General features: G+C 70.4%; 49 protein-coding genes and 4 pseudogenes (1 of these 53 only partly in view). 25 read left to right on the top strand and 28 right to left on the bottom strand.

Translation table 11 applies throughout. The annotated features are described in order from the left end of the window. Positions 1-148: 148 nt before the first annotated feature. Positions 149-475: pseudogene (locus OHS33_RS36080) on the top strand (inositol monophosphatase family protein); the annotation flags it as partial. A 214-nt stretch (positions 476-689) separates the two neighbouring features. Here the strand turns inward: OHS33_RS36080 and OHS33_RS36075 are convergent. Together OHS33_RS36075 and OHS33_RS36070 are read right to left on the bottom strand one after the other, a co-directional pair. Further along, positions 690-1,139, bottom strand: a complete 450-nt coding sequence (locus tag OHS33_RS36075; protein WP_330334650.1) for a TRADD-N-associated membrane domain-containing protein — start codon at positions 1,137-1,139, stop codon at positions 690-692. Between the two features lie 868 nt (positions 1,140-2,007). Beyond that, on the bottom strand, positions 2,008-2,619 hold the full coding sequence (locus OHS33_RS36070; protein WP_330334649.1) for a hypothetical protein: 612 nt from the start codon (positions 2,617-2,619) through the stop codon (positions 2,008-2,010). A 908-nt stretch (positions 2,620-3,527) separates the two neighbouring features. Between OHS33_RS36070 and OHS33_RS36065 the strand changes: the two genes are divergently transcribed. Next, on the top strand, positions 3,528-3,839 hold the full coding sequence (locus OHS33_RS36065; protein ID WP_330334648.1) for a hypothetical protein: 312 nt from the start codon (positions 3,528-3,530) through the stop codon (positions 3,837-3,839). Positions 3,840-4,256: 417 nt separating this feature from the next. Then, positions 4,257-4,508 (top strand): protein kinase domain-containing protein, encoded by a 252-nt coding sequence (locus OHS33_RS36060; protein WP_330334647.1) that lies wholly within the window; start codon positions 4,257-4,259, stop codon positions 4,506-4,508. A gap of 126 nt (positions 4,509-4,634) precedes the next feature. Here the strand turns inward: OHS33_RS36060 and OHS33_RS36055 are convergent, their stop codons facing one another. The 3 genes from OHS33_RS36055 to OHS33_RS36045 all read right to left on the bottom strand — a co-directional run bounded on the left by OHS33_RS36055 (position 4,635) and on the right by OHS33_RS36045 (position 7,816). Next, the gene (locus OHS33_RS36055; protein ID WP_272263804.1) at positions 4,635-4,949 is read right to left on the bottom strand and encodes a hypothetical protein; all 315 of its coding nucleotides are present in this window, start codon (positions 4,947-4,949) and stop codon (positions 4,635-4,637) included. A gap of 717 nt (positions 4,950-5,666) precedes the next feature. Then, positions 5,667-6,482 carry an IS21-like element helper ATPase IstB gene (istB, locus tag OHS33_RS36050; protein ID WP_240804075.1) on the bottom strand — a complete coding sequence of 272 codons (816 nt, stop codon included), beginning with the start codon at positions 6,480-6,482 and terminating at the stop codon, positions 5,667-5,669. Then, the gene (locus tag OHS33_RS36045) at positions 6,479-7,816 is read right to left on the bottom strand and encodes a Mu transposase domain-containing protein (protein ID WP_330334646.1); all 1,338 of its coding nucleotides are present in this window, start codon (positions 7,814-7,816) and stop codon (positions 6,479-6,481) included. Before OHS33_RS36045 ends, istB begins: the two co-directional genes overlap by 4 nt. On the opposite strand from OHS33_RS36045, the gene OHS33_RS36040 reads away from it, so the two are divergent. Next, positions 7,760-9,316 carry a serine/threonine-protein kinase gene (locus OHS33_RS36040; protein WP_330334645.1) on the top strand — a complete coding sequence of 519 codons (1,557 nt, stop codon included), beginning with the start codon at positions 7,760-7,762 and terminating at the stop codon, positions 9,314-9,316. The two genes, OHS33_RS36045 and OHS33_RS36040, sit on opposite strands and share 57 nt — an antisense overlap. A gap of 37 nt (positions 9,317-9,353) precedes the next feature. On the opposite strand, the gene OHS33_RS36035 is transcribed toward OHS33_RS36040, so the two are convergent. Further along, on the bottom strand, positions 9,354-9,776 hold the full coding sequence (locus OHS33_RS36035; RefSeq protein ID WP_330334644.1) for a hypothetical protein: 423 nt from the start codon (positions 9,774-9,776) through the stop codon (positions 9,354-9,356). Positions 9,777-9,822: 46 nt separating this feature from the next. Further along, a pseudogene (locus tag OHS33_RS36030) lies at positions 9,823-10,647 on the bottom strand (IS5 family transposase); the annotation flags it as partial. Between the two features lie 281 nt (positions 10,648-10,928). Here OHS33_RS36030 and OHS33_RS36025 point away from each other — a divergent pair. The 10 genes and pseudogenes from OHS33_RS36025 to OHS33_RS39890 form a co-directional block, all read left to right on the top strand. Next, positions 10,929-12,968, top strand: coding sequence for an ABC transporter ATP-binding protein (locus OHS33_RS36025; protein ID WP_330334643.1), 2,040 nt, complete (start codon positions 10,929-10,931; stop codon positions 12,966-12,968). After that, positions 12,965-14,506, top strand: coding sequence for an NUDIX hydrolase (locus OHS33_RS36020; protein ID WP_330334642.1), 1,542 nt, complete (start codon positions 12,965-12,967; stop codon positions 14,504-14,506). The genes OHS33_RS36025 and OHS33_RS36020 overlap by 4 nt, the downstream gene beginning before the upstream one ends. Before the next feature lie 138 nt (positions 14,507-14,644). Continuing rightward, a complete protein-coding gene (locus OHS33_RS36015; RefSeq protein ID WP_330334641.1) occupies positions 14,645-16,000 on the top strand; it encodes an MFS transporter in 1,356 nt (451 codons plus the stop codon). Between the two features lie 110 nt (positions 16,001-16,110). Then, positions 16,111-17,331: a protein-L-isoaspartate O-methyltransferase gene (locus OHS33_RS36010; RefSeq protein ID WP_330334640.1), complete on the top strand. Its 1,221-nt coding sequence runs from the start codon at positions 16,111-16,113 to the stop codon at positions 17,329-17,331. Then, positions 17,328-18,188 (top strand): methyltransferase, encoded by an 861-nt coding sequence (locus OHS33_RS36005; protein WP_330334639.1) that lies wholly within the window; start codon positions 17,328-17,330, stop codon positions 18,186-18,188. Before OHS33_RS36010 ends, OHS33_RS36005 begins: the two co-directional genes overlap by 4 nt. Further along, positions 18,185-19,630 carry a phosphotransferase gene (locus OHS33_RS36000; protein ID WP_330334638.1) on the top strand — a complete coding sequence of 482 codons (1,446 nt, stop codon included), beginning with the start codon at positions 18,185-18,187 and terminating at the stop codon, positions 19,628-19,630. Before OHS33_RS36005 ends, OHS33_RS36000 begins: the two co-directional genes overlap by 4 nt. Next, positions 19,627-20,672: pseudogene (locus OHS33_RS39895) on the top strand (inositol monophosphatase family protein). The gene OHS33_RS36000 and the pseudogene OHS33_RS39895 overlap by 4 nt, the downstream one beginning before the upstream one ends. Positions 20,673-20,946: 274 nt before the next feature. Further along, the gene (locus OHS33_RS35990; protein WP_330334637.1) at positions 20,947-21,081 is read left to right on the top strand and encodes a hypothetical protein; all 135 of its coding nucleotides are present in this window, start codon (positions 20,947-20,949) and stop codon (positions 21,079-21,081) included. Between the two features lie 46 nt (positions 21,082-21,127). Next, the gene (locus tag OHS33_RS35985) at positions 21,128-21,958 is read left to right on the top strand and encodes an aminoglycoside phosphotransferase (protein WP_330335328.1); all 831 of its coding nucleotides are present in this window, start codon (positions 21,128-21,130) and stop codon (positions 21,956-21,958) included. Positions 21,959-22,096: 138 nt separating this feature from the next. Further along, positions 22,097-22,330, top strand: a pseudogene (locus OHS33_RS39890) (transposase family protein); the annotation flags it as partial. A 252-nt stretch (positions 22,331-22,582) separates the two neighbouring features. Here the strand turns inward: OHS33_RS39890 and OHS33_RS35980 are convergent. Beyond that, a complete protein-coding gene (locus OHS33_RS35980) occupies positions 22,583-23,722 on the bottom strand; it encodes a PucR family transcriptional regulator (protein WP_330334636.1) in 1,140 nt (379 codons plus the stop codon). Positions 23,723-23,809: 87 nt separating this feature from the next. Here OHS33_RS35980 and OHS33_RS35975 point away from each other — a divergent pair, with 87 nt between their 5' ends. After that, positions 23,810-24,865: a ferredoxin reductase gene (locus OHS33_RS35975; protein ID WP_330334635.1), complete on the top strand. Its 1,056-nt coding sequence runs from the start codon at positions 23,810-23,812 to the stop codon at positions 24,863-24,865. Between the two features lie 7 nt (positions 24,866-24,872). Beyond that, entirely contained in the window at positions 24,873-25,991 is a 1,119-nt protein-coding gene (locus tag OHS33_RS35970; RefSeq protein WP_330334634.1) for a fatty acid desaturase family protein, read from the top strand. 962 nt (positions 25,992-26,953) lie between these two features. Here the strand turns inward: OHS33_RS35970 and OHS33_RS35965 are convergent. The 5 genes from OHS33_RS35965 to OHS33_RS35945 all read right to left on the bottom strand — a co-directional run bounded on the left by OHS33_RS35965 (position 26,954) and on the right by OHS33_RS35945 (position 34,554). After that, positions 26,954-29,650 (bottom strand): NB-ARC domain-containing protein, encoded by a 2,697-nt coding sequence (locus OHS33_RS35965; protein WP_330334633.1) that lies wholly within the window; start codon positions 29,648-29,650, stop codon positions 26,954-26,956. Between the two features lie 552 nt (positions 29,651-30,202). Further along, positions 30,203-31,714: a protein kinase domain-containing protein gene (locus tag OHS33_RS35960; RefSeq protein WP_330334632.1), complete on the bottom strand. Its 1,512-nt coding sequence runs from the start codon at positions 31,712-31,714 to the stop codon at positions 30,203-30,205. 715 nt (positions 31,715-32,429) lie between these two features. Then, positions 32,430-32,843: a hypothetical protein gene (locus OHS33_RS35955; protein WP_330334631.1), complete on the bottom strand. Its 414-nt coding sequence runs from the start codon at positions 32,841-32,843 to the stop codon at positions 32,430-32,432. A 269-nt stretch (positions 32,844-33,112) separates the two neighbouring features. Beyond that, the gene (locus tag OHS33_RS35950; RefSeq protein ID WP_330334630.1) at positions 33,113-33,637 is read right to left on the bottom strand and encodes a peptidylprolyl isomerase; all 525 of its coding nucleotides are present in this window, start codon (positions 33,635-33,637) and stop codon (positions 33,113-33,115) included. A 443-nt stretch (positions 33,638-34,080) separates the two neighbouring features. Next, positions 34,081-34,554 (bottom strand): hypothetical protein, encoded by a 474-nt coding sequence (locus tag OHS33_RS35945; protein WP_330334629.1) that lies wholly within the window; start codon positions 34,552-34,554, stop codon positions 34,081-34,083. 328 nt (positions 34,555-34,882) lie between these two features. On the opposite strand from OHS33_RS35945, the gene OHS33_RS35940 reads away from it, so the two are divergent. Then, on the top strand, positions 34,883-35,422 hold the full coding sequence (locus tag OHS33_RS35940; protein ID WP_330334628.1) for a hypothetical protein: 540 nt from the start codon (positions 34,883-34,885) through the stop codon (positions 35,420-35,422). An 88-nt stretch (positions 35,423-35,510) separates the two neighbouring features. On the opposite strand, the gene OHS33_RS35935 is transcribed toward OHS33_RS35940, so the two are convergent. Both OHS33_RS35935 and OHS33_RS35930 read right to left on the bottom strand, forming a co-directional pair. Beyond that, a complete protein-coding gene (locus OHS33_RS35935) occupies positions 35,511-35,921 on the bottom strand; it encodes a RidA family protein (protein ID WP_330334627.1) in 411 nt (136 codons plus the stop codon). Positions 35,922-36,016: 95 nt separating this feature from the next. After that, complete coding sequence (locus tag OHS33_RS35930; protein WP_330334626.1) at positions 36,017-36,865, bottom strand: LysR family transcriptional regulator; 849 nt, start codon at positions 36,863-36,865, stop codon at positions 36,017-36,019. 94 nt (positions 36,866-36,959) lie between these two features. Here OHS33_RS35930 and OHS33_RS35925 point away from each other — a divergent pair, with 94 nt between their 5' ends. Continuing rightward, entirely contained in the window at positions 36,960-37,691 is a 732-nt protein-coding gene (locus tag OHS33_RS35925) for an SDR family NAD(P)-dependent oxidoreductase (protein ID WP_330334625.1), read from the top strand. Between the two features lie 57 nt (positions 37,692-37,748). Further along, on the top strand, positions 37,749-38,444 hold the full coding sequence (locus tag OHS33_RS35920) for a hypothetical protein (RefSeq protein WP_330334624.1): 696 nt from the start codon (positions 37,749-37,751) through the stop codon (positions 38,442-38,444). A 57-nt stretch (positions 38,445-38,501) separates the two neighbouring features. Here the strand turns inward: OHS33_RS35920 and OHS33_RS35915 are convergent, their stop codons facing one another. From OHS33_RS35915 to OHS33_RS35855, 13 genes are all read right to left on the bottom strand, one after another. Then, positions 38,502-39,323: a 2-phosphosulfolactate phosphatase gene (locus tag OHS33_RS35915; RefSeq protein ID WP_330334623.1), complete on the bottom strand. Its 822-nt coding sequence runs from the start codon at positions 39,321-39,323 to the stop codon at positions 38,502-38,504. Then, positions 39,316-40,224: a putative PEP-binding protein gene (locus OHS33_RS35910; RefSeq protein ID WP_330334622.1), complete on the bottom strand. Its 909-nt coding sequence runs from the start codon at positions 40,222-40,224 to the stop codon at positions 39,316-39,318. Before OHS33_RS35910 ends, OHS33_RS35915 begins: the two co-directional genes overlap by 8 nt. A gap of 81 nt (positions 40,225-40,305) precedes the next feature. Continuing rightward, the gene (locus OHS33_RS35905) at positions 40,306-40,923 is read right to left on the bottom strand and encodes a GNAT family N-acetyltransferase (RefSeq protein ID WP_330334621.1); all 618 of its coding nucleotides are present in this window, start codon (positions 40,921-40,923) and stop codon (positions 40,306-40,308) included. A 76-nt stretch (positions 40,924-40,999) separates the two neighbouring features. Further along, entirely contained in the window at positions 41,000-42,103 is a 1,104-nt protein-coding gene (locus OHS33_RS35900; protein ID WP_330334620.1) for a hypothetical protein, read from the bottom strand. Positions 42,104-42,288: 185 nt separating this feature from the next. Then, entirely contained in the window at positions 42,289-43,662 is a 1,374-nt protein-coding gene (locus tag OHS33_RS35895; protein ID WP_330334619.1) for a PLP-dependent transferase, read from the bottom strand. Continuing rightward, positions 43,659-44,441, bottom strand: a complete 783-nt coding sequence (locus tag OHS33_RS35890) for a hypothetical protein (protein ID WP_330334618.1) — start codon at positions 44,439-44,441, stop codon at positions 43,659-43,661. The genes OHS33_RS35895 and OHS33_RS35890 overlap by 4 nt, the downstream gene beginning before the upstream one ends. Positions 44,442-44,451: 10 nt before the next feature. Further along, complete coding sequence (locus OHS33_RS35885; RefSeq protein ID WP_330334617.1) at positions 44,452-45,267, bottom strand: hypothetical protein; 816 nt, start codon at positions 45,265-45,267, stop codon at positions 44,452-44,454. A 49-nt stretch (positions 45,268-45,316) separates the two neighbouring features. Then, complete coding sequence (locus OHS33_RS35880) at positions 45,317-46,192, bottom strand: hypothetical protein (RefSeq protein WP_330334616.1); 876 nt, start codon at positions 46,190-46,192, stop codon at positions 45,317-45,319. Beyond that, positions 46,189-47,196 (bottom strand): PLP-dependent cysteine synthase family protein, encoded by a 1,008-nt coding sequence (locus tag OHS33_RS35875; protein ID WP_330334615.1) that lies wholly within the window; start codon positions 47,194-47,196, stop codon positions 46,189-46,191. Before OHS33_RS35875 ends, OHS33_RS35880 begins: the two co-directional genes overlap by 4 nt. Next, complete coding sequence (locus OHS33_RS35870; RefSeq protein ID WP_330334614.1) at positions 47,193-48,245, bottom strand: phytanoyl-CoA dioxygenase family protein; 1,053 nt, start codon at positions 48,243-48,245, stop codon at positions 47,193-47,195. The genes OHS33_RS35875 and OHS33_RS35870 overlap by 4 nt, the downstream gene beginning before the upstream one ends. After that, on the bottom strand, positions 48,238-49,104 hold the full coding sequence (locus OHS33_RS35865) for a hypothetical protein (RefSeq protein WP_330334613.1): 867 nt from the start codon (positions 49,102-49,104) through the stop codon (positions 48,238-48,240). Before OHS33_RS35865 ends, OHS33_RS35870 begins: the two co-directional genes overlap by 8 nt. A 1-nt stretch (position 49,105) precedes the next feature. Beyond that, positions 49,106-50,668: a hypothetical protein gene (locus OHS33_RS35860; protein WP_330334612.1), complete on the bottom strand. Its 1,563-nt coding sequence runs from the start codon at positions 50,666-50,668 to the stop codon at positions 49,106-49,108. Further along, positions 50,665-51,942, bottom strand: a complete 1,278-nt coding sequence (locus OHS33_RS35855) for an MFS transporter (RefSeq protein ID WP_330334611.1) — start codon at positions 51,940-51,942, stop codon at positions 50,665-50,667. The genes OHS33_RS35860 and OHS33_RS35855 overlap by 4 nt, the downstream gene beginning before the upstream one ends. Before the next feature lie 443 nt (positions 51,943-52,385). Between OHS33_RS35855 and OHS33_RS35850 the strand changes: the two genes are divergently transcribed. From OHS33_RS35850 to OHS33_RS35825, 6 genes are all read left to right on the top strand, one after another. Further along, the gene (locus tag OHS33_RS35850) at positions 52,386-53,345 is read left to right on the top strand and encodes a hypothetical protein (protein ID WP_330334610.1); all 960 of its coding nucleotides are present in this window, start codon (positions 52,386-52,388) and stop codon (positions 53,343-53,345) included. Beyond that, a complete protein-coding gene (locus OHS33_RS35845) occupies positions 53,342-54,346 on the top strand; it encodes an aminotransferase class I/II-fold pyridoxal phosphate-dependent enzyme (RefSeq protein ID WP_330334609.1) in 1,005 nt (334 codons plus the stop codon). The genes OHS33_RS35850 and OHS33_RS35845 overlap by 4 nt, the downstream gene beginning before the upstream one ends. Continuing rightward, positions 54,343-55,629, top strand: coding sequence for a nucleotidyltransferase family protein (locus OHS33_RS35840; protein WP_330334608.1), 1,287 nt, complete (start codon positions 54,343-54,345; stop codon positions 55,627-55,629). Before OHS33_RS35845 ends, OHS33_RS35840 begins: the two co-directional genes overlap by 4 nt. Beyond that, positions 55,626-56,237, top strand: coding sequence for a class I SAM-dependent methyltransferase (locus OHS33_RS35835; protein WP_330334607.1), 612 nt, complete (start codon positions 55,626-55,628; stop codon positions 56,235-56,237). Before OHS33_RS35840 ends, OHS33_RS35835 begins: the two co-directional genes overlap by 4 nt. 127 nt (positions 56,238-56,364) lie before the next feature. Then, positions 56,365-57,213 carry a nucleotidyltransferase domain-containing protein gene (locus OHS33_RS35830; RefSeq protein ID WP_330334606.1) on the top strand — a complete coding sequence of 283 codons (849 nt, stop codon included), beginning with the start codon at positions 56,365-56,367 and terminating at the stop codon, positions 57,211-57,213. 8 nt (positions 57,214-57,221) lie between these two features. Then, positions 57,222-57,671, top strand: the start of a protein-coding gene (locus OHS33_RS35825) for a condensation domain-containing protein (RefSeq protein WP_330334605.1). The gene runs 957 nt beyond the window's last position; only the first 450 of its 1,407 coding nucleotides appear in the window; it begins with the start codon at positions 57,222-57,224; the stop codon falls past the right edge of the window.

Raw genomic sequence — 57,671 nt, 5'->3', positions numbered from 1 at the left:
GCAGCTCCTCCTCACAAGGTGTCAGCCCTCGCCGACAGGACACCGACAGACCCGACAAACCGCCGACACCTCCCTCCTCGGTTGTCCTGGACCGGTCCCACCGGTGGCCGGGCCGTGGCGGGTGGCCCGTGTCGGTAGCCTGCACTGCCTGATCAACTCGTATGCGAGTCCGGACGACGTCACGGTCGCGATAGCGGGGGCGCGGACGTCGTCGGCAAGACGTACGGTCAGCGGCTCGGCCGCATCGGCGGGGGCGACGGGGACTTCGCCGCCGACGTGACGGCGGAGCGGGCGATCCTCGAGGTCATTCGCGCCCCACGCCCTGGTGATGCGGTGCTCGGCGAGGAAGGCGGGCAGCATGGCGCGCCCGGCGCCGCGCGGCAGTGGTGGGTGGATCCCCCTGTGCGGGACGCTCAACCACGCCGCGGGCACCATGGGGGTGGCCGTCAACGTGATCTTGTCTTCGGCGGCGGCGAGGCTGTGAACAGGCCTTCGACTTCGCCGAACCATCTCTCACGTTCGGCTTCGGCGATCCTCTTTGAGGTTGTCGCGGCTCTCTTCCAGGCGGGGCTGCTCGTCCCGGGCGACGATCAGGACCGGGCAGCGAACGCAGGCTTCACTGAACTACTGCGGCTGCCTGGAAGCCGTGGCCCACGTGCATCACGCTCGCTCCACGGCTCCCCGCTCGGCTACGGTCGAGGCGCTCCTGTTTGGGCTGGGTCAGCAGTCGCCGCCGCCCCTGGTTGCGCCTGGCCAGGAACAGCCACCATCGCCTGAAGCACCGTCATGAGCACTTCTGCGCGTTGGTCGCCGTTCAACTCAGAGTCCGCGATGAGGCGTTCTGCTGCGAGGTAGCGAGACAACTCCAGAGGTTGATCAAAATAGCGTTGCAGGTGGGCAGCTGCTGCCTCTTGGGAGCGGATAAAAGTCCGTCCCACAAAGCCAGCCAGGGCCGCTGATACAGTTCCGAGTGTCGCCGCTGCGACGCTCGCGGCAGTACTTTCTGCTCGAATTGCCATTACGGTGAAAGTGGCCAGCAGTCCAAACCCCAGAAGCATGGCAAATTGTGCGTTGCGGAAGGATTTTCTGGCCTGTTTCAAAGCGATTCCATGGTACTGACTCAAGCGCGCATGGGTCACCGACCACAGGTTAGCGAGTGCGAGTGCGGATCTGGCGTGCTCCCGCTCGGCGGTGTCCTCCGAACTGACTTCGGGTCTCGCCAGCGAAGCTTCTAATTGCTGCTCTGCCGCATGTACTCGTACTCGGTCAGACGAATCTGCTTTGACGCCTACCGTCCTGACCAGCCAGAAGGCGAAGCCGTGAAGGCAGATTCCAAACATGATCCAAAGCCCGCCCTGGACTTCTGACCAGGTTGGAGGGAAGCCGGGTCCTCCGCCCCCAATGTGGGGTCCGGCTTTACTGAAGGCTGCACTTCCAAGTAACCACAAAAAAACGATTGCCGTGATTTGGGTACCTGTGATTCCAGTGTCAGCGCTTTCGTCCTGCGTCGGAGGTTCGTTCGGCGGTGACTCAGTCACCCCGTCTACAGGTGCCGACTGTGACGGGACATCCGTTGACACGTTACGTCCTCCCTGCCTGCTGAGTGGCTGTGAGTCCGGGGAGAGTAGCGGATTTCGTGGCCCCAGGTGATCCCTTCGCCCCGAGTCAGCCAGATGAGAAGGGCGGGGGGGCCTTGCGGTTGCCAGGCGTCGTACTGGGGGTTTGGTGAGCCACTCGACGAGCGACAACCCGTGGGGCAGCAGGAGCTACCAGCGACCTCCGGGAATATCGGCATGGCGAGATTGACGGTGCCGTGGCCGGTGGAGCGGCCCATCAACCAGCACCCCGACCGGGCGTTCCGGGCCCGCGAACTACACGAACTCCTCGGCATGCCCACCGACGAGGCATCCGTCAACATCACCCGCAGCCGCCTCGGACGCCTCACCCGCCAAGGCTTCCTCACCCGACCCGGACGAGGCCTCTACCAGATGCGGACTCAACACCCGCTCAGAGATCGGGCAGCGGACAGCCCCGGCCACTGCCGATCAGCTTGTTGACGACGCCCAGCACGTCCTCGTGGCGGAACACCACGGCGTAGGGCAGCGCCGCCGCCGAGTTCCTTCGCACCAGCGCGGTCTGATCCTCGGGAAGTTCCGGATCCGCCACCAGTTCTGCCTGCGAGAGCAGTTCGGGCTGGTCGGTGCGGACCAGCTCTGCAGCGCAGTACCGTTCGAGCTGGTCCGGCCACGCCACGACGACGTTCGGGCGCGGACCGGGGGCAGCCGCCGGGGCGGCCAGCCAGGCCCGCACCGGGTCGTCGGCGGGGACGCGGCCGGGCTCGAAGAACGACCAGAACGTCCCCGGCCAGATGGCAGAGGCCCGGTGGGCGGTGATCGACACCCGGCTCCCCGTGGCCAGGTCGACCGCCAGGTGCACCGGCACGCCTTCCTCGTACCAGTACGCCCCGTACTCACAGACAGCGAAGCGACGTCCGTCGTGGTCGAGGAGCACGAACGAGGTGTTGCGGCGTCCATTGGTGGCCAGGTCGTGCCGTGCCACCAGGACGTCCAGCAACTCCTGGTGCCGCTCCGGCAGTTCCTCGCGGGAAAGGTCGGGCACAGGAGCCTCCAGGTCGACTGTTCGCCAGATCGCGTTCCCACTCTGCCCGTCGGAGAGCGATCAGGCGTGCGAATTCGATATCCCCAGACGTCAAAGGAAGATCCCACAGCCCGAGCGCGCGCGGGCGGTGTGCGAGGCGATGGACCTGGAGATCGCGCCCAGCAACGTCAACAACATCCGGTTGAAGCTCAAGCGGCTCGTTGAGCGCGGGATTCTGGTCGAGCCAGAGCAGGGTTGTTCACCCAGCCGCGGCCACAGCCGCACAGCGGGCCCACGACCAGCCTGTCCGTACCAACCGAAACAGTGAAACGGACACCAAGTCACTTACCGCCCTCTGACAGCTGTCCGGAATGCCGCTCGGGCACCGTCGCCTACGAACCCGCCCCGTAGCCGCGAGCCCCCGAGGCGGCCGCTCGGGTTCAGTGGCTCCTCTCGTGCCGGCCGGGGCGCACGTCCGCACCTCGTCGGCGGCGGCCGGCGTGAGTCGTGCTTCGACTGTGAGTGTGCGGTCTGTACGGTCAACGGCTCTGTCCCGTAATCGGTGGCTGAACTCCATGGTGATCACTGGAGGAGATGCGGTGGCGAAGGAGGGCGAACCCGGCCGACTGGTGCTGATGGACAGTGGCGTTCTGGACGCTCTGGTGCCGGCGGTGGATCCGGTAGATGACGCAGGATGCTGCAGGAGTTGGTGCGGCGGGAGATCGAGCGGATGCCGGCGGGGCAACGGCGGCAGGTGGTCGCTCTGCAGAGCAAGGGGTTGATTGATGTGGAGATCGCGGCGGCGCTCGGAATACCCGCGCGTCGTTTGCACAATCTGCGGAATAAAGCGGTCGCGTACCTGAGGCGCAAGCTCACTGGGCATATTCGGGACGGCATCGAAAGAAGAAGAGCCAGGGAAGGAAAGACAGGTGACGGATGTGAGCAGGTACGACGACCGCGGGAGCGGGGCGGGCCGTCCGGAGCCGGTGGTCCCGGCCGGGCTGGCTCAGCTGCTGGCCCAACTCGCCGGGCCGCATGATTCCTGGGACCGGCCCGGTGGGTATTTCGGCCCGCTGACGCGGGCGTACCCGCTGTCAGTGGAGGACCGGGCGCACGCCAACTCCCTGTACCGGCTGGGTTCGAAGGCACTCCTGCGGGGTGAACTGCTGGGGCCGCGACCTGGCTCGACGAAGCGGCCGAGGCAGGACATCCCGGTGCCCTGTTCCGGCTGGCGGTCCTGACCGGGCGTGCCCAAGGCAGAGCCCGGTCACCTTCCAGCAGGGCCTGGACATGATCCGCCACCACACACGCCGTCCCACTCCTGCCCCAGGTCTGCGGAAGGACCGCGCAAGCCCCTGATCGGGTGCCGCACATCGCCAACCACTCGAACGTGTGAGTTCAAAAGCGACCAGGCAGGCGGCTCCTGCCCCATACGCCGGTCTCGTACTCGCATTCGAGTCATCCATCCTTTCGGACCGTTACGGCTGCGGATTCGAGGCGTTCTTAGAGGGCGTTCTGTGGTGATTCGTTGGCCAAGCCCGGGCCGGTCCGCCGGCTCTGCGGCACCCGATCAAGGGGGGATCTCCTGGATCTCCTTGCGGCTGACTGCCGCGGCCATACGCTGACGGTTGGCATGATTTTGTCATCGGGGGTGGCGGGTGGAGCGCGGTGAGCTGATCGCGGGGCGGTACGAGCTGGAGAAGCGGCTCGGGCGGGGCGGCATGGGGGAGGTGTGGGCCGGGCGAGACCGGATGCTGCACCGGGATGTGGCGGTCAAGATGCTGGTGCTCGACGATGCGGTGCACGCGGATCTGCCGCGCCGGTTCGAGCGGGAGGCCGTGGCGGCTGCGCAGATCAGCCATCCGAACGTGGTCGCTCTGTACGACCGCGGGGTTGATGGGGATTCTTGAAAACGGCCGCTCTCGCTCTTCGCCTCACTTCGTTGCCACTTGAACGGTGTGGGGAAGGTGGGGAGCCCGGGAGCATGCGTGGGCCCCGCCGACCGTCAGGTCGGCGGGGCCCAGTGATCGTGAACCTCAGCTGTGGGTCAATTGATCAGCACGCACTTCGAACTCGACTTTCCCTTCGAGCGATTCGACTCCCCAAGGGGTGACGGAGATCTTGACCGTGTCCGTGGTGCCTGGGCTGCTGGCGCTGTCCAGGATGTCGCAGAGGATTCCCACCTCGACGGGATAGCTGGAGTTGGGGTGAAGGTCCTCACCGCCGAACCGGGGCCATTTCTCGATGAAGGTCCATTGCTGGTGGTGCGCGTCGGTGAAGCGGACCTCGACCAGGCCGGGCTGGGGTTCGTCATCGACCCATCGGACCGCTTCACAACGTAGGAAAATCATGGCCGCACTCTGCCATCAGGGCCTGCCTTCGGCAGCCGGATTTCCAGGCCGGCCAGCTGATGGTGCTGTTACGGAGCCCTGCGCAGTGGGACGACATCGGGAAGGCCGGTGGGCATCGAAGGCCGGGCAGCTTCTGGTGTCGCCAGGAGCGCGACGATCGTGACGGGCTGCTGGCAGTGTGGGCAGTTGCGGGTCGCGGCGGGTTCGAGCGGGTCTCGCTCCGGCGTGTGTCGCGTGGTGGTTCGGCCAGGTGGTTTGGGGACTGGCGGGAGATCGGCCAGGGGCGGGGTTGTGGCCGGAGTCGGCAGTGCTGTTCCTCCGAGCCGGCGAGCCCGGTCCTCGTCGCGGGCCTGGTCTCGTTTGCGTTCGGCGTCCTTGCGGCAGGTCGGGGAACAGTAGATCTGGCGGATGGTCTTGGCTGACTCGAAGGTGCCAGCGCAGACGGGGCAAGCACGCGTCTCACGGGCGTCCTCGCTCGTGCGGGAGGTGAGGCGGCACTCCTCCGAGCAGTAGATCCGGCGCAGGGCAGCCGTGGTGACGAACTCGGTCTGGCAGGCCGGACAGACCTGCTGAACGGGCCTGCGCTGCCGGTTGCTTTCCTTGCAGGTGGGTGAGCAAAAGACCTGGCGGCTGGTGTGGGTGGCGACGGTGAAGACGGTCTCACAGACCGGGCAGCGGCGAGCCATCTCGGATTCGACCTCGGTGACGGGAGCGTGGTCAGGAGACACGGGCGTTCACCCCGGCGCGGAGCGTTTCCGCTTGGGTTCGGTGACCGCGGAGCCGGTAGGAGGGGCCGTCGATGCCGGCGACCGCGGCCCGGTGCAGGAGGCGGTCGAGCATCGCGGCGGCGACGGTAGCGTCGCCGAAGGCTCCTGCCCAGTCAGCGATGCCGACGTTGGTAGTCAGGATCGTCGAGGACTTCAGATACCTCTGGTTGATCACCTGGAACAGGGCGGAAGCGCCGTCCTCGGGTAGTGGGAGGTAGCCCAGTTCGTCGATGACCAGCAGCTTCGGGCCGGCGAAGAAGTTCATGCAGGACTTCCACCGACCTTCGAGAGCGGCCTTGTGGCAGCGGGCCGAGAGCTCGGCGGCGGTGGTGAAGTAGACGCGGTGCCCCGCTTCGACCGCGGCCCGGCCGAGCGCGACGGACAACATGGTTTTGCCGACTCCGGGCGGCCCCACGAACAGGACGTTGGAGGCGTCGTCGAGGAAGCGGAGGGTGGCCAGGTCCCGGATGAGCTTCTCGTCGACGCCGGGCTGGGCGGCGAAGTCGAAGTCGTTGAGGGTCCAGGGTTCGGGCAGGCAGGCGAACCGGAGCCGGGCCGCCAGCCGGCGGGCCTCGGTGGCCTCGACCTCGATCTCCAGCAGCCGTTCCAGGGCCGCGGTCAGCGACATCCGTTCGCTCCGTGCCTGGTCCAGGACCCGGTTCAGGGCCTCGGCGGCATCGTTCAACTTGAGGTAGGACAGATGGCCTCGCAGCTGCTGGAAGCGGCGTGCTTCGCTCATCTGCATCGGCGACGATGGCGTACTCACTCCTCGTTCTCCTCCTTCGGTGAGGGAGCTGTCCGCAGCCGGTCGGCCACGGCGGCATAGTGGGACAGGTCGATCACGACCCGTTCGGCCGGATCCCCGGCCGCCGGAAGCCCGCGCAGACGCTCGGCCTCCGCGAGAGCGGCCGCCGATGGCGGCCTTCGGACCTTGGTCTTGCATGGAGCCCGGTCGGAAAACGACGCCAGCACGGCTCGCTCCAGCGCAATGACATGGCCGTTGTCCCGGACGGTCTGCCCGGATCCCCGAGGGGCCCGGCGGTGCTGGGCGATGACCGCCCGGCCCGCGGTGGCGATCCGCAGGAAGTCGTCTCCCAGGCGGATGAGGACCCTGACCTGGACTCCGGGCAGGCCGGGAGGGACGGAGTAGAAGTTCCCGTCGAACTGGACCAGGCTTTGCGGGCTGACCGTCCGCTCGACTTCCAGCTCGGCCGGGAACGGTCGCACTGGGATGTCGAGCATCGGCTCGGCCGCGGCGAGCTCACCGACCGTGGTGGCCACTCCGTCGATGCGGCGCCGCCGCTCGTCCATCCGGACGGCCAGCTTGTCGACGCCGGACTGGGCCTGGACGACGGTCAGCCCGTCCGGGACCGTCCGCCACCACCGTTGAGCGGCCGAGTGGTTGGCCTTCTCCACCACTCCCTTGCGGTTGCCGCGACGGGGCGGACAGATATCCACGCCGGCTCCGTAGTACTTGGCGACGGCGGCGAACGAGGAGGTCACCTGCCCGCTGGAGGGGTAACAGACCGTCGCCATCCGGTCGAAGCGCCACCGGCGGGCCGTTCCGCCGAGCTTGCGCATGACCTCGTCGAGGGCCTGGACCAGGTGAGGGAAATCTTCCGACTCCGAAAGAACCGCCCGCCACCGGCCCGAATGAGCGAGCGCCCCGACCAGCAGGTGGGCGTGCTCACCCACTCCCCACCCCTCTGGCGGGCTCGGCAGCTCCAGCCAGTCGAACTGGATCTCCTCGCCGGGCGGATGCGCGATCACCGCGACGTTCCTGCCGGTCGAGGCGTTGCAGGGTTCGCAATGCGGGCGAACTTGGTAGCGGCGCAGGGCCCGGGTGAAGGTCGAGTACGCGCCCTCATAGCCGAGTTCGGTCACCTCGTCGAACAGGGTCGAGGCCCACAAATGCGGATCGTCGGCGAGACGTTGGCGGCAGTAGGACAGGAACGGCACGAACGCATCCGGACCCTCGCGTCGCTCGCCAGGGGTTCGCTCGCCGTTCAGATAGGCACGGATCGTCTTGCGATCACGGCCCAGATGCCGTGCGATCGCCGAGATCGTCCATCCCTGACGACGCAGAGCATGAGCGTCCACGTCTTCCTCCCGAGTGAGCATTCAGGCCCCCGAACAGGCCGAACTCCTAGCTCACGCAGGCTCTCCACGACACGCCGACACCAGTTCGACACGCCGGGAGGATCACACAATCGATGGGGAGATCAAGAGAGCAGGTTTGCCCCACCCCAGAGCGACAAGTGGGGAAATCCAAATATCCCCATCAGGGTCCACGAGGATCTGTGGTTCTTGGTCATGGAGCGGGTCGAGGGCGCCAATCTCGCCGAGCACATCCGCCAGGAGAGTCCGATGGACGTGGGCCGTGCTCTGGAGATCGCGCAAGAGATTTGCGCGGCCCTGGTCGCCGCGCACCGGGCGCAGGTCATCCACTACGACATCAAGCCGCACAACGTGATGCTCGCCTCGGACGGCCGGGTCAAGGTGGTCGACTTCGGCATCGCCGGGTTCATCCAGACGGCCTTCACCCTGGCTCACTCCTCGCAGCTTTCCCCTGCCGGAACGCCGGAGTATGGGGCGCCGGAGCAGTTCCTCACCGAACGCGGCGACGCGCGCTCGGACCTCTATGCCCTGGGGAGCGTCCTCTTTGCACTGCTCACCGGGCGGCCACCGTTCACCGGGCAGACCGGGCTCGCGATCACGCACCGCAAGCTTGCTGAGGATGCCCCCTCTCTCGGCACGCTCCGGCCCGAGCTGCCGCCGGCAGTGATCCAGCTTGTCGCCGAGCTGCTGCAGCGCGACCCCGGCCAGCGTCCCCAGACAGCTGAGGCAGTTCATGGACGCCTTGACCAGCTCCGGACCGCCCTCGCCTTTTCCAACGCGCCCACAGTGGACCGTGTGCCGTCTTTCGACACCCCCCGCCGCCCAACCCAGCGGTTGCACGCGCACGACGGCCCGTTCGAGATTTCCTGGACAGCCCGGGACCGGATCACCGACGACGCTTCCCGTTCCTTTGTGCGCTCCTCCTATCTGTTGCGTGTCGTGGTGGTTCTCGCGGTGGTCACGGGAATCAGCTTCTACTTCCTGCTGGAGATGGGGAGCTTCCAGCGGGAGACGGGTGTCAAGCCCGGAGCGGGGGAGATGGTGGCCATGGTGCCGTTCATGATCGGCGCGCTGTGCACATTCGTGGCTCTGCCCTTTTTGGTGGCCAACGCAGTCCACTGGCGCCGTGAGCTGCGGCATTGGTACCCGTGGTCCCTCAGCATCGACCGGCACGGCATCGCCACAACTGATGCCTCCCGCCGCATGGTCGGTTGGGACAAGATCCAAATGGTCACCGTGGAAGCCATCCGGTCCAAGGCGCCATATCTCCCTACCGGGCTGCACATCCGCTTTGTACACGACGGCTACAGCTTCCTCGGACCCCCCGCGGGCTGGACCCACCCTCGCGGCATCCGCCGCCGCGCGGACCGCTGGATCCCGGTGTGCGTCTTCGGCCCGATGACTGCACAGCAGCAAGCAGACCTCGAGGGCGCCCTCACCCGCTACGCAGGCCCGCGCTGGCAACCGGAAGTCGACCACTGACGCACTCAGACGGCGTTCTATGGTGATTCGGCGGGCTTCAAGTTGGGGTGGGGTCCGGTGCGGGCGGCGTGGGCCGGGGCAGGATGAACATGCCGGGCTCGGGTTCGGCGAGGATGCCGCGGTTGACCAGACGTTTCAGCTTGGCGCGCGTGTTCTCGATGTGTCGCGGTTCTAGTCCGGTGCCCAGTGCCCGGCAGATGTCCTTGGCGCGGAGTCCTTCTCTGGCCTGTTCAAAGATGGTGAGGACTTCGCGGTATCCGGGTGGCAGCGGCTCGGGCGGCTCGGTGCCGTCCTCGGAGGCCAGCTCCAGTGCGGTCTCGTAAGTAGTCTTCAGACGGTCCAGGGTGCGCTCGGCTGCTGCGAGTTGCCCGGTGAGCAGGCTGATCTGCTCACGCAGCTGCTCGGCCGTCTCGCGTATGAGGCGCTGCCGGGTCTCGATCTTCTCCAGGAGTTCCCTCATCGATGCTCCCGCTCGTCAGGGATGCCGGGTGCCAGGCAGGCGGGTCGCGCCAGGTCGGGGTGGAGGTGCGGGTGAGGCGGCGGAGCATGAGAGCGGTCATGGACCAGTGGATCCACGTCGCCGAGGTGGCCAGCTTCGCCTCGAAGTCGCGCGTGAGGCGTCGGTGGAGCATGAGGGTGCCAAGGGTCTGCTCGACCACCCACCGCTTCGGTTCGGGCGTGAAACCCCTCTGCCCGGGCTCACGGTGAACGACTTCCACGTCGATGCCGAGCCGGATGCCGTGCTCGACGACGGCGTTCTTGAACCCGGCGTCTGTCCACACCTTGGTCACGGTGGGCGCGGCGACGGCAACCTTGTCCAGCAAGGCGATACCGATCGTGTTGTCGTGCACGCTCGCGGCGGCCACGACGACGGCGATGACCAGGCCGAGGACGTCGGTGGCGATTCCGCGCTTGCGGCCCGGGCTCTTCTTGCCCGGATCCAGCCCCGTCGTCTCCTTCGGGGCGTTCACTGAAGCCCGGACCGTCTGGGTGTCGAGTACGACGGCGGTGGGATCCTCGCTTCGCCTGCGGCCTTCGCGGACCTGCCAGCGCAGCAGGTCGTGGACGGTCTCGGCGGTGCCGTCGTCACGCCACTTGCCGAAGTAGTAGTACACCGCGCTTTTCGGCGGCAGGTCATGCGGCAGGTACCGCCACTGACAGCCGGTGCGGGCCTGGTAGAGGATCGCGTTCACGATCTCCCGCATGCCGTAGGCACCCTCGTGGCCACTGACCGAGGGATGCCGTCCTTTCCACGCGGTGGTGACCGGCCGGATCAGCTCCCAGGCTTCATCCGACAGGTCACTCGGGTACGGCGCACGTCCCACGCCCATCAGCACACCGCGTTCTCGGCTACCTCGTGAAGCCGAGAACCGGACAACCTGCCCTCAACCGCTACGAGAGCCACTGAACTCTCGCGGAACACCCTCTTAGAGCACCAGTACCATCCAGCCGCCCATATGGAGGACACAGTGAACGCCGAACCCGCACCCTCCCAAGACTCTCTCGAATTCGAACAGCGACGGCAGTCCTCGCTCGCTGACCAGTCCCGGGAACCTCAGCATTCCTCCCTCTACGCGCGCCGCTCGACACAAGCAGCCAGGAGGTGGACAGCATGAGCGAGACCGCTGAGACATCAACTCGCTCCGATGGGGCCTGGCCCGCGCAGACCAAGGCTGAGGACACCATCTCGGATGCGGAACGCGAGCTGTACGGGGGGCGGCTGCGGTACGACCAGTCCTTCGTCCGGCACGAAGGCCCCCTGACCCGGCTCGGGTTCGGGCACATGGCCGCCGCCATGCCCCGCATGGTGGTCATGGTCCTGCGCACCGGCTGGCAGACCGACCCTCGTGCCCTGGCCGGGGTCGTGGCGGCACAGCTCGGGCAGGGTGTGGCGGCCGGTTGGGGGCTGGTGGCCGTCAACAGTGTGCTCACCGAGTTGTTCGCGGCCGGGCCGACCGCCGGGAAGCTCCGTGAGGCGTTGCCGTCGCTGGTGGTGCTCGGGGTCACCGCGGTGGTGACGGCGGTGCTGGCCGCGTGGTCGACGGCCATGTCGGGCCGGCTGGAGCCTCAGGTGGAGCGGGCGGTGTCCGCCCGGTACTACGCGGCCGTCACCAATGTCGAGGTCGAGGCGACCGAGCGGCCGGAAGTGCAGCGGGTGCTGGAGGCGGGACGGTTCGGCACCGACTCCGCCCGCAACATGCTCCGGCTGTCGGTCGGCGTGGGCAACGTGGTCATCGGCATGGTGGCCGCCGCCGTGGTCTTGGTCTCACTGCACTGGACCTTGCTGCCCATGCTCCTGGTCATCGCGCTGCCCAAGGGCTGGGGGGCGGTGCGCTCCGCTCGCCGTGACTACCTCTCCCGCCTGCACTGGGTCGATCACCGCCGGGCGATCTCCTCGCTCCTGGCCTACCTGACCCGCCCCCACGCCGCTGCGGAGATCCGTGTCCACGCTGCTGGCACGAAGCTGCTGGCCAGCTACGAGGAGATGTCCCGGCAGACCGAGGCCGAGCAGCGGCGCCTGGCCCGGGCGCAGGCCGGCACGGACCTGGTCGCGGGCGGTTTCGCGGGTCTGGCGTCGCTGGGCTGTTACGGCATGCTGTGGTGGCTGCTGGCCGCCGGGGGTCTGCCGCTGGCGGTCGGGGGGACCGCGGTGGTCGCCATCCGGACCTCGACCGCGCGCCTGTCCTCCCTGGTGCAGCAGGTCAACCGGCTCTACGAGGAGCTGCTGTTCCTCACCGACACCGAGGACGCAATCGAGATCGCGGGCAAGCACGCGATCCCGCTGACCGGCGCCGCCCTCCCCTCCCCCGTCCAGTCGGTGCGCACGGAGGGCGTGACCTTCACCTACCCGGGAGCCGACGCACCCGCTCTGAAGGGCGTCAACGTGGAGATCCGGCGGGGCGCAGTGACCGCCCTGGTCGGAGCGAACGGATCCGGCAAGACCACCCTGACGAAGGTGATCGCGGGGCTCCTCCTCCCAAGCGAGGGATGTGTGTGGTGGGAGGGCGAGTCGGGCGAGCGGGTCGAGCTCCGCGAAGCGGACCGCTCCCAGATTTTCGCCTCGGTCGGGGTGCTGGCGCAGGACTTCCCGCACTGGGAGATGACTGCCGCCGCGAATGTGGCCATCGGCGCGGGCGACCGTCCCCGGGACATGGACGCCATCCGTGAGGCAGCCCGTGCCGCGGGGGTACTCGACCTGATCGAGAACCTGCCGCATGGCTGGGACTCGATCGTTCTCAAGGGCTACGAGCGTGGGGTCCAGCTGTCGGGTGGGCAATGGCAGAAATTGGTAACCGCTCGAACGTTGTATCGGGGGGCACCGTTCGTCCTGGTCGATGAGCCCACCTCCGCCCTCGACCCGCACGCTGAAATCGCCGCGTTCAGGGGCCTTTGGTCGTTGGCGGAGCAGGGGCACGCGGTCGTGCTCGTGACCCACCGTCTCGCCGCCACGATGAACGCCGACCACATCTACGTCCTCGCCGACGGGCAAGTCGTCGAGGAGGGCACCCACGCAGAGCTGATGACCCACGAAGGCCCCTACCAGGGAATGTTCACCGCTCAGGCCGCCCAGTACGGGATTGGGCCGTCCTCCGAGACTGTTCCCCGCCCGCGAAGCACGCAGCCGGCCGACCATGAGGAGGCCGCGCGGTGACCCGCAGTCGCATGACTCCGAACCCCGGATCCGGACACAGCAGCCCCACCGAAGGCGAGAAATCCTCCGTGCCGCCCAGCCATACCCACATTCGAAAGACCGCTGAGGCCTACCTCTCGCACCACCCGGCCGAGCGGGACGCCCTGGCTGGACTCCTGTCGGCTCTGGACCAGCCCGACGACGCGACCAGCCAGAGCACTCTGCCCGGCCACGTCACCTGCAGCGCCATCGTCCTGGACCGCAACTGCAGGGTTCTCCACATTTCTCACCGGTTGACTGGACTGCTTCTGGCCCCGGGCGGCCACGTCGAGTCCGGTGACCGTTCCCTGCTCGCCGCGGCGCTGCGCGAACTCGAGGAAGAGGCGGGGATCCCGGCCTGTGCCCTCACCCTGACTCCGCAGACCCTCGGTACGCCGATCGACATCGACGTCCACGCCATCGATGCCAACCCCGGCAAGGGCGAACCCCCTCACCAGCACTACGACTTCCGCTACGCCTTCTACCTCGCCGACGAGGACCGACCGGAGATCGTCCTGCAGGACCAGGAAGTCTCCGGCGCCCAATGGGTACCCATCACCGCCATCACCTCGCCGACACTGCGCGCCAAGCTCGTGGAAGCGGGGCTCGACGGCCGGCCGGAGCCGGTGAACGCCTCCGTGCTGGTCCACGATGGGGCCGGGTCCTACCTGCTGCATCTTCGCGACGACCGGGCCGGAATTTGGCATCCCTGGACGATGGCCCTGGTCGGGGGCGGGCGTAGGCGGGGCGACCAGAGCCTTGAGGACACCCTGCTGCGTGAGCTGTCCGAGGAGGTCCCCGGGCTGCGCCTGGAAGGCCTTGAGCCGTACGCCGTGGAGGAGGCCACCAGCGTCGACGGGTTGCGCGTGCCCATCCGTGTCTTCACGGGCCGCTGGACCGGGAACCCCTCCCAGCTCGAACTACGGGAGGGGGTTCTGCTCCACTGGGTCACTCCGGACCAACTGGACCGGCTGCGCCTGAGCCCCGGACTCGGCGACCTGATCCGCCGCCACGCGGCCCAACACCCCTCGCAGGCAGAGCATGACGAGGCGCCGCCAGCGTGGGACGGAGGCAGCCGGCCCGTGCTCAACGGCATCGGCGTCCATCTCCACCTGGAGGACGAGCACGGCCGCGTACTCCTCGGACTGCGCCACCCGGACGTCACGTATGCGGGGAACACCTGGCACTTCCTCGCTGGGAAGTGTGAACGGGAGTCCGCGGTCACCTGCCTGGTACGCGAAGCCCTGGAGGAGGCTGGGCTGGTCATCGACCCGGTGGACGTGGAGCTGGTGCACGTCGTGCACGTCGTCGACACCCCCGGCGGTCAGCCGCTGATGCAGATGGTCTTCCAGGCCAGCCGGTGGGAGGGGGTTCCCGAGATCCGTGAAACGGACAAGTGCCTGGCCTGGCAGTGGTTTGAGCCGATGGACCTGCCCAAGCAGCTCGTTCCGTACACCCGCGCGGCCATCGAGGGAATCACCGCCGGCCGCCGCTACACGGAACTGGGGTGGGAACGATGACCGCGGGCCTGCGCAGGCTTGCCTACCGAGGCTGCCGGGTACCGAGCCCGTCGACGCACTGGACGCGCTCCCCCCGGAGGCACCGGTCCCCGCGCCCGGCCCCGCGGGTTCTCCCGGAGGACGGAGAGGGGTTGTTCCGTGACGACCGCTCCTGACTCCGGCGCCGCCTCCACCTCGTTGTGGCGGCACCATGATTTCCGCCGGTACATGACCGGCCAGACCTGCAGTGTCGCTGGCAGCTCGATCAGCTCCATGGTCCTGCCGGTACTCGCTGTCATCGATCTGGACGCTACCGCTGGGCAGGTCTCAGTCCTGGCGGTTCTTGGACAGCTGCCGCCGGCAGTGCTCGCTCTGCACGCCGGAGCCACCGCGGACAGGTACTCCAAGCGGCGGCAAATGATCATCGGGGACCTGATCAGCGCCGCGGTGCTGGCGACGGTCCCGGTGGCGGCGGCAGTGGGCGCCTTGACCCTGGGGCACCTCATGGTCGTCGCCGCTGTTCGGAGCGCCGCCGCGGTGGTGCACGACGCGGCGTCGATCAGTCTGCTCCCGGGGCTGGTCGACCGGTCGCTGATCCAGCGGAGTAACTCCCGCATCGGCGCGCTGTTCGCGGTCGCCGCGACCGGCGGCAGCAACGCCGGCGCCGTGCTGACCGCGCTGCTCGGCCCAGCTCGCGCCCTGCTCGGCGACGTCGCCTCCTACCTCGTCAGCGCGTGGTGCACCGCTCGGATCCAGGCCCGCGAGACCGCCCCCGCACCGGCCGAAGGACGCCGGCTGTGGACGGAGATCACGGAAGGCCTGCGATACGTGCACCACGACCCCCGGCTGAGCGTCCTGACCTGGGTCAACGCCACGACCTCCCTCGGGCTGGCGCTGCTGAACACCCTGTGGGCGCTGTACTTGTTGCGGTCCTTGGCGATGAGCCCGACGGCCTTCGGCGTGCTCCTGGGGCTCGGGGCCCTGGGCGCGGCCGCCGGCGCGCTGTCCGCTCCAGCGGTCGCGCGGCGGTACGGGCCCGGGCCGATGATGCTGACCGCGCTCGCCCTCACACCGCTCACCCAGATCCCGCTGCTGATCGCGTCCCCGGGCCTGGCCTGGGAGGTCGTGATCGGCGGCGCGCTGTTCCTCCAGTTGGCGTGCGCCGGGGCCGCCGGCACGACGCAGCGCTCGATCCGGCAGATCGTCACCTCGGCCGGGATGCAGGCCCGGATGCAGGCCGTGAGTACCTGGCTGACCTCTGCGGCCCGGCCGCTGGGCGCGCTGCTGGCCGGGGGACTCGGCACCTGGGCCGGCGTACGGCCCGCCCTGGTCGTCGGCTCCTGCCTCCTGGCCGTGCCGTTCGTGGTCCTGGCCCGGTCTCCACTGCGCGGTCTGCGGCAGATGCCGAACGTGCCCGGGCAGCCCGGGACGCCCTGCCCCGTCGTTCCCGCCCCAGGAGCGGCACCTGCCCAGGACACCAGCCGAGAAGGCTCCATGGACGGAGGGACATCGTGAACCATTTGAACGCTGGGGCGGCCACCGACGCCGTGTCCGAGGCCTCGCCACTGCCTGAGCCGCGGTCCACAGCAGACACGAGCCCCGCGTCGCCCGGGTGTGGCGCGGTCGTGGCGGCCGCCGAACCCGATACTGCGGCCGCCCGGGCGGAGATGGTGGCCCGCCTGGAAGAATCCGGCGACTTGGGCGCGGGCCCGGTGCGGGAGGCACTCCTCGCCCTGCGCCGCGAGCTCCTGATCCGTCAGGCGTACGTACGCCGCTCGTCTCCCGACGAGCTGCCACCGCGGTGGGAGCTGCTCGACTGGGCGCGCCCCGAAGACCGGGCCGAGCTGTGCCGTCTCCTGCACAGCGGGGACAGCGTCCCGGTTCAGCACGCGGGCGAGCCCCTCCTCGGCCGGATCCCGGGCGTGCGCAGCGGGGGGACCATGACGGCGATGTCGAGCACGATGGGCATGACCTCCGGCCTCATGGACGTACTGGACCTGCGGCCGGGCCAGCGTGTTCTGGACGTCGGCACCGGCGCCGGGGTCACCGCGTGCGTGATCTGTTTCGTGTGCGGGGACGAAGGCGTCGTCACGCTCGATGTCGACCGACACGTCGGCGAAGCCGTGCAAGCACACCTGGCCGCGCTCGGGTACCGGCCCACCGTGGTGACCGGCGACGGACGGGCTGGCTGGCCGGCCCGCGCCGGGTACGACCGGATCTTCGTCTCCTTCGCCGTGCCCAGCATCCCCACGGCCCTGGTGGACCAGCTCGCCCCGGGCGGCCTCGCCCTGATGACGGTGGCCACCTCGTCACCGTCCTGGCCGGGCCTCGCCGTGATCACCAAATCCTCGACAGGACAGGTCCACGCCGCGCTGCGCGCGGTGGAGTTCGGGCACCGCGCCGGCACCGGCATCGACGGCTTCGAGCAGGTGTTCCTGTCCGCCGAGTTCCGCAAGCAGATCACCGCGGGCGGCGGCCGCTGGACCCGGCGCAGCCGGCTGGTACCTCCAGCCGTCACCGACCGCGGCGCGTGGCTGGCTCTCGGGGCCCTGCGGCCCGGGCTCGTCCGCGACTTCGGCGCGGAGGACCTGACGATCGGCGCACCCCGCTGCGGATCCTGGATGCGGGCCCGCCCAGCCGGCGGCCGCTGGAAGGTCACCGTCGACGGACCGCGTGACATCTGGGAGGAACTCCACGAAGTCGCCGCCCTGTGGCGGGCGGCCGGCTCCCCCTCCACCTACCGCATCAACATTGACTCCAGCGGCACCCAGAAAGCGACCACCAGCTGCGGCACCTTCTCCTGGCCGCTCCCCGCCCCTTCCCCGAATCCCGGAGAAGCCCCATGACCATGCATCCCGTCGAACCCGGCGTCACCAACGCCCCCGGGGCCGGGGAGGCGTTGTTCGGTGCGGCGGCCGCGGACTACGCCGGCTACCGGCCTGGAGTACCCGACGCCGCCGTGCGGCTCCTCGCCGCGACTCTGCACGGCGTGCCCGCCCCAGTCCTGCTCGACCTCGGCGCTGGGACATGGCAGGTGCCCCGCGCGCTGCTGGCGGTCGTGGCCCGGCTGGGCCACATCGACCTCGTGGACGTCAATCCAGGGAGGCTCGCCCAGGCGATGGCGGAACTCGAGCCCGTTCTCGGAACGACCATGGCCTCGGCGTTCGCCGGTGAAGCCCACACATACAGCCCGCAGGGGCCCGGCCGGAGCCCTGACCCGGTCACCTGCTGCCGGGCCTTTCACTGGGTTGACCGGACCGCTGTCCTGGACATGGCGGACCGCATCGCCTCGCCGCAGGCCACGGTGGCGGTCATGGGCGACGGGAGCCTTTGGACCTACGACTCCGACTGGACTGGTGCGCTGCGCGAGCTGATCCAGACCTACGTCGATCCCTCCCGCCGCACAGGCACGCGCGGAACCCATGCAGCGCCCGGCCGCCCCTACGAGGACGACTTCGCCGCCTCGGCGTGCAGCATCGTGACCGAGCACCGCTTTCCCGTGACCCGCGCCTGGACACCGGCCAACGTCGTCGGTTACCTCTGCAGCACCTCGTTCGCCCGGCCCGACCTCTTCACCGACCGGCACGAGGCGTTCGAGACCGAAGCCGTCCAGCTTCTCGACGCCTACGCCGCACAGGGTGTACTGCGGGAGGAATCAGAGTTCACGATGCTGCTGGCCCACCGGCCCGGGGCCGCCTCGTGAGCGGGCTGCAGCGTCACCGTGAGCCGATCGACGTCCACCTGATCCTGCTCCGCGAAGGCCCCATCGGTCCGGAAGTGCTGCTGTCCCGTCGTGCTGGCGACGTGTACGCCTCGGGCATGTGGCACTTCGTCAGCGGCCATCTCGACGGCCCGCACGAGGACGTCGTCTCGGCGCTGATCCGTGAGGCGCACGAGGAAGCCGGCATCATCATCGACGCTTCAGCGGTGCGCTTCGCGCTCACCGTGCACCACCGCGGCCCCGGCGGCCGCACCCGGACCGGGATGTTCTTCGAGGTCACCGCCTGGGAGGGCACCCCGAGCATCCAGGAGCCGGACGTATGCGACGCGATGGCGTGGTTCGCGCCCGACGCCCTGCCCGAACCCCTCGTCGCCTACTGCCGGGCCGGCCTGGACACCTACCGGGCGGGAGAGGCCATGGCCATCCATTTCCAGGAGCCCGGGGACCCCATCGCCTACGACCCCGCCTTCGACCGGCGCCGCCCCCTCCCCTCCGCGATCGGGCCGGTCGGTCCTGCTCCGGCAGTGCGGGAGTTCACCGAGCGAGCCATCGGACGCGTCAGTACCTGGACGAACGTCTCCTGGGCCCGGGAGGGCAGCCGTGTCTGGCAAGCCCACGGCGTCGAGGACGGCACCTGGTTCGTCAAGATCCACCAGAACGACCGATTCCACCAGCGTGAAGTGCGCGGGCTACGGACGTGGGCGCGGAAGCTGGGGGCGGCCGCGCCCCGGCTGGTCGCCGCCGACGAGACCCTGCGGGCGGTGGTCCTCACCGCGGTGCCGGGCCGCCCGCTGCATGGCGCTGTTCTGGCACCCGGCCGGGAGAGGGCAGTCTTCTACCAGATCGGCGTGCTGGCACGCGGCATCCACCAGGCCTCTCCCCCACGGCCCGCTCCTGCCGGCAGCGGCCCGGCCGTGGCCAAGGCCGACCGACACCTGGCCGGGGCGCGGTCTCATCTGCTCCCGGGTGATGAGGAGTTCGTCCGCGAGCTTGTCCGGCAGGCCGAGGACCTGCCACCGCTGGAGTGGGTGGAGACCCACGGTGATTTCCAGCTCCGCAACATCCTCTCCACCCCTGACGCCGCTGACGAGACGGACGAGACGGACGACCGTGATGTCTTCGTGGCGGTGATCGACCTTGAGCGCAGTGAGCCGGGACCGGCTGTACGGGATCTCGTCCGCCTGTCCGACGCCTGGGCCGGCCGCCCCGACCTGTTCGAGGCGTTTCTGGCCGGGTACGGCAGGTCCCTGACCGCCGCAGAGGAGGCCCGGCTCGCCATCGAAGCAGCGCTCGATTCCGTGAGCGGGATCGCGTACGGCGCCGCCCACGGTGACCCCGAGCTGGTCGAACGCGGCCGGCGGACGCTGACCCGGCTGCGCGCCGAGCACCGTGCAGCCCTCTCACCGACAGGAGATGCGACGTGAACGCCGACACGGCACCCACTACCGCGGCCCAGCCGCGCGACGCCGCCGGACGAGCGCCGGTCCGAGCGGCAACCCCCGCTGACGCCGAGGCCATCACCCGGATGCGCACCGCATACGTCCTGTCGCACCGTTCACCGAGGACTGGGTCCGGCAGTGCTCGGACGAGCTTGCGCCACGACTGACGCCGGAGGGAGATGCGCGGGCCTTCGTCGTCGACGCCCCGGACGGCACGGTGGCCGCCTGCACGTACGGTCAGCGGCTCGGCCGCATCGTCAGGGGCGACGGGGACTTCGCCGCCGCCGACGTGGCGGCGGAGCGGGCCATCCTCGAGGTCATCCGCGCCGCACGCCCTGGTAATGCGGTGCTCGGCGAGGAAGGCGGGCAGCATGGCGCGCCCGGCGCCGCGCGGCAGTGGTGGGTGGATCCCCTGTGCGGGACGCTCAACTACGCCGCGGGCACCGCGGTGGTGGCCGTCAACGTGGGGCTGCGCGAGGGGGCGGCGGCCGTGGCGGATCCGTTCGGCGGCGAGGTCTTCTTCACTACGGGGAGAGCGCCCGGGGGTGCCGCGACGGGCCGACGACGCGCTGTTGACCCCCTCGTCCGCCACCCGGTTGGTGTACGTCAACCTGGATCCGCCGTTCCCGAGTTCGCCCGGGTTCCGGGCCGTGGACCTGCTGGCCCACCCGCGGTTCGCGGAACACTTCCGACACCGGGGGTGGTGTCCACGACCTTGGCGCTGGCCTGGGTCGCCGCGGGCAAGCGGGCGTCGCGGGGCCGGGGCGCCGGCGACCGGGGCGGCGCCGGGCACCGTACGGCGAGCGCGGCACGGCCGAGCGGACAGCGGCCCAGGGCGAGGCCGGGGGACGCGGCGGGCGGGCGGGACGCACGGCGCAGGACCACGGGCACGGAGGCGGACGGCGAGGCCACAGCAGGCGAGAGGCCGGTGGCCGGCAACGGAGCGGCGGGACGGCGGCGGGCGGCAGCGCCGGGGCAAAACAGCTGGGCGGCCAGGATCGCGGCCTCGCCCTGCTCGGCATCGTGACCGGCTGGCTGCTCCCCCTGGGTGCTATGCGCCTGGTGCTCGCGTACGCCGGGCTGATCGTCGGCCTCGCTCGCCTGGTCGACACCACGCGTTAAGGAAGGGCGGTGTCGGCGAGCCCTCTCGGTCATCCGCTCCGAACGGCACGGCGGTACTTGGCCCAAGACCAGCACCAACGGACCACCGGAAGGTCGATGATCCGGCCACTGCTGACCGGAATCGGCCGCGTCAGGACAAGCATCCCGTGTCGCCAGGAACTGATGTCTACGCTGCTCGCATGACGATCGCGGAAGCGAAGAAGCCACCCAGGGGGCCCATGACGCCGAAGCCCTCCGGCCGCCCTCCGGGGCCCGTCACGCCGGACAAGAACCCGCCCGCGCCGCCGGACCACCGGCCGCCGCCCGAGACCTGAGGTGACATCCGGGCGCATCGGCTGGGAGCAGCTCCCTGTCCCAGTGGTGGCAGCTGTTGGGGAGCGCCTCGGCACGGTGTTCACTGCCCGCGACACCGAGCACTCGGCCGCGGCCGGGATCGCCTCCCTGCTGGACCTGGAATCGGGGGCGTGTGTCTTCATCAAGGGGCAGCGCGAGCATGCCCCCGCCGCCGACGCCGACCTTGAGGAGGACGACTCGTGGTGGGGTCCTGGCTGGTCGCCTGTGGACGAGCTGGATATCGAAGAGGCGGTGAATCCCTACCTGCCTCCGAGCGCGCCGCGGGCCCTGTGGCGCCTGGACGGCCACGGCTGGCATCTGCTCGCTTTCGAGGGGGTGCGTGGCCGAGACGCGAATTTCGCGCCCGACTCGCCGGACCTCGCGCCGGTCGCCGCAGCTCTGGCCGAGTTGGCACCGCTGCCCGCGCCCCCCGGAGTACGGCTGCCCACCGCCTGGGACCGGTGGGGCTACTACTGTGCCGATGGCGACCGGGAGCTGCTCGCCGGTTCCCGGCTGTTGCACACCGACCCAGCCTCAACGAACGTCCTCGTGGAAGACTGCGGACGGGCCCGCCTGGTCGACTGGTCGTGGGCTACAGCTGGCCCGGCCTGGATCGACACGGCGCTGTGGGGAATGCGGCTGGTCTCCACCGGCGGGCACTCCCCCGAGCAGGCGTGGCAGTGGGCGGCCCGGGTGCCAGGCTGGAACGCGGCCGACCCGACGGCCGTGGCGGTTCTTGCGCGGGCCGAGGCACGACGCTGGCACGACCTCGCCGCCGAACAGGTGACCACGGCCGCCTCGATCGCCCAGTCCGCCGACGAATGGGCCACCTTCATCGCCACCCGCAGCAGCACCTGATCGGGACGGATCCGCCGACTGGGTATTCCGCATGCGGGCTGTCGCACGTGCTGGTGGCTTTGTACGCGGGTCGTGGTTCTGGCTCAACTTCTGGGCTCTGTCGCTATTTTGGGGGTAGTCGGGCATCAATTCTGTGTGATGGGTGGGGTCCGCATCGCGGACGTTCTGCTGCCAGGTGTCGAGGTTCAGATCGATCGCGTGACACTCACGGAGACGGAGGTCCGCCTCTCCGTAAGGTCTCAGGCCGCGTCGGCAGCATGTCCCGGCTGCGGACGGAGATCCGCGAGGGTGCACTGCTACTACCCGCGAACTCTGACGAATCGTCCGGTGGCAGGCAAGCGTGTGCGACTTGAACTTCAGGCCCGCCGACTCGTGTGTGACAACGATCAGTGCGACCGTCGCACGTTCACCGAGCAGATACCGGCCCTGACACGTCGGTACGCACGCCGCACGGACGCTCTCACCGCCCAGCTCGCCAACGTGGCCCTGTTCCCGGGCGGCCGGGCAGGAGCACGCCTCTCCGAACGCATGTCCATCGGCACCTGCAAGGACACCCTGCTCCGGCTGATCCGCGCCCAGCCACTCCCGCCCTCGGCCCATGTCCCGCTTCTCGGTGTCGACGAGTCAGCTGGCCCGAAGACCGACCGCCAGGGTCAGTTCAAGGACCCGCTGTGGCGATGCGAGATCCGGAAACAGTTCCCGCAGCTGCGACATCCGGTACCGGACTGTCTGGGGATGGACGAACAACGCCGCCGCCACCTCGTCCCGCCTGCCCTGGTGCAGCAGCCATGCCCGCAACGTCTCCTCCAGCCGCCGTGCGGTCGCGACAGGCAAGGTCCGCAACGGTGCGAGGGCTCGGGCACGCAGGTCTGCGAACGCGTCCGCGTCGGCGCTCAGCACCAGCTCGGGCAGGTGGTCCTCGGTGTCGCGAATATCGGAGGAGAGGGAGCGCGCGCGTACGGCTCGTGCGTACGAGTCGGATGCGCGAGTCCATGGCCGGGCCGGGCCGACCACGGCGGTGCGGTCGGTCAGCTGCCGCAAGAGATGTGATCGGTCGGCATCGGGGACGAGCAGCACACCGGTGGCATCCGGCAGATCGTCGAGGACGAGGGTGCTCGGGTCGAGCGCGCGGTAGGCAGGCCGGGCCTGGGCGGCGGGCAGCAGGACCGCGGTCAGCGAAACCGGAGGCTGCCACCCGGCCCGTTGAACAGAGGCCAGCAGCACGTCCGGGCTCGCGCCGGCGAGGAGGTCCCGGGCCAGGTGTTCCAGGTGGCGCTCGTGGTCCCTGCCCCGAGCGGCCAGTTCGTCGGCGTGGCCCGCGGCGCTCGCGGCGGAGAGCTCGTCGATGTAGGCGAAGGTCAGCTCCGCGAACTTGGCGACCTCGGCGGCGGGCAGACCTGCGGGTACGGCACCCGCTGCCAGGCATCGCCAGGCCACGCGGGCGCCGACGCGGTAGGCGCTGAGCAGGGCGTCCATCGAACGGCCGTCGCGCACTTCGCCGCGGCCCAGCTCGTAGGCCGCGTCATCGCCGTCGCCGCCCGTGGCGTTCCCGCTCGCGAGGTCCAGGTAGTGCCCCAGGGCGGTGCGGACGGATCGGCGGATGGTGGCACCCATGCGGCCCGAAAGGGCGTTGGCGTAGGACGGGACCTCGTCGATGATCGCCTGGACGACCTCGTCGGCGGTGGTCTTCAGCGCGGCCCGAAGTGCTGTGACCGTCGTCTCATCCAGGGCCAGCTCGGTGGCCCTCCGGGTTGCATGGCTCATTTTTTTGTTCCTTGCGAACAATTCGGCAGATCAAGTTTACGTCCTGCGGACAGGATTTTACGCCTTGCGGCGCATCAAGCTGGAGTCATGACGAGTGCAGCCCTCCGCAGCAGGGCATGGAAACTGCTGGAGATGGTCACGACGCCGCTGCTGCCGTCGGACTACCTCGACCTGGTCAGCCCGCTGCGTACGGGCGCTGACCTGCGTGGGCGCATCGAGGCCGTGCACCCCGAGACGGGTGACGCCGCGACCATCGTGATCAGGCCTGGACGGGGCTGGCGCGGCCACACGGCCGGTCAGTACGTGCGGATCGGGGTCGACGTCGACGGGGTGCGCCTGTGGCGTGCCTACTCCATCACCTCGCCGACAGACCGCCAGGACGGCCGCGTCACGATCACCGTGAAGGCGATCCCGGACGGCAAGGTAAGCAACCACCTGGTCCGCAAGGCGAAACCGGGCACGCTGATCCAGCTCGACCAGCCGACCGGTGACTTCGTGCTGCCGCAGGCCAAGCCCGCCAAAGTGCTCTACCTGACGGCCGGCAGCGGCATCACGCCCGTGATGGGCATGCTGCGCGACTCCGAGCTCGACGACGTCGTCATGGTCCACTCCGCGCCACAGCCGCAAGACGTGATCTTCCGCGACGAGCTGCACGACCTGGTCGCGGACAAGAAACTGCGTCTCACCGAGCTGCACACCGACACAGACGGCATCCTCGACATCGCCCGTCTCGCCGAACTCGTGCCCGACTGGGCCGAGCGCGAGACCTGGGCCTGCGGCCCCGCGGGCCTGCTCGACGCCGCCGAAGAGCACTGGACCGAGCACGGCGTACCAGAGCGCCTGCACACCGAACGCTTCCGAGCCGGCATCGTCGTTGCTGGCGACGGCGGCGAGGTCACCTTCAGCGCCACCGGCAAGACCGTCGATGCCGACGGCGCCACGCCGTTGCTGGACATCGGCGAGGAGGCCGGCGTGCTCATGCCCTCCGGATGCCGCATGGGCATCTGCTTCGGCTGCGTCACGCCGCTCAAGGCGGGCGCCGTCCGCGACCTGCGCACCGGCGAGATCACCGAGGCCGAGGCCGGCGTCCTCATCCAGACCTGCGTGTCCGCCGCGGCGGGCCCTTGCGACATCGAACGGTAGGAGCACCTTGACCGCCATCGACCCCACCGCCCACCTGACCGCGGAGCAGATCGAGGAGCTGGGCCGCGAGCTGGACGCGATCCGCGATGAGGTGATCGCCGGCCGCGGTGAGAAAGACGCCGCCTACATCCGTAAGGTCATCTCGGCGCAGCGCAAGCTCGAGCTGGTCAGCAGGGGCGTGCTGCTGTTCTCGATCTTCCCGCCCGCGTGGCTGCTCGGCACCGCCGGTCTGTCCGTGGCGAAGATCATGGACAACATGGAGATCGGGCACAACATCCTGCACGGCCAGTGGGACTGGATGCGGGACCCGAAGATCCACTCCACCACCTGGGAGTGGGATCACGTCTCGCCGTCCGAGCAGTGGAAGCACTCGCACAACGAGCTGCACCACACCTACACCAACGTGATCGGCAAGGACAACGACCTCGGCTACGGCATCATGCGCGTCGACGAGGACCAGAAGTGGCACCCGTTCCACCTCGGCCAGCCGCTGTGGAACTTCATCAACGCCTGCTTCTTCGAGTACGGCATCGCAGCGTACGACCTGGAGCTCGCCAAGAACCTGAGCAAGCGCCGCCGCAAGGACCCGGAGTTCCGCGCGCGGGCCAAGGCCGTGGGCCGCAAGATCCGCAAGCAGGTGCTCAAGGACTACGTGATCCACCCGCTGCTGTCGGGCCCGTCGTTCCTCCCCACGCTCGCCGCCACGTTCACCGCGAACCTGGTCCGCAACATCTGGACCCACTCGGTGATCATGTGCGGTCACTTCCCCGAGGGGGTACAGGTCTTCGAGCGCCGGTCGATCAAGGACGAGACCCGCGGCCAGTGGTACCTGCGCCAGATGATGGGCTCGGCGAACATCAGCGGCAGCAAGGCCATGCACTTCATGACCGGCAACCTGTCGCACCAGATCGAGCACCACCTGTTCCCGGACCTGCCGAGCAACCGGTACGCCGAGGTCGCGGTGAAGGTGCGCGCGCTGTTCGCAAAGTACGAGCTGGAGTACGTCACCGGGCCGCTGCCCAAGCAGGTTTTCTCCGCGTGGCACAAAGTCTTCCGGCTCTCGCTGCCGAACAAGAAGCCCAAGGTCAAGACGCCGGACCGCGAGCAGGAGCTCGTCGCGGCCTGATTCCCGGTACTGGTTCAGATCTTTCGGCCGTACCGGCGGCAGCGCCGGGTTCGTGAGATCCATTGCGGACGGTGGGCGGCCGCAACATCAGACCGTACGGCACGGGGTCCGGGCAGCCCGGTGTCCGGCTGCGCTGCCTGGACGTGCGCCAGGAGCTCAGCGCACAGCCCCCTCCGCGGGGCGATGAGAACTCGCGTCGAAGGTCGAGGCCATGGCCCGCGACTTCGCGTTGTGACCCCTCCGAGGGCTGGCTCGCCGAGAACATCGTCTTCCCCGTCACGGGGGTCCTGGGCGGCGGAGAGCCGCATGCGGACTCCTTCGCCCTGGACGAGGTCGGGTGCATCCTGCTGTCCGCCCTGCGGGACTGGACGCGTGACTCCCCGACTACGGCCGTGCTGAGCATCGCCCGCAGCATCATCCGCGTCGTCGAGAACGCCATCCCCGACCCAGACGATCACGGAGACACCTGCACCACCCTGGAGGCCATGCGCGACGAACACGTGGAGTGGGCCCACACGGTGCATGCAGTCCATGACCAGGCGTCCGTAGCCAGGCGCAGGACGCGCACCCGGCCTCCACTCGGTGCGCATCCACTCGATGGTCGGTGCGCACCGGTGCGGTCGACGTGGGGAGTGGTGCGCAGGGGGCTGATGCGGCGGAGAGCGCCGGTGGCGGGCGGCGGGTTTCTCCTGACACGGGCCGAGGCCAAGGAGAAATACGGCGGGAGCACACCGGGTGGGTGCGCCCCATCCTCCCGTCGGTGTCGTCCACTCCCCCACGATGTTGTCCACTCCACCGAGTGGGCTCCACTCGGTGAAGTGAATGCTGAGCACGGTGGCGTGCGCTTCCATCCGGTGACCTCCACTCGGTGGAGCGGAGGCCGGACATCGTCGGTGCGCACCACGGCGATCAGGTACGCGGCAACTCAGTGATTCCTAATGCGGTCTTTCAAGCTGCAGGAATCACTGATGGCGGCGGAAGCGACGGGCGCGGGGCACGGGGCGGTTGAGTGTCCAGCAGAGTTCGGTGTCGGCAAGGTCGGGGAAGGGCATGCTGGCGGCGTGGTAGTGGGTTCGGGACTGCTGGAGGGTGTGGAGGAGGTCGTAGTGCCGGCCGGCAGCGCCGTAGAGACGGGCAAGGCGGAAGCTGGCCTGAGCAGCGCCGACGTGGTCGCGGGGGCCGGCGAGGGCTCGTTCTGCCAGCGTGATGGCGTCGTTGAGGCGGTTTGCCTCGGCGTGCAGCAGGGCTTGCACGGTCAGTGCCCTGCTGCGGCCTCGATGGTCGCCGCAGGCGTCGGTCTCCTGAAGCGCACGGCTGATCAGTTCGGTGGCGGCGTGGTCCCCTTCGTAGAGCGCCATGTCGGCCAGCCCCAGGGTGGCCCAGGTGTGCCCGCGGTGGTCCCGGACAGCGTGCAGGGTCTGGGCAGCGTGCTCGTAGTGGGTGCGGGCCGCGGCCCACCGCGGATCCTGTGTGAGAGGGCTTGTGATGTGGCACCCGGGCCAGGGGCCCGTGTACCAGCGGCGAGGGAGCGGGCAGCCACCCACCGTGCTCTCCTTCTCGGTGTCGGCGCGGGTGCGCAGAATCCACCCGATACCGCGGGGTTCCTCGTTGGCGGCGAACAGGGCCTGCGCTTGGTCGAGATGAACGAGGGCTTGGTTGTAGTGAGCGTGGTGTCGGCTGATCACCGCTTTTTCCCTCAGGGTCCAGGCCAGTCCGCGTTCAAGCGGCAGGACCCTGAAGAGACTCTCGGCCGCGTTGAGCGTTCGCGCCGCTTCCCGCAGCTCGCCCTGCTGGCGTTGCAGGATTCCCAGGTTGCCCAGGGCATCGCTTTCGCCGTGTGCGTCGCCCGAGCTGTGGAAGAGAGCGATCGCTTCGCTGAAGCACTCCGCGGCCCTGCCCACGTCACTGCCGCTGTCGCGTAAGGCTTCGCCTAGGTTGCGCAGCAGCGCGGCACGGGCGCCGCCATCCCCCAGACGGTCGGCCGCGTCCAGAGCAAGCGCATGGACCTGTCTGCTGATGTCCCAGCGCCACTGATGCTCAAGAGCGATACTCATCGCGTCGGTGATCTCCCAGCACAGCTCCCACCACCCGCGAGCGTGAGCATGGGCGACAGCTGCCACCAGCACCACACGCTCGGCTTCGAACCACTCGACGGCCTCCCCCACATCATTCGCCACAGTGTCGTCCGGCGGTGGACGGCGGACCGCCCCATCACGGCCGCTGTGCCGGGCACCGGCCGGCCGTAGCTGCGTGTCGGCTGCGTCGGCCGCGCTGAGGAGGGCACCCAGCAGACGCCGCACGGCGCTGTTCGACTCGTCCGCCGGCTGCTCGGCCGCTCGCTCCTTGGAGAAGGCGCGCGCGAGATCGTGCAGTACGATGCGCTGGCCGCCTGCCTCGCCGCGGCGAGCCTGTACGAGATGCGCCAGCAGCAGTCCCTCCAGGCACGCGTCAGCCGTATCGACGTTCACGTCCAGCAAAGGCGACAGCGCCCAGGCCGGCAGGTCGGGAGTGTCCAGGGCGGACACCAGCCTGAACGCACGCTGCTGCAACGACGGGAGCGCCTGATAACCAGCGCGGAAGACCGCACGCACACTGCGCTCGCCCAGGCTCAGCACATCCAGCCGCCGGTGGTCGTCGGCGAGATCGCGGGCGAAGGAGCCCACAGTACGGGCGGGAAACGTGGCCAGCCGCGCTCCCGCGATGCGCAGGGCCAGCGGGAGCCCGCCGCACAGACGGACCACGTCGCGACCTGCTTCGGGGTCCTCGTCCACCCGGTCCCCGCCGCTGATCCGCCTCAACAGATCCCAGGCGGTGCCCTCGTCCAGCCCCGACAATGCGACGCGCTCATCCACAGCCAGCGTGGCAAGGCCCTGGCGACTGGTGATCAGTACAGCGCACGAAGACCCACCCGGTATCAACGCACCTATCTGCTGTTCACTGGCCGCGTTGTCCAGAATGATCAGGACACGCCGGTCGGCCAGCTCCGTCCGGAACTGCCGTGCCCGTCCAGCCTCATCGTCGGGGATTCTGGCGCGTGCCACTCCCAGAGCCACCAGGAAGTCGCCCAGAACCTCGCCCACGGCAGGAGGATGCTCCTCCACCCCGTTCAGGTCGACGAAAAGCTGGCCGTCGGGGAAAGACGGCATCAGCCGATGAGCAGCCTGCACCACGACAGCCGTCTTGCCGACCCCGCCCGGACCGTGCACCAGGCACACCCTGCCCCCACCTGCACGCTCAGCAGCCTCCACCAGCCGCGCCAACTCCTGGCCGCGACCGGTGAAATCCGCCACGGCCAGCGGCAGCTGACGCGGGATTCCGGACGATTCCGGGAGAAGGAAATCGCCATGGGCGAGAACCGGCACGTGCAACGACAAGAGCACCCGTAGCTCTTCAACGCCTGCGGGATCGTCACCCAGAGCCAGTACCAGCCTCCGTCTCAGCAGAGCCTGTGCAACCGGAGAACGGCCCGCCTCATCGGCCAGAGCCGCGCCCTCCTCACCGGGCAGCCGTCCGGCGACCCACCGGTACAGTCGCCCCAGCCGGTCGGCCACCGACTGCTCCACACCCTCCATCGCGCGATCAGCCAGACCGGCACCCAGCCTCTTCGCAGACACGATCGCCAAGGCGACCACTGCTGCCACGAGCTCCTCGACCGTCATCAACCGCCCCCCGGTCCTCCGCCGTAGCAGCCGCGTCGTCCCCCAACGCGCAACCGCCGCTCCGACGTCAGTCATGCCCAGAACGCCGCCAAACCGCACCTGGCCGCTCTTCCAATAGCCATCAATGATGCTCCTCACCGCTCCCTGCAGCGTTTCGTCTGGCCGCGACGTTGTGACGGAAGTCGGGCCCGGAAGCGGCCTCGCAGGCCGTCACGGTGGTGGTGAGCGCGGCCCGGTGGGGGCACGAGGATGCACGATCGCTCCTGCGACAGGCTGGGTGGGACCTGGCCCACATCGGCCTCGCGAACCGGGAGGACGTCAGCCCGGAACAGGACGGCGAGTTCATCGCCGACGTGCGGGCTCTCCTGTCGGCTTTCCGGAGGCGTGGTTCGGTCGCCGTCCAGATCCCTCAGACTCGGCGTACTCTCCCATCTCACAACGGGCAGCCCACGGGCACTGGCCCAGCCGTCCCGCCGCAACTGGACGGCTGGGGTGGTGGATGCGGTACTCGGGTCCCACACGGCCTGAAGAGCGGTCGGGTCAACTCGGTGGTTAAGGATTCTTAGTGACGGTGCCCTGGACGAAGGTCCTGGCCAGGGTGCATGCATCCTTGTCGCCGAGCGAGTGCACCTGGATGGAGCCGTACCCGTACGAGGTGGGCCACTCGATGGTGCACGATCCGGGGGAAGCCGAACGTAGTGCTGTCTCCTTCGGCGCACCCTTGATGGGCGGCGCTATCCCGGGGGCGCCAGTGGTGAAGTCGGCGGTGTACAGGGTGAGCTCGTAGGTCTCCTTGGCGTGGCCGTAATTGTCCGGCTGTCCTGTCCAGGTGCACCCATCCGACCCCGGAGACATGCTGTGATCGGGCGACATCGCCTTCTGCAACTGGAGTGCGGTAAACGCCCAGCCGGAAGGGAGGGTGCACGATGAGGGCACCCCTTCGTCCCCGGGTGCGCGGTACGCGATGGCGCCGATCACCCCAGCGCACGTGAGCGCGACGAGGATGATGCCGGCAACCAGGTTTCTGGGCCTGGTTTTGAGGGACTGCGGATCAGGTTGAGGAGCGAACCTCGAGAGGGTGTCAGCGGTGTTCAGGACGTCCTGCTTGCGGATTCGCCCCTTGGGGTCAGTGTCCTCGACAGCGTTCAGGTCCGCACCACGTTCGTTCGCGAGCCCGATGGCCAGAGGAGTGCGATACGGCGGGGCGGCCGGGTCCGGGGGTGTGGGCGGTTCAGCCGCCGTCGGCGATGCGTCGATCAGGGCCAGCGCCTCGGGGACGGTGATCCGCTGGTCCGGGTCCTTGTCCAGGAGGCGGGCGATGAGCGGTGTGAGGGGGCCCGCGCGCCGGGGCGGCGGGGGCTCGTCGAACAGGACGGCGGTGAGCGTGCCGGTGTCGGTGCCTCGGCGGAAGGGGGAGACGCCTTCGACGGCCTGATAGAGGGCGACCCCGAGGGAGAACAGGTCGCTGGCCGCCAGCCCGTCTGTCCCACGGGCGCGTTCGGGGGCGATGTACTCAAGTGAGCCGATGAAGGAACCCGGGGCGGTCAGCGCGGTGTCGGCCTGGCGGAGTGCGATCCCGAAGTCTGTGAGCAGCACCTCGCCAGCGTCGGTCAGCATGACGTTGGCGGGCTTGACGTCCCGATGCACGATGCCAGCCGCGTGCGCCGCGCTCAGAGCCTTCAGCAGGGCAGCGGCGATGCGCTCGGTGTCATCCCAGGGCAATGGGCCGTCTGCGTCAAGCCGTTCGGCCAGTGAGTGGCCGTCGACCAGGCGCATTACGGTCCAGGGGGCGCCGTCCTCGATGACCACGTCGTGTACGGCGACAATGTTGGGGTGGTCTCGGAGGCGTGCTGCATTGCGGGCCTCGCGTGCGGCGCGGGCCAGGCGCTCGGACTGCTCGGAGTCGGAGGCTGTCAGCGGAAGCCAGACTTCTTTGATCGCGACATCGACGTCCAGGAACTCATCACGGGCCTTCCATACCCGCCCGAACCCGCCGTACCCGAGCTTGCTCATCAGCCGGTACCGCCCGCCGACCACCCGCCCCGGTTCCGTCTCTTCTGCCACCGTGTCCCCAATTGTCCATCGTCGCTGCCTTGTTGAGCGGGGCCAGCGTACATACCGCGCGGCTTGGTTCGACGGGACACGGTCAAGGCCGCAAGCCGCGGCAGCCGTCCCAGGGTAGACATTCGCCAGCTCCGCTTCCAGCGGCTCACACCACACCTCAAAGTCCCGGCCCCAGGAGAAGACCGCCCTGGGCCCAGCCGAGCGCGAACAGACAGCTTCGGCCACATGAGCAGGTGCCGTGGCTTGACGTCAACGACCAGTGGTACGTCCTTGCCCGCAGAACGAGGAAGTCCGGGACATGGGCAGCGCAGTCGATCGTCCACGGTGGTGGAGAGGAGGAACGGCTGGGCGCGGACCACCGTTGTCGCTCCTGCTGGCGCCCAGAACGCCCGGCTGAGAGACCAGCTGACAGGACGCCCCCGCGCCCCGCCGAGCCGATCATCCGCCGCATTGGGGGTTTGTCCTGGCCAGGGCCAATTCACGCCGAGGCCTGGGGGCAAGCGAGGGGGGCACCGGAGCAATACTCATGACCTGTGGATCGGACTCGGGAGGGCGCACCTTCCCGAGTGATCGGTTGAAGGTCATCGAGTAGACCGACGTTGCCGTGTCGGTCGGGAAGGCACGCCCTGTGCTCACCGTGATCAACGACTCAGACGTCCATGCGCCGTATGTATAGGTGCCATCGAGAGGGAAGGTGGGCGGCGTGCCTGGACGGTCAATGCGGCCTGCGCTGCGCATTCTCGGCCTGGATGGCGGCCCGTGCATGCTCAAGCACCGATTGGATCCAGCCTTGCGAGTCCGCGTCGTAGAGAGCGCAGGCCTTCTGCCACCGGGTGAGCCCACCGGTGATGTCGTCGAGCGAGTGGTACCACTCGCCCTCACCAGACCTCCCATGCCAGACGACCCCGGGACGGCCCGGATCCTGACACAGGTCGAATCCGTGCAGGTACTGCAGGGCCGTCACAACCAACGGGTCCTCGAAGTCAGCAAGCGCGCCCTCGCCCTCCACCCATGGGACAGCCCACGCGTGCACCGCTTCACGGCTCACCTCACCGTCAGCCAGTGCACGCCATTGAGCAGCCGCTTCCACGCGGCCCGGCGGAAGGTGCGCCACGTCCAGATGGTTCATGAACCCACCCTCCCAGCCGGACCGCCAAGAGGCCACGCCAATTCATCTCAGGATCGGCCGGACAGCTCGTAGGTGAACCGTCGCATCCGTCCGTCGTCGGTCGTGGCGGGGCCGCGGTGAAGCCGAGCCGGGCCGCTGCCATGAGGCTCGGGTGCCGTGGACCGAAGGCCTGGGTCCGGTCTGGTGAGACGGCGGCTTCAGCTCTGCCGAGTCCGGCTCCAGGCCTCTCAGCTGGCGGTCGCGGCTCCCGCGCGGACCGTAGCGGGGCGTCAATGCCGGCTGGACGGCCGGACGCAGAACAGCTCGGTCCGCAGCACGGGTGTGCCGTCGACCGGGGCCGGGGCCTCCGCGGTCGGCTGGATTCCGCCGGCGGCGACCTTGTCGAGTGTTGCCAGGCCGTCGGGGCCGACCGTGCCGAACACCGTGTAGTTCGGTCGCAGTGCGGAGTCGCCGTAGACGACGAAGAACTGTGAACCGTTCGTGTCCGGACCGGCGTTGGCCATCGCCAGCAGGCCGCGCCCATAGAGGCGGCGCGCGCCGGTCGGATCGGTCGGTGCGGGCGGCAAGTCCACTGGGAGCTCGTCCTTGTACTTGTACCCGGGCCCGCCCTCACCGGTACCGGTCGGGTCGCCGCACTGCAGGACCTTCAGCGTCGGATACGCCGTCAGGCGGTGGCACACCGTCCGGTCGTAGAACCCATGCCGTGCCAGGTGCAGGAAGCTCTGGACCGTGCACGGCGCCTTGGCCTGGTTGAGGTGCAGCGGGAGTGGGCCCTGGCTGGTCGGAACGGCCACGTCGACGATGCCACGGCTGGGGGTGCGCCGGGGGTCAGGCGGTAGCGGAACACGGCGCGCGGGCGGCTCGTCCGGGGTCTGTGTGTACTGGCAAGGGCCGTGCGTGGTGCGCGGCGGCGCGCCGTCGGAAGCGGTGGCGGCACTTGCCCCGGACACGACCAAGGTCACGGCCGCTAATCCGCTGATCAGTACTCGGTTCATCTTGTGCACCCTCCTGATGATCGCCAGATTTCGAGCGGTCGCAGTCTAGGGCGTGATGTGGTCGGCGGGAATGGAAGTAGCCCCCGGATTCCGGTCGAGGGCTGACCCGGGTTCCCTGGCACAGGGGCGGGGCACCGAGTGGTGCCCCGCCCCTGATGCTTTTCCCTTCAGGTCACTCCTGGTGCCGGACGGCGCGGGCAGCCCTGCCCGTCAGGCAGCGAGCCGCGTGCCCGATGGCGGGATCAGTTCTTCCAGGCGCTCCAGAAGACATCGGCGTTGTTGCCGCCCCCGCCCTGGCGGGTCCAGCGGAAGGTGCTGTCGGTGCCGTTCTCGTCGTAGCTGTTGGACCCGGTGTAGGGGTTGGCCCAGTGCAGCACGACGGACCGGCCGTTGCGCCAGCTGTCCTCACAGTCGTACGCGGTGAACCTCACCGTGCCCTCGGTGCCGGTCGCGAAGCCGTTGCTCTCCGACTGGAAGGTGGCGTCCCCGGTGTTCCCCAGCGACTGCGGCGGTTCCTGGCCCTGCGACCAGATGCCGTGGGCCAGGGAGTAGTCGCCCCGGTAGAGCGTGCAGCCGGTCCCGTTGTGCAGGTGGATCGTGGTGCTCCGGGCGGCCTGGGTGCTGGCCGGCGCGGCCTGGGCGGTGCCGGTGGCGATGGTGCCGAGCCCGACGGCGGTTACCGCGGCCAGCGCCGCTAAGCGTGCGGAGGTACGCATGGTTCCCCTCGATTCCGTGTGTCTTCGGTGCGGCGCGGGGTCGTCCCCGCGCCGTGATGAACGATGCGGTGCGCCGGCCGACAAACGATGAACGGCGCGGTGAACGATGCGGCCGCGCCGCTCGTCGGGTTGTCGATCGTCTGTCAACTTGCGTGGTGTACAAGCACCTTGGCGGCGGCCCGGGAGGAGTGGCGCGCGCCGGGGCGGGGTGGGGACAGCCCCCGGGGAATCCACCGGTCAGCAGGAGGGCCCCGGCCGGGCCGGGCGCGGAGGATCAGAGGCGTTCACACCACCGCTCCTGACTCAGCGTCATTGAATCGAGGCCACGATGTCCCACACCGCTCGGAACCCGTCCGCCGCCGTCCGCTCCGGCTACCCGGGCGCCACCGCACTTCACGGGCCCGGCCCGGCGCCCGCTGTGGTGCGTGCGGCATTCGCATTGTGGGTGACGGCCGTTGCCGCCGGTGCGTTCGAAACGGTCCTCGCCATCGGCAGGATGCTCAGCGATTCCTCGGGCTCGGCGGCCGGCATCATCATGGGTCTCGCGGTGCGGCTGCCCGTCTTCACCGCCGCGATCCTGGTCGCGCGGCGGATGCGCGGCGGCCGTGGCTGGGCACGGATCGCTCTCACGCTGGGTCTCGGCGTGCTGGGGACGGCGTCGATGGTGGCACAACCGATCCGGGCACTGGCCCAAGGACACTCCCTCAGCTGGGAGTTGGCGCAGTCCGGGCCGATGGATCTCCTCTTCACGGCCAGTCGAACCGTGCATGTGTGCTCGGTGCTCACCGCTGTGGTGCTGATGTTCCTTCCCGCCGCCAACGTCTATTTCCGGGCCACGCGCGACGGCGGCCGCGCGTCCCTGCGATGACCGGCCCGGCCGTAGACGTGGCAGAACAGCCGCCCCGGCGTCCGGCGAATGCCCAGCTGGGCTACCAAGTTCGATACGCCGTTCGAAGTCAGTCAGGCAGCGCCACGGTGAGATCCACCTCGACGAGCTGTCCGGGAAAGCCCAGCTGGGCAACGCCCAAGAGCGTGCTGGCGGTGGTGAACGCCGGCCCCAGGGCAGACTCGGTGAGCCGACGCCATGCGGCTCCGAGCTTGTCCCTCTCGTCGCTCCGCACGTAGATCACTGACCGCACCACGTGTTGCGGCTGGGCGCTCGCCGCGGCCAGGGCAGTGAGCGCGTTCGCGACCACCTGGTCGACCTGCGTCTCGAGGGAACCGGCACCGACGAGGTCACCGTTCCGATCAAGCGGGCACTGTCCCGCCAGGTAGGCCGTACGCCCTGCCTCTACCACCGTGATGTGGTGGTAGCCGGGCGTCTCATGCAACTGCTCCGGGTTGATGCGGGTGATCTTCTCAGTCATGTCCGCGAGTCTGCCCAGCGTGGTGCCGGCACGCACCGCAATTTCCCCACCGGCAAGCACTCCGCAGCGGCGGCAACCTGAGGTTGAAGAGCAAGCTAGAGACGTGTCGCAGTCCGGACGAGGTCGGCGACCGCTCTGGACCGGCTGTGCGGGGGCCACGCGATCACGGTGGTGACTGTGGGCGCGTCCAGCACGGGCACGGCGGCGAGGTCATCGTGCAGTTGGGCTCGGCACGATTCCGGTGCGACCGCGCACGCGCGGCCGAGCGCGACGAGTTGCAGCAGCTGTGCTTGGTCGCGGACTTGTGGGCCGGGGCCGGGTGGGTAGGTGCCGTCGGGCTCGGGCCAGCGTGGCAGGGGCAGGCCAGGCAGGGCGGTGATGTCGGCCATGTGCACATGGACGCGGACGGTGAGCGGGTGCCCGGCCGGCAGGACCACGACCTGGCCCTCTGTGCTGAGTTCTTCGGTGTGGAACCCGGCTGTCGAGTCGAACGGCCGGTGCAGCAGCGCGACGTCGGCCCGACCTTCGCGCAGGAGTCGTTGCTGCTCGGCAGGGCCGCACAGGATGACGTCGACGGGGACCGCGCCGGGTTCGGCGGCGTACGCGTCGAGCAGTTCGGCCAGCAGTTCTCTGGACGCGCTGGCCTTCGTGACCAGGGCCAGGCCGGGACGGCCGGTCGTGGAAAGGGCGGCGCGGCGGGTCCGGCGCTCGGCGGCGTCGACCGCATCGAGGGCCGCGCGGCCCTCGGCCAGCAGCACCGAGCCGGCCGCGGTCAGCGTGACTGTGCGGCTGGTCCGGTCCAGCAGTGCTGCCCCGAGGCGGCGTTCGAGCTGCTGGATCGCCCGGGACAGAGGCGGCTGCGCGATCCCGAGCCGCTGCGCGGCCCGCCCGAAGTGCAGCTCTTCAGCGACGGCGACGAAGTACCGCAGTTCCCGGGTCTCCATGCAGCCACGGTATCCCGGATCAATACCCGGACGGTATCGCTGCCCACCCGATCGGTGTTGGACCCCGCCGGGGCCAGAAAGCAGCATGGTCCCCATGAGCGAACGAACGATTGCGCTGGTCACCGGCGCGAACAAGGGAATCGGCTACGAGATCGCCGCGGGCCTGGGCGCACTCGGCTGGAGCATCGGCGTCGGCGCCCGCGACGAACAGCGCCGCAACACCGCGGTGGAGCGACTGCGCGCGGCCGGCGTCGACGCGTTCGGCGTGCCACTGGACGTGACCGACGACGCGAGCGCCACCGCCGCCGCACGGCTGATCGAGGAACAGGCCGGGCGCCTGGACGTGCTCGTCAACAACGCCGCCATCACCGGCGGCATGCCACAGGAACCCACCCGCGTCGATCCCGCCACCATCCGGACGGTCGTGGAGACCAACGTGATCGGCGTCATCCGCGTCACCAACGCGATGATGCCGCTGCTTCGGCGTTCTGCCTCACCTCGGATCGTGAACATGTCCAGCAGTGTCGGCTCCCTCACCCGGCAGTCAGGACCCGCCGCCGAGCAGACGGCAGGCCCGGTGGCCGTGGCGTACGCGCCGTCGAAGACGTTCCTGAACGCCGTCACCCTCCAGTACGCCCGGGAGCTGAGCGGCACGAACATCCTGATCAACGCCGGCTGCCCCGGCTACGTCGCGACCGACCTCAACGGCTTCCGCGGCGTGCGCACCCCCGAACAGGGCGCGGCGATCGCCATCAAACTCGCGACCCTGCCCGACGACGGCCCGACCGGACAGTTCTTCAACGACGCCGGCGTAGTTCCCTGGTGATGTGCTCCTCTACGCTCGTGGGCCAGAGGCGGGCGCCGGAACGGGGAGTCACAAGGAATGGTGTACGGGTACGAGGAACGGTCTTCTGCGCTCAGCCGCCGCAGTGTGATCGGCGGCCTGGGGGCGATGTCTCTGCTGCTGGCCGGCTGCGGATCCAAGAGTAAAGGCGCCACCCCGCAGCAGTCCGCGCAGGTCACGAGCCCCTCCGCGGGCACGGCGACCGCTGGAGGCGGCAGCGGTGACCTGGTCGTGATGATCATCCGGCACGGTGAGAAGCCCACCGGCAGTGAGCGCGGCAAGGACGAGACCGGCAAGCGGGACAGCCACTCCCTGACCGACCGGGGCTGGGCCCGGGCCAACGCCCTGCCGGGGCTGTTCACCCCGAAGCCGGCCGCCGGCCTGGTGCGGCCCGTCAAGGTGTACGCCGCCACCGATCAGGGGCCGGACGCCGGCGGCCACCGGATGCGACAGACCGTCACCCCGCTGGCCGAGCGGCTCGGCCTGACCGTCGACCTCACCTACGCCGAGTCGAAGGAAGCCGACCTGGCGGCGGCCGTCTCGGTGGCCGCCGGCCCCGTGCTGATCTGCTGGGAGCACTCCCGGATCCCCGCCATCGTGAAGGCCCTCGCACCGCAGAGCGGGGCCCCCGCCTCCTGGCCGGACCGCTTCGACCTGGTCTGGGTCTTCACCCGCACCGCGGGAACCTGGTCGTTCAAGGAAGTCGACCAGCACCTCCTCGACACGGACGCCTGAATCCGGCTCTTCGCGGGCCCCTGCCCGGTGGAGTTCACGCCGCGGTCTCGGGTCCGTTCATTTGGAGCGGCCGGTGAAGAGGCGGCCGGTCGGGTCGGTGGATTCGCGGACCGGGACCCTGGAGTCGGCGTCGACGGTCAGTGCCAGCTCCACGTCCTCGGTGAAGCCCGCTGCCATCAGCTCACGGGCGGAGACGCAGTCGCGCAGGTCTGCCGGGGAGGTCCAGGCGGCTGCGGCGATACGGGCTTCGGCGGAGAGCAGGAGCCCCCGGGCCCGCAGTTCACGGCAGACCAGGCCGGCTCCGAGCCAGTCCTCCACTCCCGGTCGCACGCCGCCGGTGCCCGGCGACACCGAACTCCACTGCTCACCGCAGGCGATCACGGTGACGCGGCGCGCGCTGCCGTCGTCGAGAAGGCCCCCGAGCAGTTGGGCGGCGGCCGTGGCGTTGCGGGGTCCCGCGACGACCAGGGCGGGTGCCGCGGACGCGGCCGAGACCACTGCCGCGCCGTTGAGCGAGGTGAACAGCACCCGCTGGCCGGGGTCCGCCCGCAGGATACTGGCGGGCGAGAGTGACACCCCGCCCTGTCCGGTACGGCGCTTCTTGCTCAGGGGTCGTGCGCGGAGCAGGGTGCCGGCGGCCTCGGGGCCTCCCATGTCGGCGATTTCCGCACCACTGTAGACGAGGCAGGAGAAGTCGCGCTCGCAGGCGATCGACATCGTGGTCGAGAAGGAGAGCACGTCGACGACGGCCACCGCATCGCCGCGTTCGGCGGCGAGCGCCGCACCGGTCACGCCCCATTCGAGGTGGACCTGGCGGCCGGGCCAGGGGTCGAAGTCCGCGGGTGCCAGGACGTCGGAGCGGATCGGGCGGTCAGTCACCGAGCACCAGGCCTTCTTCCGTCGGTGCGGCGGCATCGAGGCCGAGGCGTTCCCGGAAGGCCCGGTCCTCGGCGCGGGCGATCTGCCGTCGGGTGAACGCCTTGGTGCGGGCCACCAGGTCGAGGTCGGGCAGGGTGTTCTCGTCCCAGCCCAGGAGTTTGGGCAGTTCGCTGTAGTGCATGCTGACGTACGGGACGCCGGCGAGCTCGGCCCGTTCGACGACCGCGGGGCTCAGGTTCCCGGCGAGGCCCCAGTCCCAGGGCGCGCCCTTGGCCAGTGCGGCGACCTGGTCGATCGCCCACCACACGCTCGGGTGCAGCTTCATGTCCCAGAACTCGCGCGTGGTGGCGGTGAGCGTCGAGGAGAGGTCGTTCATGCCCAGGAGGAAATTGGTGGCACCCAGCGCCACGAACTGCTCGATGTCGAACAGCGCCGAGGGGATCTCCACCATCGATCCGAAGCGGTTCGGCCAGTCGATCCGCTCAAGGGTGTCGGCGACGAAGCCGAGGTCCTCGGCATCCCGTACGAACGGCGCGAGGACGTGCAGGTCGGGGTGGTCGGCCGCGACCTCCGCCACGACGCGCAGCTCGGTCTCGAAGGCCTCGGGCATCTCCCGTGCCCGGCGCACCCCGCGCCGGCCCTTCATGAAGTCGGCCTCGGTGTACGTCCGGTCGACGCCGATCAGCGTGTTGGCCTCCTGTGAGGTCATCTCGCTGGTCCGGTACCAGATCGGCCGGCCCGGCACGGCCCTCGCGACGGCCGCCACGTACTCGCGCAGGGCGTCCTGGGTGCGCTGCACGGAGATGAAGTGGCCGCTGGCCCGGATGACGTACTCGCTGCGGATGAGCCCGACGCCCTCGAATTCCTTGACTACGGAGGGCGGGGGGATCTCCCCGCTCAAGCTGAGTCGATGACGCATGTGCCCTCGCTTCGTGGTGGGTGGGTGACCCGTCGGCCGGGCCGGGAGCGGTGCCGGACCAGGCTATGAGTCGTACCGGTAGAGATGCGCGACCGTGGCGGGCGCCCAGCCCAGGCGCTGGAAGAAGCGCCCGGACGGCGATCCGGCCTCGACGAGTGCGGCGGCCCGCCGTCCGGCGGTGACCGCGCGGACGCAGCGCGCCCCGGCACCGCGGTTGCGGTGGTCGGCCGAGGTGGCGACCGCGCAGACCAGGAGGCGGGCCCCGGAGCCGGTGACCGGGCCGGGCAGCTGCTGTGCGGAGGCGGTGGCGACGACGCGCCCGCGGAGGTCGAGGCAGCGGGCGTGCGTCCACGAGGCGTGGTCCCGCGCGCTCTCGGCGAGCACCGTGATTCCCGTGCCCCGCCACAGGGCCGCCATCTGGCTCCACTGCTCCGGCGTCGGCGTCGCCGTCGCTGTCCCGGCCGCTGTCCGCGTCCCCGTCCCCGTCCCCGTCGAGGCCCGGCCCTCTGGTGGGTGCGCCCCCGGTTCGACGGTCCAGACCGTCACGGTCTCGTGCGCCACGTCGTGGACGAGCGGGTCGGGGAACGGAGCTCCGAACGCGAGGACCCGCGCCCCGCTGTGCAACACCGCGTCCGCCAGCTCCGTACCGGCGCCCTCGATGAGTGCCGGCCAGGTCAGCACGGACCGGTGGTGGGACTGGAAGCCGGGCAGTGCGGCCGTCCACTCCCGTGCTGCCCCGGCGACAGGCCCGGCCGCGCTACTCACCGAGCAGCTCGAAGATCTGCCGTTCGTCCAGCTGGGCGAACTGCTCGGCGTCGTAGAGGCCGAGTTCCTCAAGGATCCGGCCGGCGCGGGCCCGGGCGGCATCGGCCGCCCGGGCGAGCCCTCCCGCGGGATGGTTGCGGTCGAGGAGGCGGCGCGAGTCCCGCAGGTGCATGGTCTCGTCGGAGGCGATGAAGCCGAAGGCGTGCGCGATCCGGTCGTCCCCGCGCCGGCGGGCGGTGCGTTCGAGGGCGCGCATGGGCCCGATGATGCCCAGCTCGCCGAAGACCGTGATCTGGGTCCAGGCGTGCCAGCCGGTCATCTGACCACGGACCCGGATGCCGATCATGCTGCACTCGTAGGCGAAGGGGTCGCCGAAGCGCTCATGGAGGAGTTCCTGCCCGATGGCCGCGTGTCTGGCCTCGTCCCAGGTGAGCCTGGCGAGGTGCCGCAGCGACTCCAGATCGGCCTCGGCCACCAGGTCGAACAGGGCCAGGGCGAAGGTCTCCAGTGCGTCGATCTCGTCCCGGTTGACGCGGACCAGTTCGAGCAGGTCGTTGTCGTACGGGGATCCCAGGTCACGCCAGTCGGCCGCGCCGCGGTAGTCCCGGGTGTTCTCGAACGTCGCGAACCGCTCGTCGCGCCGCCCCATCGTCGGCCGCTGCGCCGTGCGCACGGCCGGCCGGGATGACGGGACGGCCGGCTGGTCGGCGGCCGGGCGCAGCCGGGCGGCGGCGTCGAGGAGCCCGCCGAGGGCGTCCTGGAGGTCGCTGAGCCCCCGACGGCGCACCCGCTCGGAGGGGCCGTCGAGGAGCGGGTCGAAGGGGCTGGTGCCGAACATCCCGAGGAGCGGAGTCAGCCACGCCCGGGGCAGTGCGGCCAGCCGCTGGTGCGGCGGTGTCGCGAGCGCCACGGCCAGTCGCTCCTCCTGCTCGTCGGTGGCCCGCCGCTGGTCCGGCTTCGGCGCGGCACCCAGCTCGGCGGCCCGTTCCTCACAGCTCGCGGCGACCTCGGCGAGGGCGTGGACGGCCTCGGCCAGCACCAGCTTCGCCTCGAACTCGGCCACGTCCAGGGTGCTGGCGGCGAGGAGCCGGGTCACGGTCCAGGTCTCACGCGCCAGTTCGAGGAGCCTCGCCCGACTGGCTTCGGGGCTGGCCGCCCCGCCGTGGGAGCGGAAGCGTTCGGGCCACGGCAACCGCGGGGCCCTGGAACCCCGGTGGCCGTCCGGTGCGGCGGGACCCCGCCGGCTGCCCGGGGTGGCGGATGCCGGTCCCGGTGCGCCGGTCACGCGCCGGCCTCCGAGCCGCCGAGTACGTCCTGGGCCGCCCGGGCGAGGCTGCGGGCCTGTTCCACGATGTCTTCCTCATCCTCGATCCCCACACTGATCCGTACGAAACACTCGCCGAGGTCGGTGTTGAGGGCGTCCCGGCCGTAGGACCGGCCGGTCGTGGCGGTCCAGCCGAAGCCGGCGCGGACCCGCTCGGTCTTGAACCCGGCCGCCCAGCGGGCGACCACGTCCCGGTGCAGGGTCTCGGCCCGCGCGGCGTCCGCGTCGGGCAGTCGTGCGAACACCATGCACCCGTCGGCCCCGTCGCGGATGGCCCGGGCCAGCAGGTCCTGCCGTTCGCCGGCGCCGGACAGGGCGTCGGTGACGACCAGGTCCGGCAGCCGGTCCCGCAGGACACTGACGAACAGCCGGCGTCGGGCGCTGTGCAGGGCCGCGCGCCGTGCGCAGTCGTGCATCTCGCCCCTGCGGATCCAGTGCAGGGCCCGTCCCTGGAGCTGTTGGCCGGTGCGGCGGGCGCCCGCACGGATGTCGTCCATCCAGGCGCCTTGGCCGTACAGCACGCCCGCGCCGGTCCGCCGGGTCAGGTACTTCATGCCGGACTCGACGTAGACGACATCGGCGCCCTCGACCAGGTCGGCCGGGCGCACGCCGTGGCCGAGTGCGGAGAAGTCGAGGAGAAGCCGCATCCCGGACTCGATCAGCGGTTCGAGCACGGGCACGTCGCAGCGGGGGCCGTTCAGTGCCAGCTCGGCCACCGCGAGCTTCGGGCCGTGCTCGGCGATCACGCGGCGGGTGGCGGGTGCGTCCCGCAGGTCGGCGCGGACCGCCCCGAGACCCCACGGGCCGAAGACGTTGGTCAGCAGGTCGTGGGTCTCGAAGTACGTGCGGTCGTGGACGAGGACCGAGTCCCCGGGGCCGGCGCCCGAGGCACGGATGGCGACGTCGAGCGCCGACATCCCGGCGTTGACCAGGACCGCCTGCCCGGTCCCGAAGGCGTGGGCCAGCTCGGCCTCGGCGCGGCGGCGCGCGCCGTTCTCGTAGCTGTCCCAGTAGGCGTTCGGGCTCGCGCCGCTCTCCTGGGCGTGCGCGTCGCGCCAGAAGGCCTCCATGGACGGGTACGCCTGCGCGGGCTGGAAGGCCCTGCCGAGGTGACCGGCGAGCTCGTCGGCGGCCGACTCGTAGGCCTGGAACGCCGCGGCGAAGGAAGGTGCTTCCAGTACCGTGCCGGGCAGACCGTCAGGGGTCGCCACGCCCTCCTCCCGGCACTCCTGCACGACGGCCCGGGCCAGTCGCCGGAGGTACTCCCGGCCGTCCGCCGCGGCCTGCTCGCCGTGCCCACGCCCGTGGCTTCCGGTGCCGTTCGCGGTCATCGGTCCAGCACCATCAGGGTGTACGGGAACGGCATGCCCGGGACGTTGGCCCGGGTCTCCTCGTGCACGACGGTCCCGTAGCCGGACAGCAGCTCGCGCCACTGGTCGGCGGTCCGGTGCTGGTGCACGCACGGTACGTCGAACGTGTTCAGGCAGCGGTTGAAGAACTCGTCGACGTAGAAGTGGAACTCCTCGTCGTTCGCCGGGTCGAGGCAGTTCTCGACCACGACCCACCGTCGGGCCCCGCGCCGGGCCACCGACGCGAGGAACTCCTCCGTCCGCGGCTCGTGGTGCAGCACGGTGCAGATCAGGAAGGTGTCGAACTCCCCTGCCGGGAGGGCGAGATCGGGCCCCAGGTCGAGAACCGGGAAGGGCAGCGTCGACCAGTCCGTGCTGTAGGCGCGGGCCCGCTCGCAACCGACCACGTCGCGGGCGGCGAGGCCGGTCCCCAGCAGGGCCCGGAGCACGGTGAAGTCCCCTCCCAGCACGTCGAGTACGCGGCCGTGGACGTGTGGTGCGAGCCAGTCGGCGAGGAACGCCGCGCGGCGCTCCGCGAAGACCTTGTTCCAGGTGGTGCGGATCCCCAGGTCTTCCAGGGCGCGGGCCGCGGGCTCGAAGCCGGGTCCGTCCAGGAGCCGGCGGATCCGGCCGGCGGTCCCGGCCGGGTCCGCGAGGCCGAAGCCGTCGCGTGCCCAGATGTCCACCAGGCGTTCCTGGAAGGTGTCCAGCACCTTGTCCCTGACGGGCCTGCCCCCGTCGGTGTCCTCGATCACCGTCACGACTACCCCGTCAGTCCGTCGCTGCCAGGAGCTTCGGGTCGGCGATCGTGGCGACCACCTCGTCGACGAGTTCCTCGGCCAGGCCCTCGTCGAGGTCCCGCTCGACCTCGTGCAAGAAGTCGAGCACGTAGTCGACGGTCCGCCGGTCGTAGTTCCAGTCGAACCGGGTGCACAGCGTCAGGGCCGCGAAGTCGTCGGGGTGCGCGATGCTGCCGGCCCATGCGCCGTACTCGGCCATGGTCCGGGAGAGGACCGAGTCCGGCTCCTTGGTGTACCCGTCGGTCTCGGTGAGCACGTCCTTGACGAGGTCCGCCGCCCACTTCGGGTCGTGGAGCCTGGCCAGGCTGTTTCTGAGGCCCGTCTCGCGGTGGCTGTCGGCCACCTGGCCGCCGACCTTGAAGTCGAGGGCGCACTCGACCGAGGTGTGGCCGAAGTCGCGCTCAAGGTGCTCCCTGGTGTCGTGCTGCCGCGGGTCGCGGTCGGTCAGGCCCATGGCCAGGGCCTGGTCGAAGAACTCGTCCATCCGCTCCGTGGCCTTGTGCATCTCCTTGTAGGCCCATCCGATCCGCTGGAGGTCGGGGGTGAGCCGGGGGCCGTAGTGGATCACCCAGTCGGTGATGATGTGCCCCTCTATCAGCCTCGCGGCACGGCTCTGCGGTATCTCCGGTTCCTCCCGCTGCGCCACCGCGCTGCGGAGCACCTTGTAGGCCCACTCGTGGCAGTGCGCGAGGTTCGGGAACAGTGCGAGGACCGCGTCGTCCTCCCACACGTCCGCGCCCTGGATACCGGCGTGTTCGATGACCGCCAGGTGTCCGATGATGTCCATGAAAAACTTCCCCCTTTTATGGCGTGTGCTGACGTGTGCTGGCGTGTGCTCAGGCGAGGGGTTCGCTCGCGGAGCGGCCGCCACGGACCGGTCGCTCAAGGGCGTGCGGCGGCCGCTCGGCGTAGGTCTCGAACGTGTTCTTCAGTACGTCGACGTGGCGCAGGAGATCGGCCGGTTCCAGCACGGGACGGAAGCGGATCCCGCGGTACCAGTCGTCGACCCAGGCCGGCAGCAGGGAGAGGTAGCGCAGCCGCCACTTCCAGCGGGTGATCGAGTGGCCGGTGTGGAAGACCATCGCGTCGAGGAGGCTGTCCGCGGCCCAGCACAGCTTCAGATAGGCCTCGTCCGGCCTCTCGTCCCGCAGGCTGGCGGGGATGCCCTTCGTGGCGTCCCGTACGTTCACCAGCACGGCGTCGCGCTTGAAGGCCTGGTACGCCGGCCACGGGATGCGGCCGTGGAGGTGCTCGAAGGCCTCGGTGCCGGCGACCGGCACTCCCCAGCCGACGGCGTGGAACAGGTCGGTCCCCACCTTCACGTCCAGCCCGCCCACCCGGGTGAAGTCGGCCTCGACCTCCTCGATGTCGCGGATCCCGGTGCGGAACTTCTCAGCGGCGGCGAGGAGGCGGCGCTCGGGCCAGACCTCGATGTCCAGCTCCTCGCCGTTGGGGAGCCGCAGGTAGCTGATGGCGAACTCGTTGGCCGCCTGCTCGGTCTCCCGTTCGCGCTCGCGGCTCTGCGCGAACCCGAAGTACCGCTCCTCGTACGGGGTGACGAGGACCAGGTCGACATCCCCGCCCCGGGTTTCGAAGGGCAGGGTGGCCGAGCCGGTGAGGATCAGCGTCTCGCCGTCCTTCAGGGCCAGCTCCGCTGCGTACTCCTCCGCTTTCCGGAGGTCGTTCGAGAGGCGGTCGGTACCGGTGGTCATCGGGCGGGGTCCTCACTGACGAAGCCGCGCTGCGTGCGCCAACTGGGGTTGAAGAGGGTGGAGGAGTAGCGGGATCCGCCGTCGGGGAGCATGACGACGATGTTCGAGCGGGGCCCGGGCAGCGTCACGGCCAGCCGCAGGGCAGCGGCCACGGCCGTGCCCGACGACCCGCCGACCCACAGGCCCTCCTCGGTCTGGAGCCGCAGGCACATCGCGACGGACTCGGCATCGCTCACCTCGCAGGCGTCGTCGACGAGTCCGAGGTCGAGGAGGTCCGGTACGAAGTCGCCGCCGATGCCCTCGATGGCATAGCCGTGGCCCGGCTCGTGACCGCCGCGCAGCCGGTCCGCCAGGATGCTGCCGGCCGGGTCGGCGAGGACCACTCTGGCCGGGGAGCCGGCCGCGGTGAGGGCGCGCGCGACGCCGGTGATCGTCCCGCCGGTGCCGGCGCCCGCCACGAACGCGGCCACCTCGCCGCCGGTCTGTTCGAGGATCTCGGGACCGGTGGTGAGTTCGTGCGCCTCGCGGTTCCACGGGTTGGCGAACTGGTCGACGTAGTAGCTGTGCGGAGTCTCCTCGGCGATGCGCCTGGCGGTGTTGATGAAGCTCTCGGCGCTCTCCGGCGGTACGTCGTAGGGGCAGCGGACCACCTCCGCGCCCCAGGCGCGCATCATGGCCTCTTTGTCCGGCCCCATCTTGCTGCTCATGGTGACGATCACCCGGTAGCGGCCGGCCGCGGCGCAGGCCAGGGCGACTCCCGTGTTTCCCGCCGTGGCCTCGACCAGCGTGCTCTTACCGGGTAAGAGCAGGTGTTCCTCCTCGGCACGGCGGATGATGTGGTGCCCGATCCGGTCCTTGACGGAACCGGCCGGATTGAGGAACTCGCACTTGGCCAGGATGCGGTGCGGCAGACCGGCGCCGATCGCGGCGAGCTCCACCAGCGGTGTGCGGCCGACCATGCGCGCGGCCGCGCTGTTCACGAGTGTTCCGGGCGGCGTGGTCATCGGCTCCCCGTGCCCGTACATCGGTCGGCGGAGGGCTCTCCCGCCGCCACGGGGCCGGGGTCCCGGACCAGGCGCGGCGGGTTTTCCGTGGTACCCGTGGTGACGGCGCGCACCTGTACGGGCGTGTCCGGTTCGACCCAGCGGGTGGTGGACCACTTCTCGGTCAGTTTGCCCCAGCTCGGCAACTGGCCTGCGGCGAACCCGTGGGGCAGGAGCGCCGCGAGCTTCACCGGCTCCTCGGAGGACTGGAAGCGGCAGTCGATCGAGAGCCGCAGGACGTTCCCCCGGTTCGGCGGGGTCATGTGGACGGTGCGGCTGTGGAACAGCATCACGTCGCCGCTGCGGTAGTCGTCCCCGACCCATTCCTGGTGGGTCGGGGGGAGCTGTACGGCCTCTCCCCCGAGGCCGTGGGCGGGTGACACCGGCAGCAGGCCGAGGTTGGCACTGCCGCGCAGCACCCGCAGGGAGCCCAGGTCGTCGGGGCAGTCGCCGAGCGGGATCCATGCGGTGAGGACGTCGGCCGGCGTCTGGTTGAACAGCGCGTCCTGGTGCGGCGGCGTCGGGAACTCGATGGCGGGCGAGGAGATCCGGGCGATCTTCCGCGGGTGCACCAGCACCTTCGCGCCGAGGAGGGAGCCGACGGCCGCGACCAGGGCGGGGCTGTGGGCGAGCCGGTGCAGTGCTTCGAGGGACTGGACCGCGGTGTACCCCTCCCGCCATCCGGCGTCCCGGACCCTGCGGTCGCCGATGACGCCCCGGTCGTGGTGCGCCGTCTCACCGGGCACGGCCAGCATCGGATCGGTGCCGGTGGCGAGCCAGCCGACGAGCTGGAGCCTGTGCACCACCTGTCGTCGCACGTCCTGGACCTCGCCGCGGTCCAGGAGCCCGCGGAAGTACAGGAAGCTGTCCGTGGCCATCCGCTCGGCCAACTGCCCGGGCGGGAGGCCGGTGCTGTCGAAGTCGGCGGCCCTCGGCCGGGCCGGGGTACCGCCGGCGGCCGCCGACGCGGCCGACCGCTTCCCGTGACCGGCATCGTACGCATCAGCCATGGGTCTTCTCCTCGGTCAGGTGCCGGGCGCCCGGCACCACCGGCCCCGCCCAGCGGTGCGGGGTGGGCCCCGGGCCCTGCGCGTACGCGGCGATCTCCAGCGGGTAGCCGAAGCCGACGGGGTCCGCCGTCACGTCCGACAGGGAGGTGAGGACGTCCCGCATCTCCTCGTCGCCGACGGTGCGCCAGATCTCGCGCAGCCAGCCCCGCAGCCACGCGATGCTCTCCGGCGTCTCGGCGATCTGGAACTTGACCGCCAGCCCCCGCAGGTGGAGCTCGTCCGGCTCCCGGGAGCGCGACAGGGCGCCGCAGTACCGGTACGGCTGGCATTCGACGGGGCGCTGGGGCGTGATGACGTGCTGGTCGATGAGCGCGTGCACCCAGCCGAGGTCCACCGCCGTGTCGTCCGCGGACGTGCGCACGGTCTCGAACAGCGCTGACACGTCCATGCGGTCGGCGATCCACTGGTCGATGGAGTACTCGACCATCGTGTGCGCCCAGCCGCGCCGGCTGTCCCACGCCAGGCCGCCGTAGCGCCAGCCGCGGCTCTCGGCGTACTCGTAGAAGGCGTCGTAACGGCGTGCCACCAGCCCCATCCGCAGGTAGGCCCAGCCGCTCTTGCGCTCCAGCCCCTGCCACCGGGCGCCGTAGTGGACGACGGCGTCCCCCAGCATGTGGGCCAGGACCAGATCGGAGCGCTCCCCCGCCCCGGCGATCGCCCAGGCCTTGTGGTAGCCCCAGTCGTGGCAGCTGAGCAGGTCGGGCAGCATCACCGTCATCGCGTGCTCGCCGCGCCGGAGGTCGATCTCCGGGAACGCACCCGATGCGTGTGCGCTGATGAGGTGTCCGAGTACGTACATGTCACACCCACCCCCCGTCCGTCTCGGCGTCGGCTCCCGCCACGCCGCTCGTCAGTCCGACGGCCGGTCCCACACCGCGCCCCCACCGGTGGCAGTGCCGCAGCCGGCCGTCCCGCGACCGTTGGAAGACGTCCACGTCGGTGTGCCGGCGCCGGCCGTCGGCCGTGTCGGTCACGCTGCCGACGACCAGGACGCCGCCGTCGGCCAGGCCGGCGCCGAGCCGGTCGATCGCGAGCGCGATGTCCTCGTCCGAGAAGTACGAGTCGGCGTCCACGTCCGGTCGTAATCGCCGGTAGAGGAGGCCGCAGACGCGGACCAGGTGCGCACGCTCCGGGTCGACGTCGAAGACGTCGCGGGTCCGGAAACCGAGGGCCAGGTCGCCGCCGTCGCAGTCGGCGGCCGCCGGTGTCACCCAGTCGACGCGCTGCCGGTCGTCCGCCGCCGCCAGGCGCACCGCCGCCGGGTCGTCGTCCTTGGGCCGGTGTGCCGAGGGCAGGACGTCGCGGGCGGAGCCGTCGACCTGGATGCACCGTCCGTCGTGGTCGAGCGCGCCCGCGGCGCCGTCGGACAGTTCGACGAGCCACATCGAAGACCAACGGTCGCCGCCGACCAGCTCGCCGGCCACGCCATGGCGCCGCAGGGCGTGCCACAGGTCCACCGTCGCGGCGCCGTCGGACACCGCCTCGTCCCGGACCGTCAGGTTCCGTGCCGGTCCGAGCGCCGCGGCGAGCAGACCGATGTCGACTCCCACGTGCGTGCCGGACCCGCCGGCGGCCGCGAGCGCGGCCCACTCGGCCATCAGCCGGTCGATCCGGTGCAGCCTGCCCTGGTGGGTGCTGCGCCGGATACGGGCCACGGCGCGGCCTTCCGGTGCGGGCAGGGCCTTCTTGCCCACCCGGTGGTGCGCCTCGCCCAGCACCTGCCGGACCTCGGCCGCGTCGGTGCCGTGGAAGGCCGCCGACAGGTCGGGCAGCAGCCAGACGGATGCCGCGGCGCCGCCGGCCTGGCGGAGGGCGACCCGGGACCGCGCCGGCTGGGGATGTGCGAGGGCGGCGACGTACGCGCGGCGCAGCGCCGCCCGCAGGACCGGATCCGGACAACCGCCGCGCAGCGCCGCCAGTACGTCCTCGGCCGCTTCGTCGGCCGCGGTGAGGACCGCGCCCAGCACCTCGGCCCGGTCGGTGTGCTGCGGCAGGACCGGGGCGGGCGCTCCACCGGGTGTCACGTCCCAGCGTCCGTGACGGCCGAGCGCGGCCAGCGCGAGGGCGCCCACCAGCACACTGACCGCCAGGGCGTCCTGCGTACCGGGGACCGGCAGGCCCGGTACGCACCCGTGTTCCAGGGAGCTGAGCAGTGGGGCCGGGGCCTCCACCAGACCGGGTGACCAGAGCAGTGCACCGCCGTCGGTACCGGGGCGGCAGCGGACGGCCGTGGCGCTCCCCCGGCGCTGCCAGCTCAGGGCCGCGGCCGTGTCGGCGGCCTCGGCGCGGAGCGCGGGGCCGCACGGGGCACTCGCCAGCCAGTCGGCGTGGGTGGCCGGGGCCGTCCCGGCCTCGGCCCTCATGCGGCTTCCCCGCTCTCCACGGCGTCCGGGTGGTGGTCGGGCGCGGCGGCGGGCGTGGGGGGTGCGGACTCCGGTGCCGACAGGAGCCGGTGGGAGAGCACTCCCGCCGCGAGGAAGACGGCGCAGGCGACGGGCACCCCGATCGTGCCGGAGGTCACGAGGAGCGTGGCGAGCACGGGGCCGATCACGTCCTGGATCCCCAGCCCCAGGTTGAACACGGCGAGGTACTGGCCCCGCGCCGCCTCGGGTGCCAGTTCCAGCGAGCTGCCCCAAGCCCCCACGGCGTGCTGCATCTCGCCGACGGTGAACACCACGACGGCGCACACGAGTCCGACCCCCATCAAGACCGTCGTACGGTCGGTGACCAGTCCGAGGACCACCAGCGAGAGCGCGAAGGCGATGCCCGAGAGGGCGAGCAGGCGTCCGTAGGCCGGCAGGGTGGTGGCCCGCTTCGACATGCGTACCTGGAAGGCGACGACGATCGCCGAGTTGGCCAGCATGGTGGCGGGGACCGCCCAGCGCGGGAGGTCCGTCCGGGTGAGGATCCACAGCGGCAGTCCGATGGCGAACAGCGCCGCGTTCATCGACAGGATCGCGTTCGCACCGCTCAGGTACAGGTAGCGGCGGTCGCGCCGGACGAGGTCGGCCAGGGCGGCGCGCACCTGGGTGACGTCGGCGTTCGGGCGCCGCCGCCCGTTGAGGGCGAAGGCCACGAACGCCACGGCCACGAAGGAGCCGGCGTTCGCCAGCACCAGCACGCGGTACACCGACGGGTCGCCGACGCCCAGGGCCAGGGCCGACAGGGCCAGCGCGGAGGCGAAGCCGACGTTCTCCCACACCCGCAGCCGGGCCATCAGCGGGACCCTCTCCGCGGCCGGTACGAGTTCGGCCAGGAGCGCCTGGCTGGCCGGCGGAGCCGTGCGGTCCGCGACCGCGATGACCGACGCCAGGACGACGAACTCGGGGAAGGAGGGGCTGAAGGCGTACAGGGTGAAGGCGACCGCACGGACGAGGTGCGTCACCACCAGGACGGTGCTCGACCCCCGCAGGTCGACCAGCGTGCCGGCGGGCACGCTCCCGAGCAGGCCGACCAGTGCCGCGACGGAGAGACCGACACCGAGCCGGTGCGCGGAGAACCCGATCACCTGGGTGAAATAGAGCACCGAAACTGACATGTACAGCGCAGTGCCGAACGAGTTGACGAAGAAGATCGAGCCGAACGCGGCAGCCGGACGTCCGCGCACCGCCGAGGAGGCCCGTAAAACAGCCGACATATCGTTTCCCCTTGAGAAATGGGGACGCCAAGCCCTTGCCCGCCTCCGAACACCCCTGATCAGGTCCTGGAGAGCGGATGGTCCTGAGCGCCGCAGCACAGTGCGGACAAACCGTCGGCTGCGCGGCCTATCGGGCCGGTCGACGGAGATCCTTGCGAAAACAACGTCGTGCGAAGGAGATGATGTCGTGCGATGGACGCAAAGCCAATAGCATCGACGCGGCGTCGGTCAATAACGTCGGCCAAAGTTTCCTCGTCTGACGTTGCTCTTGACAGCTTCTGTCGCAACTCCACAGACTTCACCGGCAGTTGTCGGCGGCCCGTGTGCTCGCCGGCCTCCCCGCCGCTCCTCGGACAGGAGGGCACCATCCACCTCTTCGCCTCGCGGGCCGCGTCCGCGCTCCCCGCACGCTTACTCCCGCACCCGCCCACCCGGGGTCACCGATGACCGCAACGGCCGGTGGCCGGCTCGGCATCGCCGTCCTGACACCGGACCTGTTCATCACCGGCGCCTGGCCGGCCCTGGCCGAACGCCTGGCGGACCGCGGGTTGCACGTCTGCGCCTTCACCGTCGTCAACGCCACGAACGCCACCATGGCCGCCCTCTACGAAGGCAACGTCCTCAAGGCCGGCCGGGCCCGGATCGCGTCCACCCTCGGCCGCTCCCTGCCCCTGCTCGACATGAACGTCGCCGTGGCGGTCGCGGGGCCGCCCGGCCAGGACGTCCCGGCGATCCTCGACGAGGCCAAGGGGCCCAGCCCGCACGGGACACGGCAGCCCGACGCGCTGCGCGAGGCCGGCTCGATCTCCCACCGCTGCATGTCCCTGCTGCACACCGCGGACCCCGCGCTCGCCGGCCGGGACGCCGCACTGCTGTTCGGCCCGGACGTCATGGGCCGCCTGCACCCGGGCGACCGGCTGGACCCCCACGCGATCGGCGATCTGCGGGGGATGCGATGTCCCGGAGAGGAGCCGCACCCCTACGACATCGTGTGCCGCACCATCGTGCGGATCACCACCGTGCTCTCGCTCGACGCACTCCTCGCCGTCCCGGGTTCCGAGGACCTGATGGCGACCGTACGCCGCGGCGCGAAGGCGTTGGCCGTACGGCTGAACGACGTGAAGCCGCCGGACCTCCCGGACGCGGTCCGCTCGGGGCTGCGTCCGCTCGCCGCCCTGGTGCACTCGGCCCCGCCGACCATCGCCGCCCCGCTCACCGAGGCGGGTGTGGTGGGCGCCGAACTGGTGCGGGCGCTCGGCGTCCTGCTCGACCCCGCGCTCTGGTCCGAGCGGTCCGGTGAGCTGGTGGCCACGGCGCTCGCCCGCTCCGGGCTCTTCGTCTCGCCCTGGGAGCGGCACATGATCCTGGTCGCCCTCACCTTCCTGCCCCGGGCCTGCGCATGAGCGGCGCGGCCGGCGAAGTCGACCTGCGCGGCAAGCCGGGACCGTGGCCCAACGCCCTGGCCCGGCAGTTCACCCAGTGCCTCGCGGCAGCCGCGGCGGACGGCTCACCCGCCCAGGGCGTAGCGCACTCCGGGAACGTCGAGCTCCGCGAGCTGCTGGCGGACCGGGAGCGGGTACCGGTCGAGAAGCTGGTGATCACCGCGGGAATCCGGTCGGCGGTGCGGGGACTCGTCGCACCGCACTGCTGCACGCTGCTGGAGTCGCCCACCTTCTCCGGGGTGCCGATCTCCCTGCGCCAGCTGGGCCTCACCTTCCGCTCCGAGTCCTGGGACGCGCTGCCCGGCGCGGTCCACGACGGGTGCGCCGTCTGGGTCACCTCGCCGTACCGCTCCCCGCTGGGTGACTCCCTCTCCGATGCGCAGCTCCACCGGCTCACCACGGCCGCATCGGGTGTCACCGTCGTACAGAACCTGAGCTACGCCTGGATGGCCACCCCGGGGGCGAAGCTCGACGGCGTCGCCTACGTGTCCGGACTCCACAAGATCGCGGGGCCCGGCGCCCGCCTGGGATGGGCCGTCGCCGACGACGCTGCCGCCCGGCTGGCACCGGAGTTGCGCGGGGCCTCGCCGGTGGCGCTGTGGCAGGACGCCTGGCTGCGGTTCCTACGGGCCGGCGGGCTCCAGGAGCTCATCGACTGGCGCCGGGCCCTGGTCCGCCGCAACCGGCTCGCCTTCGTCGGAGCACTCGGCGGCTGCGCGAAGTACGCCGTCGACGGCGAAGGCCCCAACCTCGCCCTCGTCCACCCCGCCCTCGGGGAGGCGGGCATGGCGCACGTCACCGCGGAACTCGCCGACCGGGCGGTCTTCGTCTCTCCCGGGCGGGACTTCGACCTGCCCGGCGCAATCCGTGTGAACGTCGACAATCTCCCGGCCGCGGCGTGTGCCCGTGCCGCCGGAGAGATCGGGTCCGCCATCGTGCGGGCAGAAGGGAGACTTCTTTGAACCCCTCCTGGCAGGACGCTGCCGACGTCGGTCTGATGATGCTGCCGCCGCAGGCGGCCGCGGCCGCGGTGGAGCGCTGCGCCGACGACCTCGCCGCGCTGGCCGACCTCGTGGTCACCCAGAAGGTGGCCGGCGCCGCCCGGGTCCGGCTCCAGGAAGTCCCGCGCTCCACCGCGAGCGAGAAGTTCCTCGGCCTGGTCGACGGACTGCGGGAGCCGGCGGACCGCCGGATGGCGACCATCCCGGCGCTCCTGGAGGCCGTCGCGGCCGCCGCCGACGCCTCCGGCATCACCTGGTCGCCCATGAAGGGCTGCAGCATCCGGCAGAGCTACCCGGACCCGCGGTTGCGGGACGTGGGAGACATCGACATCTGGGTGCCCAGCGCCGAAGACGCCTGGACCCTGTCGGAAACCCTGCTCCCGATGGGCTACGTCTACGCCCCGTGGGAGCTGCCCTGGTTCAAGAAGTCCGCTTCGGGAGAGCTGTACGGCCAGGTCAGGGTGGTGCGCCTGGAACGGGACCGGGCCGCCGTCGACTTCCACATCGGACCGTACTCGGTACGCCACTGCGGGACGATGCCGCTGGGCCGGCACCGGGGCGGACGCCTCCTGGTCGAGGACGACATCGCGGCGATCTTCGGGAACGCGGCCGGCGACTGCATGCTGGACCTCAAATCCGTCAACGACCTGCACGTCCTGGTGCCGCTGGTGACCAACGTGGGACGGATCCACGCGCTCCTCGACCACGGAGGGCTGCTGCCGTTCCTGCGCGGCGCCCTCGACCGGATCCGCCGGCTCACCGGCCTGCCCGCGGGCCTGACGGAGTCGCTCGAACGCCTGGAGCCGGCGCCGGGCCCGCAGGAGGACGTCCAGGTCACCCCCGAGGGGGGCGACCGGCTGCGGATCGCGCAGACCGTCACCCACTCCGTGGACATCGCCCTGCGCGACCACCCCCATCAGGTCCGCGCGATCGTGGCCTCCGCCGCCGACGCCTACAGCTACGACCACCCGCTCACGGCGGTGCCCCGGCCGGCCTTCCGCCTGGGGCCGCTCGTGAGCTGGGAGTGCGTACGGCTGGTGCCCGTGGACGGGACGGTGCACCAACTGCCCGCGGGGGCCGGGACCGCCGACGTCGAACACCCGATCAGGCTGCTGTCGCTGAAGGAAGGGGACCTCGTCGCCGTCGGCGACCGCGTCTTCATCCCGACGGTCGACTTCCGCGTACCGCAGGACCTCGTGGCTGCCCTCCGCGACGCCGGCCTGTCCGTCTCCGTGCCCGCATGACCGGCGCCCGGGCCTGGTACGGCGAGCGGCTGGCGGACGCCTACGACCGGGCCAACCCGTCGACCCGCCACGGGCTGCTGCCCGCCGCGGCCTGGCTGACGGGCGGCGTCCCCGACGGGGGGACCCTGCTCGACGTCGGCTGCGGGACGGGACGGGACCTGCCGGTCCTCGCCCGCAAGGGAATCAGCGTGATCGGCGTCGACATCGCACTGCCGATGCTGCGGCTCGCCCGGCGGCACCACGACGCGCTGCTCTGCGCCGACCTGACGCGGCTGCCCGTACGGGACTCGGTGGCCGACGCGGTCTGGTGCGTCGCCGCCTGGGTCCACGTCCCGCACCGGGACCTGCCGGCCGCGGCGGCCGAGCTCTCCCGGGTGCTGCGCCCGGGCGGACACGCCGTCATCGGGGTGCAGCGCGGCTCCGGTGAGCGCGTCGAACTCGATCCGTACCTCGGGGAAGTGCCGAGGCTGATGGTCCGCTACGCGGAGGGTGAGGTCATCGCGGCGCTCGACGACGCGGGACTGCGGGCCTTGCCCTTCGCCACTGACGACGCCGAGCTGCGGGCCTGGGTGACCACGCTCGTGGTGAAGCCCCACGGCACCGCCTGAACGGATCACCGCGCACCGCACACACGGCACACGGCACACGGCACACGGCAACGGTCGCACGACATAAGGAAGTCGCATGCCCGGAACCTCATCGCCCCATCCGATACCGGAGTCCGGATCCGGCCCTATGGCGGGGTACCTGTCCCGTCGGAACCTGCTGCCCGCGCACTACCGCGCGCTCTATCTGACCGGCTCCCGGGCGCGCGGCTGGGACAACGAGTCCAGCGACGTCGATGTCGTCGTCGTCTCGCCCGAGCCGTTCGCCCCGCCCGCGGGTGCCGCCGAGGCGGTGGGACAGGGCAGCCTGCGGATCAGCCATGCCAAGGTGTCGGTCGAGGGCCGGGCCCACGACATCGAGTACTGGACCGTGGACCAGGTCCGCGAGCTGCTGCGGAAGGCTTCCTGGCAGGTCTACGAACCGGGGCAGGGCCAGGAACGGCAGTTCATGCTCTATGAGATCAACTTCCTCGACCGGCTCGGCCACGCCCTGGCCCTGGACGGCGGGCCGACGGTGCGCGAGTGGCAGGAGACCGTGCGGTCCTCCGCCTTCCGGGCCATGCGCGCCGCCTTCTGGCTGCACGACGCCCGCAACTACCACGCCGACAGCGAGGGACAGCTCGGGTCCGGCGACGTCCACAGCGCCGCCCTGTCCGCCAGGCTCGCCGTCGAGTGCGCCGTCGACGCGCTGCTGGCCCGGCACGGCCAGCTGAGCCCGAACGGGAAGTGGCGCGCCCGCCGGTTCAAGGAGGCCTCCCCCACCGCGCTCACCTTCGACGCGTACTGGCGGCTGCAGACGATGCAGGGCTTCGACCCCGCGCGGCCGACCGCATGGATATCCACCGCCCTGGACGAGGTCGCTCCCGTCCTCAAAGAAGTCGACGCCTGGCTGAGCACCGAGCACGAGCGCCACCACGGCACCGGCTGCGGCGCCGACAGCCGGGCGGCCACCGTTTCACACCGCGAAAGGGACCGGTGAGGTCAGCCATGGCAGAGGAATCGGCCGCCCGTCCCGGCCGCTGTTCGGTCACCCAGGAGCACCGCCTGCTGTTCAACCGCCGGATGAACGACGGCCGCACCCAACCGGTGTGCGCGGCCTACGTCATCGAGGGTGGCGTCGAGGTCGCGAGGCTGCGGGCGGCCCTGGAGACGCTCGCCCGCCGGCACGACGCCCTGCGGATGTACTTCCCGGTCTGTGACGACCCGGTGGCCATGGCGGTGCGCCCCGAGGGAGAGGCGTCCTGGCCGGTCGAGGAGGTCTCACTGCTCGACGTGGCGGACGAGAAGGAGCGGGACAGCCGCGCCCAGGCCCTCCTGGAGGCCCACTGCGACCGGCCGTTCGACCTCGCGTCGGGGCCGCTCGTGGCCGCGCTCCTGGTCCAGGTCTCGGCTCGGCGGCACATCCTGGCCCTGACCCTCGAACACCTCGTCTGCGAC

Origin of the sequence: Streptomyces sp. NBC_00536, from assembly GCF_036346295.1 — a bacterium.
GTDB lineage: Bacteria > Actinomycetota > Actinomycetes > Streptomycetales > Streptomycetaceae > Streptomyces.
This window is presented reverse-complemented; position numbering and strand designations above follow the sequence as displayed.

What these genes read in the sequence shown, in the direction of transcription:
- OHS33_RS35845 (WP_330334609.1), top strand. Translation starts at nt 53,342, where the DNA reads ATGAGCGGCGCGGCCGGCGAAGTCGACCTGCGCGGCAAGCCGGGACCG.
- OHS33_RS35955 (WP_330334631.1), bottom strand. Translation starts at nt 32,843, where the DNA reads ATGAACCATCTGGACGTGGCGCACCTTCCGCCGGGCCGCGTGGAAGCG.
- OHS33_RS35945 (WP_330334629.1), bottom strand. Translation starts at nt 34,554, where the DNA reads ATGCGTACCTCCGCACGCTTAGCGGCGCTGGCCGCGGTAACCGCCGTC.
- OHS33_RS35830 (WP_330334606.1), top strand. Translation starts at nt 56,365, where the DNA reads ATGGCGGGGTACCTGTCCCGTCGGAACCTGCTGCCCGCGCACTACCGC.
- OHS33_RS36025 (WP_330334643.1), top strand. Translation starts at nt 10,929, where the DNA reads ATGAGCGAGACCGCTGAGACATCAACTCGCTCCGATGGGGCCTGGCCC.
- OHS33_RS35965 (WP_330334633.1), bottom strand. Translation starts at nt 29,650, where the DNA reads ATGACGGTCGAGGAGCTCGTGGCAGCAGTGGTCGCCTTGGCGATCGTG.
- OHS33_RS35860 (WP_330334612.1), bottom strand. Translation starts at nt 50,668, where the DNA reads ATGAGGGCCGAGGCCGGGACGGCCCCGGCCACCCACGCCGACTGGCTG.
- OHS33_RS36055 (WP_272263804.1), bottom strand. Translation starts at nt 4,949, where the DNA reads ATGATTTTCCTACGTTGTGAAGCGGTCCGATGGGTCGATGACGAACCC.
- OHS33_RS35990 (WP_330334637.1), top strand. Translation starts at nt 20,947, where the DNA reads ATGACGATCGCGGAAGCGAAGAAGCCACCCAGGGGGCCCATGACGCCG.
- OHS33_RS35925 (WP_330334625.1), top strand. Translation starts at nt 36,960, where the DNA reads ATGAGCGAACGAACGATTGCGCTGGTCACCGGCGCGAACAAGGGAATC.
- OHS33_RS35940 (WP_330334628.1), top strand. Translation starts at nt 34,883, where the DNA reads ATGTCCCACACCGCTCGGAACCCGTCCGCCGCCGTCCGCTCCGGCTAC.
- OHS33_RS35920 (WP_330334624.1), top strand. Translation starts at nt 37,749, where the DNA reads ATGGTGTACGGGTACGAGGAACGGTCTTCTGCGCTCAGCCGCCGCAGT.
- OHS33_RS36005 (WP_330334639.1), top strand. Translation starts at nt 17,328, where the DNA reads ATGACCATGCATCCCGTCGAACCCGGCGTCACCAACGCCCCCGGGGCC.
- OHS33_RS35935 (WP_330334627.1), bottom strand. Translation starts at nt 35,921, where the DNA reads ATGACTGAGAAGATCACCCGCATCAACCCGGAGCAGTTGCATGAGACG.
- OHS33_RS35855 (WP_330334611.1), bottom strand. Translation starts at nt 51,942, where the DNA reads ATGTCGGCTGTTTTACGGGCCTCCTCGGCGGTGCGCGGACGTCCGGCT.
- OHS33_RS36035 (WP_330334644.1), bottom strand. Translation starts at nt 9,776, where the DNA reads ATGAGGGAACTCCTGGAGAAGATCGAGACCCGGCAGCGCCTCATACGC.
- OHS33_RS35865 (WP_330334613.1), bottom strand. Translation starts at nt 49,104, where the DNA reads ATGTACGTACTCGGACACCTCATCAGCGCACACGCATCGGGTGCGTTC.
- OHS33_RS35880 (WP_330334616.1), bottom strand. Translation starts at nt 46,192, where the DNA reads ATGACCACCGGTACCGACCGCCTCTCGAACGACCTCCGGAAAGCGGAG.
- OHS33_RS35870 (WP_330334614.1), bottom strand. Translation starts at nt 48,245, where the DNA reads ATGGCTGATGCGTACGATGCCGGTCACGGGAAGCGGTCGGCCGCGTCG.
- OHS33_RS35895 (WP_330334619.1), bottom strand. Translation starts at nt 43,662, where the DNA reads ATGACCGCGAACGGCACCGGAAGCCACGGGCGTGGGCACGGCGAGCAG.
- OHS33_RS35930 (WP_330334626.1), bottom strand. Translation starts at nt 36,865, where the DNA reads ATGGAGACCCGGGAACTGCGGTACTTCGTCGCCGTCGCTGAAGAGCTG.
- OHS33_RS35885 (WP_330334617.1), bottom strand. Translation starts at nt 45,267, where the DNA reads ATGGACATCATCGGACACCTGGCGGTCATCGAACACGCCGGTATCCAG.
- OHS33_RS35980 (WP_330334636.1), bottom strand. Translation starts at nt 23,722, where the DNA reads ATGAGCCATGCAACCCGGAGGGCCACCGAGCTGGCCCTGGATGAGACG.
- OHS33_RS35875 (WP_330334615.1), bottom strand. Translation starts at nt 47,196, where the DNA reads ATGACCACGCCGCCCGGAACACTCGTGAACAGCGCGGCCGCGCGCATG.
- OHS33_RS35850 (WP_330334610.1), top strand. Translation starts at nt 52,386, where the DNA reads ATGACCGCAACGGCCGGTGGCCGGCTCGGCATCGCCGTCCTGACACCG.
- OHS33_RS35835 (WP_330334607.1), top strand. Translation starts at nt 55,626, where the DNA reads ATGACCGGCGCCCGGGCCTGGTACGGCGAGCGGCTGGCGGACGCCTAC.
- OHS33_RS35975 (WP_330334635.1), top strand. Translation starts at nt 23,810, where the DNA reads ATGACGAGTGCAGCCCTCCGCAGCAGGGCATGGAAACTGCTGGAGATG.
- OHS33_RS36040 (WP_330334645.1), top strand. Translation starts at nt 7,760, where the DNA reads ATGCCGTGCGATCGCCGAGATCGTCCATCCCTGACGACGCAGAGCATG.